Annotated in this window: 58 protein-coding genes and 1 tRNA gene (2 of these 59 running past the window's edge); 31 read left to right on the top strand and 28 right to left on the bottom strand. The window is 70.9% G+C overall.

Features of this window, described 5'->3' with window-relative positions; all coding sequences use genetic code 11:
* Together groL and CYAGR_RS14865 are read left to right on the top strand one after the other, a co-directional pair.
* On the top strand, positions 1-1,078 hold the 3' portion of the coding sequence (gene groL, locus CYAGR_RS14870) for a chaperonin GroEL (protein WP_015110666.1). 560 nt of this gene lie to the left of the window's left edge; the window shows 1,078 of its 1,638 coding nt (coding positions 561-1,638); its start codon lies off the left edge, out of view; the stop codon is at positions 1,076-1,078.
* Positions 1,079-1,410: 332 nt separating this feature from the next.
* Positions 1,411-3,021, top strand: a complete 1,611-nt coding sequence (locus CYAGR_RS14865) for a B12-binding domain-containing radical SAM protein (RefSeq protein ID WP_015110665.1) — start codon at positions 1,411-1,413, stop codon at positions 3,019-3,021.
* Here the strand turns inward: CYAGR_RS14865 and msrB are convergent.
* Genes msrB through gpmI form a run of 3 tightly spaced genes read right to left on the bottom strand, consistent with a single transcriptional unit; the run spans position 2,976 to position 5,316 of the window.
* A complete protein-coding gene (gene msrB / locus CYAGR_RS14860) occupies positions 2,976-3,479 on the bottom strand; it encodes a peptide-methionine (R)-S-oxide reductase MsrB (protein WP_015110664.1) in 504 nt (167 codons plus the stop codon). The two genes, CYAGR_RS14865 and msrB, sit on opposite strands and share 46 nt — an antisense overlap.
* 5 nt (positions 3,480-3,484) lie before the next feature.
* A complete protein-coding gene (gene secG, locus CYAGR_RS14855) occupies positions 3,485-3,715 on the bottom strand; it encodes a preprotein translocase subunit SecG (protein WP_015110663.1) in 231 nt (76 codons plus the stop codon).
* Positions 3,716-3,747: 32 nt separating this feature from the next.
* Positions 3,748-5,316 carry a 2,3-bisphosphoglycerate-independent phosphoglycerate mutase gene (gpmI, locus tag CYAGR_RS14850; protein WP_015110662.1) on the bottom strand — a complete coding sequence of 523 codons (1,569 nt, stop codon included), beginning with the start codon at positions 5,314-5,316 and terminating at the stop codon, positions 3,748-3,750.
* Positions 5,317-5,509: 193 nt separating this feature from the next.
* Here gpmI and pyrR point away from each other — a divergent pair, with 193 nt between their 5' ends.
* Positions 5,510-6,070 carry a bifunctional pyr operon transcriptional regulator/uracil phosphoribosyltransferase PyrR gene (gene pyrR, locus CYAGR_RS14845; RefSeq protein ID WP_015110661.1) on the top strand — a complete coding sequence of 187 codons (561 nt, stop codon included), beginning with the start codon at positions 5,510-5,512 and terminating at the stop codon, positions 6,068-6,070.
* A gap of 50 nt (positions 6,071-6,120) precedes the next feature.
* Here the strand turns inward: pyrR and CYAGR_RS14840 are convergent, their stop codons facing one another.
* The 3 genes from CYAGR_RS14840 to CYAGR_RS14830 all read right to left on the bottom strand — a co-directional run bounded on the left by CYAGR_RS14840 (position 6,121) and on the right by CYAGR_RS14830 (position 8,907).
* Positions 6,121-6,339: a ferredoxin-thioredoxin reductase variable chain gene (locus tag CYAGR_RS14840; protein ID WP_043325964.1), complete on the bottom strand. Its 219-nt coding sequence runs from the start codon at positions 6,337-6,339 to the stop codon at positions 6,121-6,123.
* 40 nt (positions 6,340-6,379) lie between these two features.
* Positions 6,380-7,207: a hypothetical protein gene (locus tag CYAGR_RS14835; protein ID WP_015110659.1), complete on the bottom strand. Its 828-nt coding sequence runs from the start codon at positions 7,205-7,207 to the stop codon at positions 6,380-6,382.
* Positions 7,208-7,353: 146 nt separating this feature from the next.
* Positions 7,354-8,907, bottom strand: coding sequence for an Hsp70 family protein (locus CYAGR_RS14830; RefSeq protein WP_015110658.1), 1,554 nt, complete (start codon positions 8,905-8,907; stop codon positions 7,354-7,356).
* 95 nt (positions 8,908-9,002) lie between these two features.
* On the opposite strand from CYAGR_RS14830, the gene CYAGR_RS14825 reads away from it, so the two are divergent.
* The 3 genes from CYAGR_RS14825 (at position 9,003) to CYAGR_RS14815 (ending at position 10,224) form a co-directional block, all read left to right on the top strand.
* On the top strand, positions 9,003-9,230 hold the full coding sequence (locus CYAGR_RS14825) for a DNA-directed RNA polymerase subunit omega (RefSeq protein ID WP_015110657.1): 228 nt from the start codon (positions 9,003-9,005) through the stop codon (positions 9,228-9,230).
* 19 nt (positions 9,231-9,249) lie between these two features.
* Positions 9,250-9,675 carry a DUF1818 family protein gene (locus CYAGR_RS14820; RefSeq protein WP_015110656.1) on the top strand — a complete coding sequence of 142 codons (426 nt, stop codon included), beginning with the start codon at positions 9,250-9,252 and terminating at the stop codon, positions 9,673-9,675.
* Between the two features lie 294 nt (positions 9,676-9,969).
* Positions 9,970-10,224: a DUF2811 domain-containing protein gene (locus CYAGR_RS14815; protein ID WP_015110655.1), complete on the top strand. Its 255-nt coding sequence runs from the start codon at positions 9,970-9,972 to the stop codon at positions 10,222-10,224.
* A 29-nt stretch (positions 10,225-10,253) separates the two neighbouring features.
* Here the strand turns inward: CYAGR_RS14815 and CYAGR_RS14810 are convergent, their stop codons facing one another.
* The 5 genes from CYAGR_RS14810 to CYAGR_RS14790 all read right to left on the bottom strand — a co-directional run bounded on the left by CYAGR_RS14810 (position 10,254) and on the right by CYAGR_RS14790 (position 13,856).
* Positions 10,254-10,721, bottom strand: coding sequence for an EVE domain-containing protein (locus CYAGR_RS14810; RefSeq protein WP_015110654.1), 468 nt, complete (start codon positions 10,719-10,721; stop codon positions 10,254-10,256).
* A 12-nt stretch (positions 10,722-10,733) separates the two neighbouring features.
* Positions 10,734-12,152, bottom strand: coding sequence for a UDP-N-acetylmuramoyl-L-alanine--D-glutamate ligase (gene murD, locus CYAGR_RS14805; protein WP_015110653.1), 1,419 nt, complete (start codon positions 12,150-12,152; stop codon positions 10,734-10,736).
* Between the two features lie 107 nt (positions 12,153-12,259).
* Positions 12,260-12,331: transfer RNA gene (locus CYAGR_RS14800), tRNA-Val, on the bottom strand.
* A 235-nt stretch (positions 12,332-12,566) separates the two neighbouring features.
* Positions 12,567-13,340 (bottom strand): photosystem II electron transport protein, Sll1252 family, encoded by a 774-nt coding sequence (locus tag CYAGR_RS14795; protein WP_015110652.1) that lies wholly within the window; start codon positions 13,338-13,340, stop codon positions 12,567-12,569.
* Between the two features lie 12 nt (positions 13,341-13,352).
* Entirely contained in the window at positions 13,353-13,856 is a 504-nt protein-coding gene (locus CYAGR_RS14790; protein ID WP_015110651.1) for a hypothetical protein, read from the bottom strand.
* Positions 13,857-13,943: 87 nt separating this feature from the next.
* Between CYAGR_RS14790 and serA the strand changes: the two genes are divergently transcribed.
* From serA to CYAGR_RS14770, 4 genes are all read left to right on the top strand, one after another.
* Complete coding sequence (gene serA, locus CYAGR_RS14785; protein ID WP_015110650.1) at positions 13,944-15,530, top strand: phosphoglycerate dehydrogenase; 1,587 nt, start codon at positions 13,944-13,946, stop codon at positions 15,528-15,530.
* The gene (locus CYAGR_RS14780) at positions 15,530-16,474 is read left to right on the top strand and encodes a 50S ribosomal protein L11 methyltransferase (protein WP_015110649.1); all 945 of its coding nucleotides are present in this window, start codon (positions 15,530-15,532) and stop codon (positions 16,472-16,474) included. Before serA ends, CYAGR_RS14780 begins: the two co-directional genes overlap by 1 nt.
* Positions 16,475-16,616: 142 nt before the next feature.
* Complete coding sequence (locus tag CYAGR_RS14775) at positions 16,617-16,916, top strand: ferredoxin (protein WP_015110648.1); 300 nt, start codon at positions 16,617-16,619, stop codon at positions 16,914-16,916.
* Between the two features lie 78 nt (positions 16,917-16,994).
* The gene (locus CYAGR_RS14770; protein WP_043327389.1) at positions 16,995-17,378 is read left to right on the top strand and encodes a hypothetical protein; all 384 of its coding nucleotides are present in this window, start codon (positions 16,995-16,997) and stop codon (positions 17,376-17,378) included.
* A 67-nt stretch (positions 17,379-17,445) separates the two neighbouring features.
* On the opposite strand, the gene psbV is transcribed toward CYAGR_RS14770, so the two are convergent.
* A complete protein-coding gene (psbV, locus tag CYAGR_RS14765; protein WP_015110646.1) occupies positions 17,446-18,018 on the bottom strand; it encodes a photosystem II cytochrome c-550 in 573 nt (190 codons plus the stop codon).
* Between the two features lie 96 nt (positions 18,019-18,114).
* A complete protein-coding gene (gene rnz / locus CYAGR_RS14760) occupies positions 18,115-19,062 on the bottom strand; it encodes a ribonuclease Z (protein ID WP_015110645.1) in 948 nt (315 codons plus the stop codon).
* A gap of 114 nt (positions 19,063-19,176) precedes the next feature.
* Here rnz and CYAGR_RS14755 point away from each other — a divergent pair, with 114 nt between their 5' ends.
* Complete coding sequence (locus CYAGR_RS14755; protein ID WP_245552541.1) at positions 19,177-20,478, top strand: SpoIID/LytB domain-containing protein; 1,302 nt, start codon at positions 19,177-19,179, stop codon at positions 20,476-20,478.
* Positions 20,479-20,486: 8 nt separating this feature from the next.
* Complete coding sequence (locus CYAGR_RS14750) at positions 20,487-21,272, top strand: glucosamine-6-phosphate deaminase (RefSeq protein ID WP_015110643.1); 786 nt, start codon at positions 20,487-20,489, stop codon at positions 21,270-21,272.
* A gap of 21 nt (positions 21,273-21,293) precedes the next feature.
* Here CYAGR_RS14750 and CYAGR_RS14745 read toward each other — a convergent pair whose 3' ends face one another.
* Entirely contained in the window at positions 21,294-22,070 is a 777-nt protein-coding gene (locus CYAGR_RS14745; RefSeq protein ID WP_015110642.1) for a YebC/PmpR family DNA-binding transcriptional regulator, read from the bottom strand.
* A gap of 18 nt (positions 22,071-22,088) precedes the next feature.
* The gene (truB, locus tag CYAGR_RS14740; protein WP_015110641.1) at positions 22,089-23,012 is read right to left on the bottom strand and encodes a tRNA pseudouridine(55) synthase TruB; all 924 of its coding nucleotides are present in this window, start codon (positions 23,010-23,012) and stop codon (positions 22,089-22,091) included.
* Between the two features lie 12 nt (positions 23,013-23,024).
* Here truB and CYAGR_RS14735 point away from each other — a divergent pair, with 12 nt between their 5' ends.
* The gene (locus CYAGR_RS14735; protein ID WP_015110640.1) at positions 23,025-23,786 is read left to right on the top strand and encodes a queuosine precursor transporter; all 762 of its coding nucleotides are present in this window, start codon (positions 23,025-23,027) and stop codon (positions 23,784-23,786) included.
* Here the strand turns inward: CYAGR_RS14735 and rpmA are convergent.
* Both rpmA and rplU read right to left on the bottom strand, forming a co-directional pair.
* Positions 23,783-24,049, bottom strand: coding sequence for a 50S ribosomal protein L27 (gene rpmA / locus CYAGR_RS14730; RefSeq protein WP_015110639.1), 267 nt, complete (start codon positions 24,047-24,049; stop codon positions 23,783-23,785). The genes CYAGR_RS14735 and rpmA overlap by 4 nt on opposite strands.
* A 58-nt stretch (positions 24,050-24,107) precedes the next feature.
* Positions 24,108-24,500, bottom strand: coding sequence for a 50S ribosomal protein L21 (rplU, locus tag CYAGR_RS14725; RefSeq protein ID WP_015110638.1), 393 nt, complete (start codon positions 24,498-24,500; stop codon positions 24,108-24,110).
* Positions 24,501-24,649: 149 nt separating this feature from the next.
* Here rplU and CYAGR_RS14720 point away from each other — a divergent pair, with 149 nt between their 5' ends.
* The 3 genes from CYAGR_RS14720 to kaiC all read left to right on the top strand — a co-directional run bounded on the left by CYAGR_RS14720 (position 24,650) and on the right by kaiC (position 27,512).
* Entirely contained in the window at positions 24,650-25,504 is an 855-nt protein-coding gene (locus CYAGR_RS14720) for a circadian clock protein KaiA (RefSeq protein ID WP_015110637.1), read from the top strand.
* 9 nt (positions 25,505-25,513) lie between these two features.
* The gene (gene kaiB / locus CYAGR_RS14715) at positions 25,514-25,873 is read left to right on the top strand and encodes a circadian clock protein KaiB (RefSeq protein WP_015110636.1); all 360 of its coding nucleotides are present in this window, start codon (positions 25,514-25,516) and stop codon (positions 25,871-25,873) included.
* A gap of 94 nt (positions 25,874-25,967) precedes the next feature.
* Positions 25,968-27,512, top strand: coding sequence for a circadian clock protein KaiC (gene kaiC / locus CYAGR_RS14710; RefSeq protein ID WP_015110635.1), 1,545 nt, complete (start codon positions 25,968-25,970; stop codon positions 27,510-27,512).
* A 15-nt stretch (positions 27,513-27,527) separates the two neighbouring features.
* On the opposite strand, the gene CYAGR_RS14705 is transcribed toward kaiC, so the two are convergent.
* Together CYAGR_RS14705 and purD are read right to left on the bottom strand one after the other, a co-directional pair.
* The gene (locus CYAGR_RS14705) at positions 27,528-29,582 is read right to left on the bottom strand and encodes a HAMP domain-containing sensor histidine kinase (protein ID WP_015110634.1); all 2,055 of its coding nucleotides are present in this window, start codon (positions 29,580-29,582) and stop codon (positions 27,528-27,530) included.
* Positions 29,579-30,937: a phosphoribosylamine--glycine ligase gene (gene purD / locus CYAGR_RS14700; protein WP_015110633.1), complete on the bottom strand. Its 1,359-nt coding sequence runs from the start codon at positions 30,935-30,937 to the stop codon at positions 29,579-29,581. The genes CYAGR_RS14705 and purD overlap by 4 nt, the downstream gene beginning before the upstream one ends.
* Before the next feature lie 96 nt (positions 30,938-31,033).
* On the opposite strand from purD, the gene CYAGR_RS18580 reads away from it, so the two are divergent.
* From CYAGR_RS18580 to CYAGR_RS14655, 10 genes are all read left to right on the top strand, one after another.
* A complete protein-coding gene (locus tag CYAGR_RS18580) occupies positions 31,034-31,288 on the top strand; it encodes a hypothetical protein (protein ID WP_156818488.1) in 255 nt (84 codons plus the stop codon).
* On the top strand, positions 31,269-32,225 hold the full coding sequence (locus CYAGR_RS14695) for a hypothetical protein (RefSeq protein WP_015110632.1): 957 nt from the start codon (positions 31,269-31,271) through the stop codon (positions 32,223-32,225). Before CYAGR_RS18580 ends, CYAGR_RS14695 begins: the two co-directional genes overlap by 20 nt.
* Entirely contained in the window at positions 32,222-32,980 is a 759-nt protein-coding gene (gene purC / locus CYAGR_RS14690) for a phosphoribosylaminoimidazolesuccinocarboxamide synthase (RefSeq protein ID WP_015110631.1), read from the top strand. Before CYAGR_RS14695 ends, purC begins: the two co-directional genes overlap by 4 nt.
* Positions 32,981-33,024: 44 nt before the next feature.
* Complete coding sequence (locus CYAGR_RS14685) at positions 33,025-35,436, top strand: BamA/TamA family outer membrane protein (RefSeq protein ID WP_015110630.1); 2,412 nt, start codon at positions 33,025-33,027, stop codon at positions 35,434-35,436.
* Entirely contained in the window at positions 35,436-36,308 is an 873-nt protein-coding gene (lpxC, locus tag CYAGR_RS14680) for a UDP-3-O-acyl-N-acetylglucosamine deacetylase (RefSeq protein ID WP_015110629.1), read from the top strand. The genes CYAGR_RS14685 and lpxC overlap by 1 nt, the downstream gene beginning before the upstream one ends.
* Positions 36,309-36,405: 97 nt before the next feature.
* Positions 36,406-36,834 (top strand): 3-hydroxyacyl-ACP dehydratase FabZ, encoded by a 429-nt coding sequence (gene fabZ / locus CYAGR_RS14675; RefSeq protein ID WP_043327381.1) that lies wholly within the window; start codon positions 36,406-36,408, stop codon positions 36,832-36,834.
* Positions 36,835-36,853: 19 nt separating this feature from the next.
* Positions 36,854-37,660: an acyl-ACP--UDP-N-acetylglucosamine O-acyltransferase gene (lpxA, locus tag CYAGR_RS14670; RefSeq protein WP_015110627.1), complete on the top strand. Its 807-nt coding sequence runs from the start codon at positions 36,854-36,856 to the stop codon at positions 37,658-37,660.
* A complete protein-coding gene (gene lpxB / locus CYAGR_RS14665) occupies positions 37,660-38,859 on the top strand; it encodes a lipid-A-disaccharide synthase (protein WP_015110626.1) in 1,200 nt (399 codons plus the stop codon). Before lpxA ends, lpxB begins: the two co-directional genes overlap by 1 nt.
* Positions 38,850-39,476, top strand: coding sequence for a peptide-methionine (S)-S-oxide reductase MsrA (msrA, locus tag CYAGR_RS14660; protein WP_015110625.1), 627 nt, complete (start codon positions 38,850-38,852; stop codon positions 39,474-39,476). Before lpxB ends, msrA begins: the two co-directional genes overlap by 10 nt.
* Before the next feature lie 151 nt (positions 39,477-39,627).
* A complete protein-coding gene (locus tag CYAGR_RS14655; protein ID WP_015110624.1) occupies positions 39,628-39,831 on the top strand; it encodes a hypothetical protein in 204 nt (67 codons plus the stop codon).
* Between the two features lie 8 nt (positions 39,832-39,839).
* On the opposite strand, the gene CYAGR_RS14650 is transcribed toward CYAGR_RS14655, so the two are convergent.
* The 5 genes from CYAGR_RS14650 to CYAGR_RS14630 form a co-directional block, all read right to left on the bottom strand.
* Entirely contained in the window at positions 39,840-40,115 is a 276-nt protein-coding gene (locus tag CYAGR_RS14650; RefSeq protein ID WP_015110623.1) for a hypothetical protein, read from the bottom strand.
* A gap of 84 nt (positions 40,116-40,199) precedes the next feature.
* Positions 40,200-41,702 carry a leucyl aminopeptidase gene (locus tag CYAGR_RS14645; protein ID WP_015110622.1) on the bottom strand — a complete coding sequence of 501 codons (1,503 nt, stop codon included), beginning with the start codon at positions 41,700-41,702 and terminating at the stop codon, positions 40,200-40,202.
* Between the two features lie 48 nt (positions 41,703-41,750).
* The gene (locus CYAGR_RS14640; RefSeq protein WP_015110621.1) at positions 41,751-42,368 is read right to left on the bottom strand and encodes a hypothetical protein; all 618 of its coding nucleotides are present in this window, start codon (positions 42,366-42,368) and stop codon (positions 41,751-41,753) included.
* The gene (locus CYAGR_RS14635) at positions 42,365-43,051 is read right to left on the bottom strand and encodes a ComEA family DNA-binding protein (RefSeq protein WP_015110620.1); all 687 of its coding nucleotides are present in this window, start codon (positions 43,049-43,051) and stop codon (positions 42,365-42,367) included. The genes CYAGR_RS14640 and CYAGR_RS14635 overlap by 4 nt, the downstream gene beginning before the upstream one ends.
* Positions 43,052-43,084: 33 nt before the next feature.
* On the bottom strand, positions 43,085-43,792 hold the full coding sequence (locus CYAGR_RS14630) for a response regulator transcription factor (RefSeq protein WP_015110619.1): 708 nt from the start codon (positions 43,790-43,792) through the stop codon (positions 43,085-43,087).
* 176 nt (positions 43,793-43,968) lie between these two features.
* On the opposite strand from CYAGR_RS14630, the gene CYAGR_RS14625 reads away from it, so the two are divergent.
* The 4 genes from CYAGR_RS14625 (at position 43,969) to pyrF (ending at position 47,844) form a co-directional block, all read left to right on the top strand.
* Complete coding sequence (locus CYAGR_RS14625) at positions 43,969-44,292, top strand: DUF1825 family protein (RefSeq protein WP_015110618.1); 324 nt, start codon at positions 43,969-43,971, stop codon at positions 44,290-44,292.
* Positions 44,293-44,298: 6 nt separating this feature from the next.
* Positions 44,299-45,708 carry a flavin monoamine oxidase family protein gene (locus tag CYAGR_RS14620; protein ID WP_015110617.1) on the top strand — a complete coding sequence of 470 codons (1,410 nt, stop codon included), beginning with the start codon at positions 44,299-44,301 and terminating at the stop codon, positions 45,706-45,708.
* Positions 45,709-45,826: 118 nt separating this feature from the next.
* Positions 45,827-47,092: a tyrosine--tRNA ligase gene (gene tyrS, locus CYAGR_RS14615; RefSeq protein ID WP_043327378.1), complete on the top strand. Its 1,266-nt coding sequence runs from the start codon at positions 45,827-45,829 to the stop codon at positions 47,090-47,092.
* On the top strand, positions 47,092-47,844 hold the full coding sequence (gene pyrF / locus CYAGR_RS14610; protein ID WP_015110615.1) for an orotidine-5'-phosphate decarboxylase: 753 nt from the start codon (positions 47,092-47,094) through the stop codon (positions 47,842-47,844). Before tyrS ends, pyrF begins: the two co-directional genes overlap by 1 nt.
* 9 nt (positions 47,845-47,853) lie before the next feature.
* Here the strand turns inward: pyrF and CYAGR_RS14605 are convergent, their stop codons facing one another.
* The 3 genes from CYAGR_RS14605 to CYAGR_RS14595 form a co-directional block, all read right to left on the bottom strand.
* On the bottom strand, positions 47,854-49,911 hold the full coding sequence (locus tag CYAGR_RS14605) for a putative bifunctional diguanylate cyclase/phosphodiesterase (protein WP_043325947.1): 2,058 nt from the start codon (positions 49,909-49,911) through the stop codon (positions 47,854-47,856).
* 342 nt (positions 49,912-50,253) lie between these two features.
* Positions 50,254-51,471: a hypothetical protein gene (locus tag CYAGR_RS14600; RefSeq protein WP_015110613.1), complete on the bottom strand. Its 1,218-nt coding sequence runs from the start codon at positions 51,469-51,471 to the stop codon at positions 50,254-50,256.
* A 139-nt stretch (positions 51,472-51,610) separates the two neighbouring features.
* Positions 51,611-52,183, bottom strand: a complete 573-nt coding sequence (locus tag CYAGR_RS14595) for a peroxiredoxin (protein ID WP_015110612.1) — start codon at positions 52,181-52,183, stop codon at positions 51,611-51,613.
* Positions 52,184-52,366: 183 nt separating this feature from the next.
* On the opposite strand from CYAGR_RS14595, the gene CYAGR_RS14590 reads away from it, so the two are divergent.
* Complete coding sequence (locus CYAGR_RS14590) at positions 52,367-52,873, top strand: DUF1993 domain-containing protein (protein WP_015110611.1); 507 nt, start codon at positions 52,367-52,369, stop codon at positions 52,871-52,873.
* A gap of 6 nt (positions 52,874-52,879) precedes the next feature.
* Here the strand turns inward: CYAGR_RS14590 and CYAGR_RS14585 are convergent, their stop codons facing one another.
* Positions 52,880-53,786 carry the 3' portion of a DUF3326 domain-containing protein gene (locus CYAGR_RS14585; RefSeq protein WP_015110610.1) on the bottom strand. 152 nt of this gene lie beyond the right edge of the window, so 907 of the gene's 1,059 nt are visible here — the last part of the coding sequence; its start codon lies off the right edge, out of view; the stop codon is at positions 52,880-52,882.

The raw sequence follows: 53,786 nt of genomic DNA, 5'->3' as shown, positions 1-53,786 counted from the left end.
GGTCACCGAAGGCATGCGCTTCGACAAGGGCTACATCTCGCCCTACTTCGCCACCGACACCGAGCGGATGGAAGCGGTGCTCGACGAGCCCTACATCCTGCTCACCGACAAGAAGATCGGCCTGGTGCAGGATCTGGTGCCCGTGCTCGAGCAGATCGCCCGCACCGGCAAGCCCCTGCTGATCATCGCCGAGGACATCGAGAAGGAAGCCCTCGCCACCCTGGTGGTGAACCGTCTGCGCGGCGTCCTGAACGTCGCCGCCGTCAAGGCTCCCGGCTTCGGTGACCGCCGCAAGGCCATGCTCGAGGACATCGCCGTTCTCACCAACGGTCAGCTGATCACCGAGGACGCCGGCCTCAAGCTGGAGAACACCAAGCTGGAGATGCTGGGCACCGCCCGCCGCATCACCATCAACAAGGACACCACCACCATCGTCGCCGAAGGCAACGAGGCGGCGGTGAAGGCCCGCTGCGAGCAGATCCGCAAGCAGATGGACGAAACCGACTCCTCCTACGACAAGGAGAAGCTGCAGGAGCGTCTGGCCAAGCTGAGCGGCGGTGTGGCCGTGGTCAAGGTGGGTGCCGCCACCGAGACCGAGATGAAGGACAAGAAGCTGCGCCTGGAAGATGCCATCAACGCCACCAAGGCGGCCGTTGAGGAAGGCATCGTCCCCGGCGGTGGCACCACCCTGGCCCACCTGGCCCCGGCCCTTGAGGAGTGGGCGGCTGCGAACCTCTCCGGCGAGGAGCTGATCGGCGCCACCATCGTGGCCTCGTCCCTCACCGCCCCGCTCAAGCGGATCGCTGAGAACGCCGGCGTCAACGGCGCCGTCGTCGCTGAGCACGTGCGCAACAAGCCCTTCAACGAGGGCTACAACGCCGCCACCGGTGAGTACGTCGACATGCTGGCCGCCGGCATCGTGGATCCCGCCAAGGTGACCCGCTCCGGCCTGCAGAACGCCGCCTCGATCGCCGGCATGGTGCTCACCACCGAGTGCATCGTGGCCGACCTGCCCGAGAAGAAGGAAGCAGCTCCCGCCGGTGGCGGTGGCGGCATGGGCGGCGACTTCGACTACTGATCGCCCTGCGGTCAGCGTCAGATCTCCAGTCCTTCGCCTTCCGTTCCAAGCGCCCCTGCGGGGGCGCTTTTTTCTGCGTTCGTGTCCATCGCAGAGATGATCAAAGACCCGAGAGCCGGAGATTCGCCGTGAAGCTGCTGCATTGATGGCGCAGGATCGCATCACCCAGAACGGGCGGAGAGTACCACTTCCGCTCCAGCAAAAGGCCGGGAAATGGAGGCAAGAAATGTGTTGTGGAAACGTGATTCTGTTCCGGCTGCCTACGTTTGAGGGGAATACTCGGAACGGACCGGCACCCACGGCCGGGCCATCGCCATCGTGCTGCCGCTGTGATGAACGCCCTCCTCCTCTATCCCCACTTCCCGAAAACGTTCTGGTCGTTCGACCGGTTCCTGGAGATGGCCGGCGTGAAGGCGTTCATCCCGCCGCTGGGGATCCTCACGGTGGCCTCCCTGCTGCCACCGCAATGGCATCTGCGCTTCCACGACAGGAACGTCGCCGAGGAGCCGGAGGACGACTGGCTGTGGTGCGACCTCGTGATCGTCTCGGCGATGATGGTGCAGCGCGAAGACTTTCACCATCTGATCCGCAAGGCGGTGAGGATGGGCAAGAAGGTGGCGGTGGGCGGCCCCTATCCCACCTCGCTGCCGGAGCATGCGCTGCAATCCGGCGCCCACTACCTGGTCCTGGATGAGGGCGAGATCACCGTTCCCGCCTTCCTGGCGGCCCTCGAGCGCGGCGAGCCTGCCGGTCAGTTCCGTGCCCTGGAGAAGCCGGATGTCAGCCTCAGCCCCAGGCCCCGCTACGACCTGCTGCAACGCGATGCCTACCTGATGATGGCGGTGCAGTTCTCCCGCGGCTGTCCGTTCAACTGCGAGTTCTGCGACATCGTCAGCCTGTACGGCCGAAAGCCGCGGACCAAGGACAACCACCAGATCCTGGCGGAACTGCAGACCCTCTACAACCTGGGCTGGCGGGGATCCATCTTCATGGTGGATGACAACTTCATCGGCAATCAGCACAACGTCAAGCGTCTGCTGAACGATCTGATTCCCTGGATGCAGGACCATCGCTACCCCTTCAACTTCCTGACCGAAGCCTCCGTGAATCTGGCCGAACAGCCTGAGCTCCTGGAGCTGATGGCCCGGGCCGGCTTCTTCGGGGTCTTCCTGGGCATCGAGACCCCCGACCAGGAAAGTCTCGAGGTCACCCGCAAGCAGCAGAACACCCGCCATCCCCTGGCGGAAGCCTGCCGCAAGATCAATGCGGCGGGGCTGGTCATCTACGCCGGCTTCATCCTCGGCTTCGACGGAGAACGATCAGGAGCAGGAGAGCGTATCGAAGCCTTCGTCGCTGAGACGGCCATTCCCCAGCCGATGCTGGGCATCCTCCAGGCCCCTCCCAACACGGCCCTGTGGACCCGGCTGGAGCAGGAGGGGCGACTGTTGCCGGATGCCGATAGCTGCTGCGGCGACCAGAACACCCTGATGAACTTCGTACCCTCCCGTCCGCCCCGGGACATCGGCCACGAGTATGTGCAGGCCCTCTGGCGGATGTATGAGCCCGCCACCTATCTGGAGCGCTGCCTGCGCCACTGCCTCGCCATCACCCCCAATCCCCACTGCTCCCAGCAGATGCACGTGCCACCGGCCCGGGCCGTGCGGCTGCTGGCCCTGCTGGTCTGGCACCAGGGGCTGCGCCGCCCTGAACTCCGCGGCCAGTTCTGGCGGCAGCTGTGGCAGATGGCACGGCAACAACCCCGACTGCTGGCCGTCTACCTCGGCCTCTGCGCCACCGGCGAACACTTCTTCGAATACCGCCAGCTGGCGCGCGAGCGCATCGGCCAGCAACTGGGGCACGATCCGCTCAGAGCGCCGCCACCACCGCCGCAGGCTGCTCAGACCCCCGTCACGAAGGCCAGGGCCACCCCGTTGTTGCAGTAGCGCTTGCCGGTGGGCCTGGGTCCGTCGTCGAAGACATGGCCCTGGTGGCCGCCGCAGCGGCGGCAGTGGTATTCGGTGCGCGGCAGGATCAGCTTGAAGTCGGTTTTCGTGGCCACCGCGTTGGGCAGGGGTTGCCAGAAGCTGGGCCAGCCGGTGCCTGAGTCGAACTTGGCCTTGGAGGAGAACAGGGGCAGGCGGCAGCCGGCGCAGACGTAGGTGCCGCTGCGCTTCTCCTTGTTGAGCGGGCTGCTGAAGGGACGCTCGGTGCCCTCGTCCCGCAGCACGGCATAGGCCGCCGGTGTGAGGCGCTTCCTCCATTCCGCCGGACTCAGCTGCCAGGCCGGATCGGTGGCCTTGGCGGCCGCCAGGGCTTTGGAGGCCGTCAGGAAGGGCAGCAGCCCCGCCAGGGGTGCCCCCAGCCGGGCCAGAAGGCCGGAGAGAAAGTTGCGGCGGTCCATCCCGTTCAGCCCAGCCAGCCGGCGCTCAGCACCACGGCCAGCCCCAGGAACAGGGACAGCAGGGTCCAGGTGATGCGGTTGAGGGTGTTCTCGGCGCTGCGGGCGCTGCTGAACATTGAGCCGCCACTGGAGGCCAGGCCCCCCATGCCATCCCCCTTGGGGCTGTGGAGCAGCACGCTCACGATCAGCAGCGCACCGCTGAGCATCCAGAGCGAGGAGACGATGTTCTTGACCATCGGGCCAGCCTAGCCGCGGCAGGCCCGCAGCCTCAGGCGCCGAGGGTCTGGGGGATGCGGGCAGCGGGCACCGAGGCCGGCACCACCAGGGAGGTGCCGGTCATGCGGGCGGGCTTGGGCAGACCCAGGATCTCCAGCAGGGTCGGCGCGATGTCCGCCAGACCGCCGTGTTCCCTCAGGGTGACGTCATTGCCATGGCCCGGCAGCTTGCGCTTCTCGCCCTCCACCAGGATCACCGGCACCGGGTTGGTGGTGTGGGCGGTCCAGGGGAGGCCATCAGGGCCCTGCATCACCTCGGCGTTGCCGTGGTCGGCGGTGATCAGCAGGCTGCCGCCCATGCGGGTGGTGGCCTCCACCAGCCGGCCCACGCAGCGGTCGACCGTGGCGATGGCTTCGGTGGCGGCCTCCATCTGGCCGGTGTGGCCCACCATGTCGGGGTTGGCGTAGTTGATCACCACCAGCGCGTAGATCCCCTTGCCGATGGCGGCGATGCAGCTGTCGGTGAGCTTCTCGGCCGACATCGCCGGGGCCTGGTCGTAGGTGGCCACACGGGGGGAGGGCACCAGGTGGCGGTCTTCGCCGGGGAAGGCCTGCTCGATGCCGCCGTTCATGAAGTACGTGACATGCGGATATTTCTCGGTCTCGGCGGTGCGGAACTGGCGCAGACCGTGCTCGGAGACCACCTGGCCGAGAAGGCCGTCGAGGGATTCGGGCGGGAAGGCCACCTGCACGGGCAGGCCCTGCTCGTACTGGGTGAAGGTGACCACATGGAGGGGGCCCAGCCATTCCCGTGGGAAGCCGTCGAACTCCGGCAGGACCAGGGCGCGGATGATCTGGCGCACCCGGTCGGGGCGGAAGTTGAAGCAGACCAGGCCATCACCGCTCTCCAGTAGCCCCTCGGTGAGGCGCACGGGCTCCAGGAATTCATCGGTGATGCCGGCCGCATAGGAACCCTTCAGCACCTCCGCCGGGGTGAAGGGGCAGATCTCGGACGGCTCGGTGAGCAGGCGGTAGGCCTTCTCGGTGCGCTCCCAGCGCTGGTCGCGGTCCATGGCCCAGTAGCGGCCGCAGAGGGTGGCGATCCGGCCGACACCGGCCTCGTCGATCATCGCCTGGATCCTGGCCAGGAAACCCGGCCCCCCATGGGGGGCCGAGTCGCGGCCATCGGTGACCACGTGGATGAGGACGTCGCTGAGGCCGCGGCCGGCGGCCCAGCGCAGCAGGCCGCCGAGGTGGTCGACATGGCTGTGGACGCCGCCATCGGAGCAGAGGCCGATCAGATGCAGGGGACGGCCGCTGGCCAGCAGGGTGTCACCCAGGTCGTTGAGGGCCTGGTTCTCGGCAATGGAGCCGTTGCGCACCGCCTGGCCGATCCGCACCAGCTCCTGGCGGATGATCCGGCCGGAGCCGATGGTGAGGTGCCCCACCTCCGAATTGCCCATCTGGTGATCCGGCAGGCCCACGGCAGCACCGCTGGCTTCGATCAGGGTGTGGGGGTAGGCATGCCAGAGGGCATCCATCACCGGGGTGTCCGCTTTCCTCACGGCGTTGTGATCGGCCTCCGGGCTGTATCCCCAGCCATCGAGGATGGCCAGAACCATGGGGGCGACGGGGGCAGCCGTCTCGCAGGGGACGCGTTCGCCGGTGCCGCCGGCGGACTGCTTCTGGGAGGGAGCTGCTTTCACCAGCGAGAAAAACTGCACGTTTCAACGCCACGCCAACCTACAGCCCCCCTTCAAGATCACCTTCTTCCGGCGTGGATGCGTCAGGCTTTGGTTACACGCCATACGCTTTGTGGCCAGAACTCAGGTCGCATCGGGTTCCTCCGACCGGCTGGAACTGCTCTCCGCCCAGGACCTGGGACGCACCCTCGACAGGCTCGCCTCCCAGGTGCTGGAGGCGGTGGCCGACAGCCGGGACCTCGTGCTGCTGGGCATCCCCACCCGCGGCGTGGCCCTGGCACGGGTGCTGGCCGGGCGGCTGGAGGCGATCTGCGGCCATCCGATCGCCCACGGCAGCCTCGACCCCACCTTCCACCGCGACGACCTGGAGCGGGTGGGCACCCGCCTGGTGGAGGCCACCCAGCTGCCGGTGCCGGTGGACGGGCGCCAGGTGGTGCTCGTCGATGACGTCATCTTCACCGGCCGCACGGTGCGGGCCGCCCTGGAGGCCCTGCAGGGCTGGGGCCGTCCCCGCCGCGTGGGGCTGCTGGTGATGGTCGACCGAGGGCACCGGGAACTGCCGATTCAGCCCGATTTCTGCGGCCGAGTGGTGCCGACAGCGCGCCACGAGACGATCCAGCTCTGCCTCCAGGCCATCGATGGCGAGGAGGGGGTCTACCTGCTGCGGGACTAACTCCTGCGGGACTGAGGCGGCCTCAGGCTCGGGGCGACCTCACCGCGCCATCAGACGGCGGCGAGCTCGTCGGCGCGGAAATGGGCCCGGAACTTGCCGAAGGCCACCACCACGGGCAGGGTCGGACTGATGGGGCGCCCCTTCCAGTCGTTCAGCACGTTGAGCACCTCGCCCTGCTGCCCCTCCATGTCAAAGGCCTCCCCCCGGTGCTGGGGGTGGTTGTAGACGACCACACTGCGGCACACCCTGACCTGATCGCCTGGCTCCATGACCACTGGGACGCTCTGCGCGGTCATCCTGTCATGGGGCTCAGCGCTGGCAGGCGCTCTCCGGTCCGGCCTCGACCACCCGTCCGCCCAGCTCCTTGCAGGCCTCCTGGAACGCCTGCCACTCGTCCATGCCGGCGGCGATGCGGCGCTGCACCAGGGCATCCAGCTTCCCCCCGGACACCGTGTGGGGCAGGGAACCGTGGCTGTCGTGCTCCCGGTCCTTGCCCTGGAGCTGGTCGAGGCCCTTCTTCACCTCCTGCCGCAGGGGCTCGCTCTGCTGGCGCCACCAGGGATGGTCGATGCGGTTGAGGCTGTCGAGGGCCTCCCACCAGCGCTTCTGTTTCACCAGCAGCGTCGCCCGCTCCAGCTGGGAGCGGTTGCGGTTCCAGATGGCCTTCAGGTCGTCGCCCATGGCGCTGCCGTCGTCCTTGCGCTCCTCCCCCAGGGGGGCGAGGGCCGCCAGGGCACCCTGCAGATCCCCGGCCTGGAAGCGGGTGCGGGCCAGGCTCCGGAGCTGGCGCTGCCAGCGCGCCAGCCGCTCGCGGTCGGAGGGGGTGCCGGCCCGGGAGTTGATCACCTGGCGCTGCAGCCGCAGGGCCTCGCTCCACTCCTCCTGCCCCCAGAGCTGGTCGGCCTTGGCCCGCAGGCAGCGGCCCCGATCGAAGGGGGTGCGGCCGGGCAGCCAGCTGAGGGCCGCCAGCTGCTCGCTGTAGCGGAGGCAGTCGTCGAGGCGGCCGGTGGCGGAGGCCTGCTCCAGGCGCACGGGCAGCTGGCGCTCCCACCAGTAGCCCAGGCCGATGGCGGCGGCGACCGAACCCAGGGTGATGGCCAGCCAGAAGCGCGGGAGTCTGTGCCGGCGGAGGGCCAAGGGGGGAGAAACAGCGCGGTTCTCCACCGTTGTATGCAACGGCGGCGACCGGCGCCCGGTCGCGGGGGCAGCCTGGTCGGCGTCCACCCCCGGCGGCAGCCATCGCCCGGCCCCAGTGGCGCTCAGCGCACGGGTTCCCCTGGCGCTCAGCGCACCGGACCCAGGGGGCGCGGCTCGCTTCGGCCGCCGTCAGCGGCGGCCTCCAGGTCGTCCCAGGTCACCAGGAGCCGGGCCTGGGCATCGATGGAGAACCTCAGCCGCAGCCGGTCGACGCCGCGCTGACCGGGGGAGTCCAGGGGGATGGTGAGCGGCGACGCGGACCAGGGCCGCACCGGGGCCGCCCCCGCCGGCCGCTCGCGCAGCACCGGCAGCCCAGCCTCGAAGACCACTTCGGCCCGCTCCTCGGGCAGCGGCTCCCCCAGCACCAGCTCCAGCTCCTCCTGGCCGTCCTGGCTGCAGGCCAGCACCAGCTCCAGGGGCTGCTCGGTGGGCCAGCTCTGGCCGGCCACGAACAGGGGATGCCAGCGGTGGGCACCACTGCGCCGGTCCCAGCAGCGCAGGGAGACGCCACGGGCCAGCACGTCCCGGACACGGACCCCGGGGGTGAGGGCCAGGGCCCCCAGGGCCACGGCCTCCACGGGCCGCTCGCCCCGCAGGGGCACGCCGGGGCAGCGGACCTCGAGCCAGTGACGGATGAGGGGAATCCGGCTGCTGCCCCCCACCGGCAGCACGGCGTCGATGGCCCCCAGCCCCAGCCCCTCCCGGCGGGCGGCCGCCAGGACCGCCTCCAGCAGGCCGTCGAGCAGCTGCAGCAGCCCGCGTTCCTCCAGCAGCCGCTCGAAGGCGGGCCGGGTCAGGGTCAGCTCGCGGAAGGAACCGGCCATCGCCTGGATCTGGCGGGCCTCGGGGGCCTCGCTGAGCTGGCACTTAATCCGCTCGGCGAGCTGGAGCAGGGCGCCGTCGACGGGCCCCTCCGGGCAGAGGTGGGCCGCGATCCAGCGATCGATGTCCCGCCCGCCCAGGGCCACCCCCGCCTTGCCGATCACCCGGGCGCAGCGCAGGCTCTGGCCGCTGCGGGTCAGGTCCCGGCCGGCGAAGCGCAGCAGCTGGGCGATCGGCGCCGCCCGCCCCTCGCCGCCCTCCAGGGCCACCAGGGAGAGATCGATCGTGCCGCCGCCCATGTCCACCACCAGCACCCGGCTGCCGGGGGGCAGGCCGGCGCCGATGGCGGCGGCGGTGGGCTCGTCCACCAGCGCCAGCTCGGGCACCGCCAGGTCGCGGCTGGCCCGCTCCAGCCAGGCCCGGTAGCCCCGGTAGGTCTCGATCGGGGCGGTGAGCACCAGCCGCTCCGGCACCAGCCCCGCCGGCAGGGCCCGCCACAGCCCCTCCAGCAGCAGGGAACCGGCCCGCTCGGCACTGAGCCAGCCCGGCTGCGGGGCGGACGCCGGCCCGCCGATCCGGCGCTTGAAGTCCCGGCAGAGGCCGGGGTGGTCGCCATCGGCCAGGTCCGCCTCGAGCACCTGCCGGCCGATCAGGGGCCGTTCGGCGTCGGGGGTCTCCAGCCACAGCAGGCTGGGCACCACGCACGGGTCACCGCAGCTGTAGGGCGGCAGGGGCAGCAGGCCGGGGGGGCCCTGGCGGTCCTGCCAGGCCACCACGGTGGTGCTGCTGCCCAGGTCGATGGCGAGGGTTCCGCTCATGGGTCAATGGATGGCTCCCCTTCTAGGCCGCTGCCGGCAGGAAAGGGCGGGCCGATGGGCTGATCTAGGGTGTTGAGACTGATGATCAGGCCCGCATGCCGAGCAGCGAACTCAACGCCAAGGAACTGGCCCAGCGGGGGGAGAGCCTGATCCGTCACTCCTCCAACCGTTACCTGACCACCGTTCGCATCGCTTTCCGGGCCAAGCAGCGTCGCTTCGACGATTTCGACGGCCTGCTCGACGACTCGATGATCAAACCGGTCCAGCGGGCCATCATCGAACTCAGCGACGAGCAGGACCAGCCCGACCTGCTGCCCGGCTGAGGCCCGCCGCCACCCAGCCGTGGAAGTCTGCGAGGGCCCGGGCTGGCGGCTGGTGGTGGATCCGGCCCGGTGGCCCTTCACCGCCCTGATCGGGGGGGACGGCTGGGCCACTGAACTGACCGCCGCCGAACTGCGCGCCCTGCAGCTGGCCGCCGCGCGCCTCACCGCCCAGCATCGGGCCATGGCCAACGTCCTGATGGCGGAGGAGGCCGTTGCCATGGAGGTGGAGCTGCCGATCGGGGACCCCGAAGCCGGCGAGGGGGGATCCCTGTGGCTGGGCCTGGACGGCGACCGGCACCGGTGGACCCTGCAGCTGGTGCTCACCCCCGCCCCGGGAGGCCGGGGCATTGAAGGGGGCTGGAGCGCCGCCGCCAGTGAGGCGTTCAGCGCCGCGCTGGAGCGCCTGAGACCCGCTGAGCAAGGGGCCGGGGATCAGGATTGGTGATCGTTGGCGGATTCCCCAGCTGACCCCCCGGTTTTGCACCGGTTCTCCCCAGGCCGGTGGGGATCGCCGCTGGCACCCGGCCCCGGATGGGGAGAAGCCGCCAGCGGCGCCGCCGCCGCTTGACAGGGCAAGGCCAGCGCTCCTGAGCGGCGATGGCGGCCCTGGGGTTGCGCCAACGCCCCTGCAGCGGCAGGTGTCTCAGGCTGGGACGGGAGTCGCCTGGCCGCCGCCGGCCGCGTTTGACGCGGCCCCTCGGGTGTGGAGAACTGGCTCACGCCCTGCCCGCCCTCCGCGATGCCCCGCCCGAGAACACTGCCACTGGATGGGGCCGAGTCTCTGGTGAGCCTGCGGGCGGAGGTGCCCGCGCCGCTGCTGGAGGCCATGCGGGAGTTCATCGAGCAGCACCCGAACTGGGACCAGTACCGGCTGTTCCAGGCCGCCCTGGCGGGGTTTCTCGTGCAGAACGGGATCCGCAACCGCGGGGTGACCCGCTGCTACCTCGCCAACCTGTTTCCCGGCCACCAGGCCTTCTCCGCGCCGGCGGCCTGAGGCCGGGCCAGCATCCCGAGGTCCCGGGCTCAGGCGTCCGGCTCCACCCCCAGCAGGCGGAACAGCCGGGCGGCGCTGGCGTCGCTCACCGGCAGGATCGAGAGCCGATTGCCCCGGCGCACCACCGCCAGGTCCTCAACGCTGAACTGCTCCCGCAGGTCCTCCAGGCTCAGCATCGCCGGAAAGGTGGCGCGGTAGGCGAGGCGGACGCAGTCCCAGCGCGGGGCCTCCGGCTTGGAGGCCGGATCGAAGTACTTGGAAGCGGCATCGAACTGGCTGGGATCCACCAGCCCCGTCTCGATCACTTCCATCAGGCCGACGATACCCGGGGGGCTGGTGTTGGAGTGGTAGAAGAAAGCGTGATCACCGATCTGCATGGCGCGCATGAAGTTGCGGGCCTGGTAATTGCGGATGCCGTCCCAGAGGGTGGTGCCCTCCGCCTGCAGGTGGTGGATGCCGTAGACGTCCGGCTCGCTCTTCATCAACCACCAGGCCATGGTGCGTCCGCCTCAGCTGTCGGTCTCGAGGGCCAGCACGAGCCGGCGGAAGTGGTCGCCGCGGGCCTCGAAACTGGTGTACTGGTCGAAGCTGGCACAGGCCGGGGAGAGCAGCACCCCCCGGCAGCCGAGGGCGGGGGCCAGCGTCGCGGCCAGGGCCACCGCACCCTCCAGGCCCTGCTCCTGCTTCACGACACCGCCGTAGCCACTGGAGTCCAGCAGGCCGGCGAACTCCTGCCGCGCCGCGCCGTAGAGCACCACCGCCGCGGCCCGCTGCCGGAGCTGCTCCAGCCAGGCCCTGGCCTCCCCCTGCTTCGACTGGCCGCCGGCCAGCACCACCAGGGGACCCTCCAGGGCCCGCAGGGCCACCTCGGCGGCGTCGTAGTTGGTGGCCTTGCTGTCGTTGAACCAGGTCACGCCGTTGAGGCTGCGGAGGCGCTCCAGCCGGTGGGGGACACCGGGGAAGGAACGGCAGGCCGCCTCCATCGCCGCCGGCTCCAGCCCGGCATGGAGCCCCACCGCCACGGCCAGCAGCAGGTTCTGGCGGTTGTGGGCCCCGGGCATGGCCAGGGCGGAGGCTGGGAACAGGGGGCCCTGGCGGCCCCGCACCTGATCGTCCCCGTCGATCCAGAGCACCGGATCGAGACCCCGCGGCAGCGCCTCCCTAGGGCCGGCGGTGATCCACTCGGCCTGGTCCCAGCTGTCGGCGTGGTGGCGCAGGTCGGGATCGTCGGCGTTGAGGATGCGAACACGGGAGCGCTCCAGCAAACCCCGCTTGATGGCCCGGTAGGCGGCCAGGGTGCCGTGGCGCTCCAGGTGGTCGGGGGTGAGGGTGGTCCAGACGCCGATCGCCGGCGCCACGGCGGGGGCGGCCTCGATCTGGTAGCTGCTCAGCTCCACCACCAGCCAGTCCGGGCGGGGCCCCTGCTCCAGGCGCCGCTGCAGCACCACCTCGGCGGCGGAGATGCCGACGTTGCCGCAGAGGGGCGCGTCCCTGCCCGCCTGCTGCAGCAGGTGCTGCACCAGGCAGGTGACGGTGGTCTTGCCGTTGGTGCCGGTGATGCCGATCCAGGGAACGTCGCGGCTGGCCTGCCAGGCGGGCACGATCTCCCCCTGCACCTGCACCCCCCGGGAGCGGAGCGCTTCCAGCACCGGGTGGTTCCATGGGATGCCCGGGCTGACCACCACGACCGCCGGTGGCAGCGGCAGGTCCTGGAAGGCCTCGAGGCCCAGGGGCACGCCGAGCCGCACCGCGATGGCCTCGCTCTCCAGCTGATCCGCCAGGGCCCGGTACTCCGACGTGTCAGCGCATTCGATCGCCACCACCGTCTCGCCGCGGGCCTGCAGCAGACGGGCGGCCCCCAGACCGGACCGGCCCAGACCCACCACCACCGTGCAGGAGGGAGGTGCGACGGCCTCGGCGGGACTCACGCTGGCAGGCTCATGCTCGGGATCGAGTGAGGGTAGCAGTGAAGGGATCACTGAACCCAACTGAATTCAGATCCAGAACGTCTGCAACTTTCAGGGGACGCTACGTATGGGCGATACTGGAATCGAACCAGTGACTCCTACCGTGTCAAGGTAGTGCTCTACCTCTGAGCTAATCGCCCGAGTTCGGAATCACCAAAGCGGCACCGAATTCGGATCCTCTCGAATCCATCTAGGGTCATGACCGTGGCCATCCCGATGGTGATCGAGATGAATGGTCAACCCCGGGATAAAAACGTCACCTGATGCCTATCTGTCACAGGCGAACTGCAACGGGAAGACGATCGGGATTCGGTTTTCACCCAGGGTTTTCCTACTCGCCGGCCTTCCCTCCTGTCAACTTGCGCCGTCGGGCCCTCAATGGCGCTCCAGCCGGATCCGGAAGCGCTCCCGCTTGGTGGGTTCGATCGCCAGCACCTCCAGCTCCCCCCGCCCCTCCAGCTGCACCCGCGCCCCCACGGCCAGGGGCTGGCTGGGACTGCTGACCACCGTCCAGTCAAGGCGGACGGCTCCCTGGCGGATCAGGGTGGCCATGCGGTTGCGGGACAGCCCGAAGCCGGCCGACGCCAGGGCATCCAGCCGCAGGGAGGCCTCCACCGTGGTGAGCTGGCGGGGCAGCCGGCGGGCCGGCAACTGCAGGGCCTCGATGGGCCTGGCCTCGAACCGCACCGGCACCGTGCGCACCAGGCCCTCGGTCCCGTCCAGCCGCCGGGCCAGGGCCTCGCTGACGATCGCCTGGGCGCCCCGATCGCCCCGCAGCCACAGGTCACCCAACTCCGCCGCCGTTGCCCCGGAGCCGGCCAGTCCCTCGGCCATGTCAGCCGCGGAGGCGGGATCGAAGAGGAAGTTGCCGCTGATCTCCAGCCCCAGCAGGGCAGGGGCCGTCGGCTCCTGTCCCGACCGTGCCAGCAGCAGGCATCGGCGCTCGGCACCGGGGTGGCCGCCCTCACTGGCGAGGGTCAGCTCGCTGAGGGCCCCGAGCCGGTCCTCGGCCTCCTCCCGCACGGCCGCCTCGAGAAAGCCGCTGACCTGGGGCTCCCAGGTGCGCAGGGCCGTCTCCGCCAGGCTGAACAGGGCCCCGAGCTCCTCCGGGTGGCGACTCCCCTCCAGCAGGTCCCGTCGTGGAAGCATGGGCCTCGCGCCTCAGGTGTCGTCCAGCCGTACGACCGCCGTCGGTCGCGCCAGCTGGATGGTGGTCCAGGGGATCTCCCGGCCGACGGGGGCCTCGAGCAGCAGCAGCCAGCAGCCCTCATCGAGCCGGTTGCGCAGGATGCGGATGCGGTCGTCCTCCTCCGAGCTGACGCTGGCGGCGGCGGCGAAGCTGCCCATCCAGCCGGAGCCCATGCCCAGCAGGCCACCGATCAGGGGCTCGCCGTAGGCCCCGGCGAAGCTGAACGTGTGCAGATCGGTGATCTGGGTGAAGGTGAGTCCGGCCAGGAACCCGAAGGGCAGCAGCCAGCGCACCATCGACCGCTGGCGCCGCCGCCGGGCCGTAGCCGGATCCAGCCGCTCAACCTCCGACATGGCCGCCTCCCCGCTGCCGATCGCCAGCACGCGGGTCGGGGCCGGCTGCAGCGCCAGCAAGCGATCCCGCAACGCATGCAGGCGATCGCGGTCGTCCAGCACCACCACCACACTCAAGGACATGGGCTCGTCTCCGCACCGCTCTCTACACTGCACCTCCGGCCTGCCCCCCTGGGGGCGCACCCCCCGCCCCCCGCACCGCTGCCGGACATGACGAAGGTTCTGGTCTCCGATCCCATCGACCAGGCGGGGATCGACATCCTCTCCCAGGTCGCCCAGGTGGACGTGCGCACGGGTCTGAGCCCGGAGCAGCTGGTGGGGTGCATCGGTGACTACGAGGGGCTGATGATCCGCTCCGGCACCCAGGTGACCGCCGAGGTGATCGAGGCCGCAAGCCGTCTGCGCATCATCGGCCGGGCCGGTGTGGGCGTCGACAACGTCGATGTGCCCGCCGCCACCCGCCGCGGCGTGATCGTCGTCAATTCCCCGGAGGGCAACACGATCGCCGCCGCCGAGCACGCCCTGGCGCTGATGCTCTCCCTGTCGCGGCACGTGCCCCACGCCCACGCCAGCACCATCGCCGGTGGCTGGGACCGCAAGACCTACGTGGGCAACGAGCTCTACAAGAAGACCCTCGGCGTGGTGGGCCTCGGCAAGATCGGCTCCCATGTGGCCCGCGTCGCCCGGGCCCTGGGCATGGACGTGGCCGCCTACGACCCGTTCATCTCCGCCGAGCGCGCCCAGCTGCTGCAGGTGCGGCTGCTGCCCCTGCCCCAGCTGTTCGCCGAAGCCGACTACGTCAGCCTGCACCTGCCCCGCACGCCGGACACCGAGAACCTGGTCAACGCGGCGCTGCTGGCCACGATGAAGCCCACCGCCCGGCTGGTGAACTGCGCCCGCGGCGGCATCATCGACGAGCAGGCCCTGGCCGATGCGGTCGAGAACCGCGTCATCGCCGGTGCGGCCCTCGACGTCTACGCCACCGAACCGCTGGCGGCCGATTCCCCCCTGCGGCTGGTCAAGGAGCGGCTGATCCTCACCCCGCACCTAGGCGCCTCCACCGAGGAGGCCCAGGAGAACGTGGCCATCGACGTGGCCGAGCAGATCCGCGACGTGCTCCTCGGCCTGCCGGCCCGCAGCGCCGTCAACATCCCCGGCCTGACCCCCGAGGTGATGGAGCTGCTCAAGCCCCACCTGCAGCTGGCCGAAACCCTGGGGCTGCTGCTCAGCCAGCTGGCCGGCGGCCAGATCAGCGAGCTGGAGGTGCGCCTGCAGGGCGAATTCGCCTCCCACCCCGCCCAGCCCCTGGTGGTGGCGGCCCTCAAGGGCATCCTCTCGGCCGCCCTCGGCGACAGCATCAACTACGTCAACGCCACCCTGGAGGCCAAGGAGCGCGGCATCCACGTGCTCGAGGTCAAGGACGACGCCAGCCGTGACTTCGCCGGCGGTTCGCTGCAGCTCAGCTCCCGCAGCCCCCGGGGCAACCACAGCGTCACCGGGGCGGTGTTCACCGACGGCGAACTGCGCATCACCACCATCGACGAGTTCCCGGTGAACGTGACGCCCAGCCGTCACATGCTCTTTACCCGCCACCGGGACATGCCCGGCATCATCGGCCAGCTGGGCTCCCTGCTCGGCGAGCACAACGTCAACATCGCCTCGATGCAGGTGGGCCGCCGCATCGTGCGCGGCGACGCCGTGATGGTGCTGAGCCTCGACGACCCGATCCCCCCCAGCCTGCTGGCGGTGATCCACGGCATCAACGGCATCCAGGCCGCCCACCCGGTCACCCTCTGATGGGGCTGGTCTGGTGGCGGCTGGAGATGGCCGCCCCGGCCGAACTGGAGGAATCCCTGCTCTGGAAGCTGCCGCTCCTCGGGGTGCACCGGGTGGCGCTCCAGCACCCCCCCGAGGCGCCGGACCAGCGTCAGCTGCTGGCCTGGCTGCCGGAGAGCGACTGGCCCGCTGACCAGCGCCGGGAGCTGGAGCGGGCCCTGGCGCCGCTGGGGGAGCCCTTCGACCTGGCGCTGCCACAGGTCCGCTGGCAACGGCAGGCCGATGAGGACTGGAGCCTGAGCTGGAAGAGCCACTGGCGTCCCGATCCGGTGGGGGAGCGGCTGCTGGTGCTGCCGGCCTGGCTGGAGGTGCCGCCCGAGCAGGCCGGGCGGCTGGTGATCCGCATCGATCCGGGCAGCGCCTTCGGCACCGGCAGCCACCCCACCACCCGCCTCTGCCTGGAGGGCCTGGAGGCCCTCGCCGGCGAGCGGCAGGGGGCGGGGCTGGGGGCGGGCCTGGAGGGGCTGCGGGTGGCCGATCTGGGCTGCGGCAGCGGCATCCTGGGCCTGGCCGCCCTGCGGCTGGGGGCGGCGAGCGTGGCCGCCGCCGACACCGACCCCCTGGCGGAGCGGGCGACCCGACAGAACGCGGCCCTAAACGGCCTGGACGGCGCCCGGGGCCTCACGGTGACCACCGGGTCGGCCGAGGCCCTGGTGGCGCTGCTGGACGGCCGTCCGGCGGATCTGCTGCTGTGCAACATCCTGGCGCCGGTGATCGAGGCCCTGATTCCCTGGTTCGGGCCGCTGCTGAGCCCCGGCGGCGTGGGCCTGCTCAGCGGCCTGCTGGTGGATCAGGCCCCAGGCCTGGAGCGGGATCTGGCGGCGGCGGGCTGGCGGGTGGAGGGGCGGGTCGAGCAGGACCGCTGGGGCCTGCTGCGGATCCGTTCGGCATCGGATGTTGCATAAGGCACGCTGATCTGTGTCCTGGCTTTGATTGGGCTTCCCGGCCTGCGAGCCCAAGATCGCCGGGAAAGCCCCCCGTCGGATGTAGGAAGGGCGGGTCCTACAGGCCCTGGCTGCCGGGTGTCTGTGAGCTCCAATCTCTTCCATGGCTTCCTACAAGGTCACCCTCGTCAATGAGAGCGAGGGCCTGAACAAGACCATCGAGGTTCCTGACGACCAGTACATCCTCGACGCCGCCGAAGAGCAGGGCATCGACCTGCCCTACTCCTGCCGCGCCGGCGCCTGCTCCACCTGCGCCGGCAAGCTCACCTCCGGCACCGTCGACCAGTCGGATCAGAGCTTCCTCGACGACGACCAGATCGAGGCCGGCTTCGTCCTCACCTGCGTCGCCTACCCCACCTCCGACTGCACCATCAAGACCCACACCGAAGAAGAGCTCTACTGAGCTCCTCGCCGGGCGGTCCGGTTGGATCGCCGCTTGAATCCCGCGTTCTTCTCCGCCACCCTCAGGGGTGGCTTTTTCATGGCACTTCAGGTGGACACCGTGCTGGCCTCCGGCAGCGAACATCCCAGTCCCGGCGGCCAGTACAGCTACCGGGTCCTGGGACCCTGCTGCCGTCTGTTCGATCGGGAGGAGCTGCCCTGGCCCTGCTGCCGCCTGGCCTGGCGCAGCAAGGAACCCAGCTGGCGCCGCGTCGGCCGCCGCTTCGTGCCCGACCTGGCCGCCCGCCGCTGCCCCTCCTACGCCGTGGAACTGCTGCAGCCGGGGGCCCGCCCCACGCGCACCGTGATCACCCTGTTCCCCCAGCGCCTGGCCCCCGCCCTGCAGGAGTGGTGGTACAGCAAGCTGCCCGCGTCGCTGGAGGCGGGCAACCTGGCCCCGCCACCGCCGGCCCCGGCCCCCTGAGACGCCAGCATCCAGCCACAAAAAAACCGGCCGGCACAGGGCCGGCCGACGGGCTGGGGCCGGGGGATCAGAAGTAGATCTTGCCGCCGCCCCACTGGACGCCCTGAACCTTGGGGGCCACCAGGATGTAGCCGGCGATCAGGCGCAGGTCCTCGTCGTCCAGATCGCGCATCTTCACGAACACATCGCTGCTGCGCAGGCTGGGATGCACGTCAGCGATGCTGTACTCCCCGTCGTAGGAGGTGGGGTCCTTCATGTAGTCGACCAGGGCCTCCACCGAATCCCGGGCCGGCGTGGCCAGGGCGAGGGTCTCGGGATCGAGCCCCACGTTCTGGTTGGTCTTGGTGATGCCACCGGCATGGCAGGTGCCGCAGCTTTCGTTGAAGAGCTTGCGGCCGGTTTTGACCTCCTTCTCGCTGAAGGTCACCAGGGTGCCGTCGGGGGAGACCGGCACGGTGAGATCCTCGGCGCTCCACTGGGCCGCGGCCGCGGGGCCCGCGAAACAGACCAGCAGGGCCAGGGGAAGGATCAGCAGTGTCCCGACCACGGCACGGAGGGCGGCGCGAAGGGGAGCGGTGCGACGGACGGCGGTGCGACGGACGGCTGACAGCGGGGCGGCTGAGCGAAGGAGGGGGGCCATGGGAGAAGCCGGCGGAATGGCGGTCGGACCGCAACTGAGACCTTGTATCACGGGCGACGGGTCCCCCGGAACGGAATCACGCGAACTGTTGCAGGCTCAGCCCCCCGCCCCCACCGAGAGGCTGAGGAAGTCCTTCGCCACCAGCGTCTCGGGGAAGATGGCCCGGGCCTCGGCCACGAGGTCGTCGGGGGTCATGGGATTCCCCGCCACGTAGCGGGGGCTCAGGTGGGTGAGCACCAGCTGCTTCACCCCCGCTTCCAGGGCGGTCTGGGCGGCCATGGTGCTGGTGGAGTGCTGGCGGGCGATGGCCAGGTCCGCCTCGCCATGGGAGAAGGTGGATTCGTGGATCAGCAGGTCGGCGCCGCGGGCCAGGGCCACCGCCGCCTCGCTGAACACGGTGTCAGTGCAGTAGACGACGCTGCAGCCCGGGCGGGGCGGCCCGCACAGGGCGTCGCCCCGGATAACCCGGCCGTCATCGAGGGTGACGCTGCGACCGGCCTTGAGCTCGGCATAGACCGGCCCGGGGGGAATGCCCAGGGCCCTGGCCCGCTCCACGTCGAAGCGGCCGGGCCGGGGCTTCTGATCCACCCGGTAGGCGTAGGCCGGCACCCGGTGGGTGAGGGCCGTGCAGCGCACCGTGATGTCGTCGTCATCGAGCACCAAGGTGCCGCGGGCGGCGGCCTCCTTCACCCGGTGGGTGCGCAGGGGGTAGCCGATGCGGGTCGAGGAGGTGCGCATCACGCCCTCCAGGTAGTCGCGCAGAGGGTCCGGTCCGTAGAGATCGATGCCCCCGCAGCTGCCCGCCAGCCCCAGGCTGGCCAGCAGCCCCGGCAGACCGAAGACGTGGTCACCGTGCATGTGGGTGACGAAGATCCGGCGCAGCTGGGACACCCGCAGGTCGCTGCGCAGGAACTGGTGCTGGGTTCCCTCGCCGCAGTCGAACAGCCACAGCTCGGCCCGCTGCGGCAACCGCAGGGCCACGGCGGAGACGTTGCGGGCGCGGGTGGGAACGCCGGAGCTGGTTCCCAGGAAGGTGACCTGCACACCCTGGCTGCCTCAGAGCGCATGCTGCCACGGCGCCGGCCGGTGCGCTGGCTGGCGCCGTGGCGTGGGCAAGATGACCCGTCCAGAATGAGCCGTTGTCGCTCGCGCACCCTCGTGACCCTCCTCCGTTTCGGATGGCGCGCCGGCCTCTCGCTGGCCCTGCTTCCCGCCGCCGTCGCGGCGCCGGTCCCCACGGAGGCGAGGGCGCCCGCTCCCGTCGTGCGGGTGCTGCTGCGGGAGGCCCCCACCCTGGAGCTGGAGGCCGGCCGCACCGTGCTGCGCCTCGGCGACGCCACGGGGCGCACCCTGGCGGAGCTGGCCCCGGGGGCGCGGCTGCAGCTGGTGCGCAGCGGCCCGGCCCTGGAGGCCAGGCTGGAGGGACCGACCGGGCCACCCCGGCGGGTGGCGCTGCCATCAGGCCAGGCCTGGATCGATCCCGCCCCGGGAAGGGGGACCAGCGGCGAGGCCGTGCTGACCCTGCAGCAGCGCCGCTACCGCGGCCGCCTGCTGGTGCGCAGCGAGGGCGATCGGCTGCAGGCGATCAACCTGATCGATGTCGAGACCTACCTGCCCAGCGTGGTGGGCAGCGAGATGCCGGCCAGCTGGCCGCTGGCGGCCCTGCGGGCCCAGGCGGTGGCGGCCCGCACCTACGCCCTGCGCCAGCGCCGGCCGGCGGAGCCCTTCGACCTCAAGGCCACCGTGGCCAGCCAGGTCTACAAAGGGGTGGAGGCGGAAACCGCCTCCACCCGCGAAGCGGTGCGCAGCACCCGCTCCCAGGTGCTGGTGCACGGGTCCTCCCTGATCAACGCCGTCTTCCACAGCAGCAGTGGCGGCCTCACGGAGAACAGCGGCGAGATCTGGCGCCAGCAGCTGCCCTACCTGGTGAGCGTGCCCGACTACGACCAGTCCAGCCCTGTGCATGTCTGGCAGCTGCGCGTCGAGCCCGACAAGCTGGCCCGGGCCTTCCGGGAGATCGACGGGGCCTTCCGCATCGAGGTGCTCTCCACCACCAGCTCCGGCCGCATCCGCCAGGCCCGGGTGACGGGCCCCAGGGGCTCGCTGCTGCTCTCCGGCGCCGAGCTGCGCCAGCGGCTGGGGCTGCGCAGCACCCTGGCCCGCTTCGACTTCGAGGCGACGCCCCAGGCCGCCCCTTTCCCGCCCCCGCTGCCGTCCCTGGAGGGGGTCTTCACCCCCGAGGGGATCCGCTCCCTGGCCTCCGGCCTGGTGCAGGCCCCCTGGCGGACCCCCCGGCCGCCGGCCGGGCCGACCCTGCTGGTGAGCGGCCGGGGCTACGGCCACGGGGTGGGCATGAGCCAGTGGGGCGCCTACGCCCTCGCCCTGCGCGGTGAGGACTACCGGCAGATCCTCCAGCACTACTACCAGGGGGCCAGGATCCAGCCCTACTCCGCCCTTTGAGGCACCCGTTGAGCCGCCACGCCCCCAGCGCCCCGGTCGCAGCCCCTGTCACCGCCTCCATCGCTCCGATCGTGCTGGCCGATGCGGCGGCGGTGGCGGAGCGGGTGGCGGCCCTGCTGCTGGCTGATCGGCTGCGGCCGGGCCGGCCCCTCGGTCTGGCCACCGGACGCACCATGGAGCCCGTCTATACCGCCCTGGCCCGACGGCTGGGGCGCCTGGAGCCCGCCCTGGCGGCGCAGGTGCGCCATGGCTGGAGCAGCTTCAACCTCGACGAGTACGTGGGGCTGGGACCGCACGATCCCGCCTCCTTCGCCGCCACCATGGCCCGCCAGCTGGTGCAGCCCCTCGGCCTGGCCCCCGGGCGGGTGCGGCTCCCCGATGGCCGGGCCGGCGATCCCGACGGCGAAGCGCGGCGCTATGGCGCCAGCGTGGCCGCCGCCGGCGGTATCGGCCTGCAGCTGCTGGGCCTGGGCCTCAACGGCCACGTGGGCTTCAACGAGCCCCCGGCGGAGGCGGCCGTGGCCTGCCGCTGCGTGACGCTCAGCGACCCCACCCGCCGCCAGAACGCCGGCGCCTTCGGGGGCGACCCCGGCGCCGTCCCCCGGCGGGCCATCACCCTGGGGATGGCCGAGATCCTCGCGGCCCGCCGGGTGCTGCTGGTGGTGACCGGCGGGGCCAAGGCGGCGATCCTGCGCCGCGCCCTGTGGGAGCCCCCCACGCCGGAGCTGCCCGCCAGCTGGCTGCAGCACCATCCCGCCCTCACCGTGATCGCCGACGCCGAGGCCATGGGCTGAAAGGGGGGCGGGGCGGCGTTCTCAGCCGGGCAGGGCCGCCTCCATCAGGGCGTCGTCCGCCTCGAGGTTGCTGGTGACGCTGCGCACGTCATCGAGATCCTCGAGCACGTCCAGCATGCGCAGGCAGGCGGCCAGCACTGCGGCGTCCTCAAGGCGGCAGGGCAGGGAGGCGACCCAGCGATGCTCCCAGCCGGCCAGCGGCAGCTGCAGGTCCCGAAGCCCGTCCTGGAGGGCTTCGAGGTCGGCATAGGCCCCAAACACATCGACGCCCTCGGCATCGATCTCGTAGCCCGCCGCCGCCGGCCCCCCCCGCTCCTCGAGGGCCAGCAGGTCCTCCAGCAGGCGCTCCTCGTCGGCGCCGGGCAGGGCCAGCCGCACCACGGAGCGCTGCTCGAACAGATAGCTGACGCAGCCGGTCTCACCGAGGTTGCCGCCATGCTTGCCGAAGGCCAGCCGCAGGTCGGCGGCGGTCCGGTTGCGGTTGTCGGTGAGGGCCTCGATCAGCACGGCCACGCCCCCCGGGCCGTAGCCCTCGTAGCGCACCGCCTCGAACAGGTCGGCCCCGCCGCCCCCCTGGCCGCTGCCCTTGGCCACGGCCCGCTCGATGTTGGCGTTGGGGAGCCCGGCCACCTTGGCCTTCTCGATGGCGGTACGCAGCTGGAAGTTGCCGGCCGGATCCGCACCGCCGCGGGCCGCCACGGTGATCTCCCGCCCCAGTCGCGTGAACAGCGCCCCCCGCCGGGCGTCCACCACCGCCTTGGTGCGCTTGATCTGGGCCCATTTGCTGTGGCCGGCCATCGCGAGGTCGCAGGGGGATCAACCGGCGGCGTCGAACACCAGCCGGGGCAGGAGCAGGCCCTTGCCATCGGCCCGGGCGATGCCCGCCAGATTGCCATCCGGGGTGAGCACGGCGACCGGCCCCTCAGGCAACTGCTCCACCGTACGGGGCAGGGACCGACCGCAGCGCCACGGCGACAGCTGGGCCGGATCGAGGCGCTGGCGCGGCAGGTCCACCAGCACGTCGAGGGGATCCAGCAGCGGAGGGAGGGGGCCGCTGGCCAGGCGCTCCATGGAGATGGCCTGGTGCAGTCCGAAGCCGAGGGCGGCGGTGCGGCGCAGGCTGGCCAGGGCGCCGCCGCAGCCGAGGACTTCCCCCAGATCCCGCGCCAGGGCGCGCACGTAGGTGCCGGCGGAGCAGCGCACCTCCAGCTCCAGGCGGCCGCGCTCGGCGTCCCAGCCCAGCAGGTCGAGGCCATGGATCCGCACCGGCCGCGCCGCCAGCGCCAGCTGCTCCCCCGCCCGGACCCGGGCGTAGGCCCGCTGGCCCTCCACGTGCACCGCGGAGACCTGGGGAGGCACCTGGAGGATCTCGCCCCGGAACCGGGCCAGGGCCCGCTCCAGGGACTCAGGATCGAGGGGCGGAATGGCCGCGCGCTCCAGCACCTCCCCCTCGAGGTCGTCGGTGCCGGTGCGCACGCCCAGCTGGACGCTGCCGCGGTAGGTCTTGTCGCCGGGCAGGTAGGGCAGCAACCGGGTGGCTGGGCCGAGGGCGATCGGCAGCACGCCGGTGACCGCCGGATCAAGGGTGCCGCCATGGCCCACCCGCCGCAGGCCGTAGGCCCGCCGCACCCGGGCGACGCCGTCGTGGGAGGTCAGGCCGGCGGGCTTGTCGAGCACCAGGAACCCGCAGCCGTGGCGCGACGGTGGGGAAGGCGGCAGCCTGGAGGGACCTTCTCCCATGCTCAGGCGCCAATGACGCTGCAGGACCGGCGCGAGGTGACCTTTCTGGTGCTGGCCGGCATCTTTCTGGGGACCATGGGCATGCTCAACATCCTGGGGCTGACCAGATTCCTCCACCTGGGCAGCATCGGGTCGTTCCCGATCATCGTGGCGGTGGGGGCCCTGCCGTACCCCGTCACCTTCCTCTGCACCGACCTGATCAGCGAGATCTGGGGTGAGCGGCGCGCCTCCCAGGTGGTGTGGGTGGGTCTGATGCTCAACGGCTGGATCGTCCTGGTGCTCTGGCTCGGTGGCATCCTGCCGGGCCTGGACGGATTCGGTGGGGTGGTGGGCCTGCCGGCCGACACCCACGCCGACGGGGTGCCGGTGTTCTTCGAGGTGCGCCGGCTGGCCTTCGGCGCCGTGGGCGCCTCGATGGCCGCCTACATGGCCGCCCAGTTCACCGACGTGCGCCTGTTCCATTTCTGGAAGCGCTTCAGCAATGGCAAGGCCCTGTGGCTGCGCAACAACGGCTCGACCCTGATCAGCCAGGTGGTGGACACCTCGGCGGTGGTGCTGATCAGCCACTACGCCGCCCATGTGCTGCCGATCCGGCCGGACGAGCCGGTGCTCCCCCAGCTGGGGGTGTTCATCGCCAGCGGCTACGTCTTCAAGCTGGTGGCGGCCCTCGCCGACACCCTGCCCTTCTACCTGCTGGTGGGCTGGCTCCGGCGCTATCTGGAGGTGCCGGGGGACGGCGCCGAGCTGGCGGACGCCCCCCTGCCGGGGGCCTAGGCGCCGACGGCGATGTTGATGCGCTTGCGATTGCGCAGGCCGCGCTTGATGGACTCGAAGCTGACGACCCCATCCACCAGGGCGAAGAGGGTGTCGTCGGAGCCGCGGCCCACATTGACGCCCGGGATCACGGAGGTGCCGCGCTGGCGGATCAGGATCGAGCCGGCGCTGACGGTCTCACCGCCGTAACGCTTGACGCCGAGGCGCTTGGCATTGGAGTCGCGGCCGTTGCGGGTCGAACCTGTGCCTTTCTTGTGGGCCATGGATCAGCAGAGAGGGGAGAACGGGGGGAGCTGGACGAGAGGAGAGGCCGGGGCTCGATCAGACGATCGACTTGCCGCCCACCTTGATCGACTGGACCATCACCCGGGTGAGCTCCTGGCGGTGGCCGTTCTTGCGACGGGTCTTCTTCTTGGGCCGCATCTTGTAGACGATGATCTTCTGGCCGCGGCGATGGGCCATCACCTTGAGCTCCACCGTGGCGCCTTCCACGTAGGGCTGGCCGAGGGTGGTGCCGGAGGCATCCTTGACCAGGAGTACGTTCTCCAGGGTCACGGTGCTGTCGACCTCGGCGCTGAGTCGGTCGAGATCGACGTAGCGATCGGGCTGGAGCCAGAACTGCTGGCCGGAGGCCTCGACGATGGCGTAGGCGCCGGTGGCGTCTGCGCTCAAGGGCTCTTTCTCGGGTGCTTCCTTCTGGGGGGCTTGGGTCATCGCTCAGGGGGCGTGGCCAGGCTGGCGGCAGGAAGCCACCATTGGGCCTGGGCGCACGGAATCGAAAGACAGAACTAAGATCCTCCCGTCCGGGCCTCCCTTCCGTCAAGAATCAGCCCGGCCAGGGGAGCTCCCCGCCGCAGCGGTCGATGCCCCAACCGGTTCTCAACATCCTCTCCCTCATCCAGACTCCGGCCCTGGCCGAAGCCTGCGGCCAGTGGCTCAGGGGCGGTCGCTACCAACTGGTGCCCGTGGATCCCGCCACCGGACCGCTTGAGCAGCTGGAGCAGCGCCGCGAGGACTTCGACGGGATCCTGCTGGAGGAAGGCGCCGTCGACGGGACCTTCTTCGGCAGCCTTCACGACCAGGGCCTGGAACTGCCGGCCGTCCTGATCGGCCCGGTGGACGGCGAGGTGAAGTTCCACGACGCCGAGGTCCGCCTCCCCCCCGACCAGCTGGAGCAGCTGAGCTACAGCCTGGATGCGGCCGTCTCCCGTTTCCTGCGCAGCAGCACCCTGCCGGCCGGCAGCGATGCCAAGGCGGCCACCCCCGACGGCTGGAAACTGCCGAACCGGCTCAACGGACGTCTCGGGTACCTAGGGGTGTACTACAAGCGGGATCCCTCCCGCTTCCTGCGCAACCTGGAAGCCGAGGAACGCAACGAGCTTCTGGACTCGCTGCGCCGCACCTACCGGGACCTGCTGATCAGCTACTTCAAGAACCCCGCCGCCGCCAACCAGGCGATCGAAAGCTTCGTCAACACGGCCTTCTTCGCCGATCTGCCGATCACCAAGATGGTGGAGATCCACGTGAATCTGATCGAGGAGTTTCGAAAATTGCTGATGCTCAAAGGGCAGAAGAACGATTTTCTCCAGGACTACCGACTTGCCCTCCTCGATGTCATGGCCCACCTCTGCGAAATGTATCGACGCTCCATCCCTCCCGACCTGCCGATCGTGCCCGCCGCCGCCGCCGCCGCCGAATCCTCCAGCCCCACCACCTGAGCCCCAGCCATGACCTTCCGCAAGACCTACATCCTCAAGCTCTACGTGGCCGGCAACACGCCCAATTCGATGCGGGCCCTCAAGACGCTGCGCGACATCCTCGAGTCCGAGTTCCGAGGCGTCTACGCCCTGAAGGTGATCGATGTGCTCAAGAATCCCCAGCTGGCGGAAGAGGACAAGATCCTGGCCACCCCGACCCTGGCCAAGATTCTTCCCCCGCCGGTGCGCCGGATCATCGGCGATCTCTCCGACCGGGAGCGGGTGCTGATCGGCCTCGATCTCCTCTATGAAGAGCTCACCGAGGATTTCCAGCTCGACGTCGACGATCACGAAGCCGGCGGTGTGCCCTCCACCCCGGAATCCTCCTGAGGCCCGATCGAGGCCCGCTGCCGCCCTCCTCGCCAGCGATCCCGAGCTCGACTCCGATTCCCTTCCGACCCCTCGCCCCCCTTCCATCTCTTCGATGCCGGATCCCAACGACCACGCCGCCGCTGCCAATCGGATGCAGATGCAGAAGCTCCCCACGGGGATCGAAGGTTTCGATGACATCTGCCATGGCGGGCTGCCGATCGGCCGATCGACCCTGATCAGCGGAACATCGGGAACCGGCAAGACCGTTTTTTCCCTGAATTTTCTCTGCAACGGCATTCGTCAGTTCAACGAGCACGGTATTTTCGTCACCTTTGAGGAATCCCCCCTCGACATCCTGCGCAACGCCTCCAGCTTCGGCTGGAACCTGCAGGAGATGGTCGAGCAGAACAAGCTGTTTGTTCTCGATGCCTCCCCGGATCCCGATGGCCAGGAGGTGTCCGGCAGTTTCGACCTCTCCGGCCTGATCGAGCGGATCCACTATGCGATCCGCAAATACAAGGCGCGGCGGGTGGCCATCGATTCCATCACCGCCGTCTTCCAGCAGTACGACGCCATCTCCGTGGTGCGGCGCGAGATCTTCCGGTTGATCGCCAGGCTCAAGGAGATCGGCGTCACCACCGTGATGACCACCGAACGGGTCGATGAGTATGGGCCCATCGCCCGCTATGGCGTCGAGGAGTTCGTCTCCGACAACGTGGTGATCCTGCGCAATGTGCTGGAGGGTGAGCGGCGGCGGCGCACGGTGGAGGTGCTCAAGCTCCGCGGCACCACCCACATGAAGGGAGAGTTCCCCTTCACCATGGGCAGCCACGGCATCAGTGTCTTCCCTCTGGGGGCGATGCGCCTCACCCAGCGTTCCTCCAACGTGCGCCTCAGCTCCGGCGTGCCCCGGCTCGATGAGATGTGCGGGGGTGGCTTCTTCAAGGACTCCATCATCCTGGCCACCGGCGCCACGGGCACCGGCAAGACCCTTCTGGTCAGCAAGTTCGTAGAGGATGCCTGCCGCAGCAAGGAGCGGGCGATCCTGTTCGCCTACGAGGAATCCCGCTCCCAGCTGCTGCGCAACGCCACCAGCTGGGGCATCGATTTCGAGCAGATGGAGCAGGACGGCCTGCTCAAGATCATCTGTGCCTATCCGGAATCCACCGGCCTCGAGGATCACCTGCAGATCATCAAGACGGAGATCAGCCAGTTCAAGCCGTCGCGGATGGCGATCGATTCCCTCTCCGCCCTGGCTCGGGGTGTCAGCCACAACGCCTTCCGGCAGTTTGTGATCGGGGTGACGGGCTATGCCAAACAGGAGGAGATCGCTGGCTTCTTTACCAACACCTCCGAAGAATTCATGGGAAGCCATTCGATCACCGACTCCCACATCTCCACCATCACCGACACCATTCTGCTGCTGCAGTATGTGGAGATCCGCGGTGAAATGGCCCGGGCCCTGAACGTGTTCAAGATGCGCGGCTCCTGGCACGACAAGGGCATCCGGGAATTCGTGATCACCGGCAACGGGCCGGAAATCAAGGATTCCTTCGCCAATTTCGAGCGCATCATCAGCGGCGTTCCCCACCGCATCACCACCGACGAACGGGCCGACCTGGGCCGGATCATGCGCAGCGTCGACGGGGAGAGCTGAACCCGGAGCGCCGGCTCAGCTCACGGGGATTCTTCGCTCCGCTTCGATGTCAGCCAGGGAGGCCGACCGCTCCGCCTGGACCCGGAGTTCATCACCGTCGGCCTCCTCCAGGGGCAGGTCGAACCAGAAGGTGGTGCCCACCCCGGGCTCGCTGGCCATCCGGGCCAAGCTGCCGTGCTTCTCGAGGATGCCCCGCACGATCGAGAGTCCCAGCCCGGTGCCGGCCTCGGTATGCACGGCGTTCTCGACCCGGAAGAAGCGCTCGAAGATCCGCGCCTGGTCGGCCTCGGAGATGCCGCAGCCGGTGTCGGCGATCTCCACCCGCAGCCGCGGCAGTCGCGAGGTGAGAGTGCAGGCGGGATGGTCGTCCGGTCCGCCGGCGGGATCCAGCGGGCAGTGGTCGGGCCAGGGATAGGCGCGCAGCAGCAGCTGGCCGCCGCTGCGGGTGAACTTGAGGGCATTGCCCACCAGGTTGTCGAACACCTGCAGCAGCAGGTCCCAGTTGCCCCGCACCCGGGGCAGGTGCTGATCCCCGGTGAAGAGCAGCGTCACCCCCTTCTCCTCGGCATTGAGCCGGTAGGTGCGCAGGGTCTGCTCGATCGCCGGCGCCAGGTCCATGGGCTCCAGCTGCCAGACCCGGTCGGACTCCAGCCGTGAGAGATCGAGCACGTCGGTGACCAAACGGGAAAGCCGGTCGGTCTCGGCATTGGCGATGCTCAGGAACTCCTTCTGCTGGTCGGCGCTGAGCAGGTCGCCCATGTCATGGAGCGTCTCCACGTAGCTCTTGATGTTGCACAGGGGGGTGCGCAGCTCGTGGGATACGTTGCTGATGAAGCGGCTCTGGGCGGCGTTCAGCTCCACCTCCCGGGTGAGGTCCTGGATCGTCATGGCGATGCCCTTGAGGGTTTCGCCGCTGGCATCCCGCACCGACTGCAGCACGATGCGCAGGGTGCGGGGGGGATCCCCGAAGCTGCAGCGCACCTCGGTGGTGTCCCGCTCGCTGCTGATCAGGCTCGCGAGGGGAACGTGCAGCTCCATTGCCAGCCGGTCCGGCAGCTCGGCTTCCAGGTCGCTGGCCTCCAGGTTGCGACCCTCCCAGCGGAACAGCCGGCGGGCGGTGGGGTTGGCCAGCACGATCCGCCCCTCGGCATCGAGCAGCACGGCACCGTCAGCCATGGTGGCGATCAGGGACTGCTGCTTCACCTGGGCGGCGGTGAGCTCCTCGATGTTGGCGGCCTTGTAGACCTCCAGCTGGGAGGCCATGGTGTTGAACCCGTTGAGCAGCTCCCCCAGCTCGCCCCCCACCGGCAGGGCGATGCGGGTCTCGAAGTTGCCCCCGGCGATCGATCGCACCCCCCGCAGCAGCTCCTTCACCGGCTGGGTGATGGTGAGGGCGTTGAACACCGAACCCAGGATCACCAGCACCCAGATCGAGATGAACACCGCCACCGTCACCTCCCGGGTGAGGGCGGCGCTGGCCAGGAGCGTCTCGTTGGGGTTGATGCCCAGGGCCACCACCCCCAGGTAGCGTCCGTCGCTCACCATCGGCACGAACACGTCGGTGACCTGGCCGGCCGGCGTGAGGTGCTGGCGGATCAGGGGATTGTCGGGGCGGCGCTGGATGTCGGCCGGCAGCTCCAGGCGCCGGCTGAGCACGCGCTCACCCATGCCGGTGCTGCCGCCCATCGGGATGCCGAGGTAGATCACCCCGTCGGAATCGGCGAAGAAGATGTAGCGGAGGCTGCGGCTGGACTGCCAGAACCGTTCGGCCACCGAAGCCAGTTCGCGGTCGTTGCCCTCCGCCACCAGGGGGGTGACGTTGGCCGACAGCAGCAGCCCGAGATCCCGGGCGAAGCGGGTGTCGCTCATCCGGGCATCGCGCTGGATGCCGTTGAGGGCCAGGAAGGTGATGCCCGTCATCAGCAGGCTCACCACGAGGGTGGCGACCGCCAGCAGTTTGGTCTGGAGGCTGAACTCGGCCCACCAGCGCTGCAGGCGCGCCCGCCAGAGGCTGTAGGAGCCGGCGGCCTCGGTGCCGCCCAGGGTGGGGCTGGAAGCGGAGGGGGTCATGGCAGGGCCGGGCGTCGCGACCGCACCTGGTGGCCGATGTCGCGGCGGTAGACCATGCCCTCGAAACCCACCCGACTCAGGCCGTCATAGGCCCGCTCGAAGGCCGTGTCGAAGTCGTCGGCCTGGGCCACCACCGCCAGCACCCGGCCGCCCGCCGTGACCACAGGGCCCGCCTCGGTGCGGCGACTGCCGGCATGGAACAGCTGCAGGTCAGGGTCGTCTCCCAGGTCGCCGTGGATCGGATCACCGCGACGCACCTCGCCGGGATAGCCCTCGGCGGCCGCGATCACGCAGGCGCTGCAGCGGGGCTCGATCGTCAACGGAGGCGCCTCCGCCAGGCGGCCGGTGGCGCAGGCCAGCAGCACCCGAGCCAGTTCCGGGCCGAGCAGGGGCATCAGGGTCTCGCACTCCGGATCCCCGAAGCGGCAGTTGAACTCGATCACCCGCAGGCCGGCCTCGGTGAGCATCAGGCCGGCGAAGATCACGCCGCGATAGTCGATGCCCCGGGCCCGCAGGGCCGCCAGGATCGGCTCCAGCACCCGCTGGCGCACCTGCTCCTGCCCAGCCGCATCCAGCAGCCGGGCGGGGGCGTAGGCCCCCATGCCGCCGGTGTTCGGCCCCGTGTCCCCCTCGCCGATGCGCTTGTGGTCCTGGGCCGGGGGCAGCAGCACCATGGAGCGGCCGTCGGTGAGGGCGAACACCGACACCTCCGGGCCGTGCAGACGCTCCTCCAGCACCAGGGAGGGGGGGGCGGCGGCTTCACCGGGGGCGGCGCTCTGGAAGCGGCCCGCGAACACCTCCTCAATGGCGTCGCGGCACTGCTCAAGGCTGTCGGCCACCGTCACGCCCTTGCCGGCAGCCAGGCCATCGGCCTTCACCACCAGGGGGCGGCCATGGCGCTCAAGCGCCTCCAGGGCCTGCTGGCGATCCGTCGCCGCCCAGTACCCCGCCGTGGGCACGCCCGCTTCCTGCATCAGGTCCTTGGCCCAGCGCTTGCTGGCCTCCAGCAGGGCCCCGTCGGCACCGGGGCCGAAGACCGCCAGCCCCTCCGACCGCAGCCGGTCCGCCAGGCCGGCGGCCAGGGGCGCTTCCGGGCCCACCACCACCAGGTCGATGGCGTGCGCGCGGCAGGCCGCCGCCAGGGCGCCATGGTCGCTCTCGGCGATGGCCAGCTGGCCGCAGCCCGCCAGGGCGGTGGTGCCGCCGTTGCCGGGGGCCACCAGCACCTGCTCGACCCCCGGGCAGCGCGCCAGGGCCCAGCCCAGGGCGTTCTCGCGGCCACCGCCACCCACCACCAGGATCCGGGCCGGCACCGGGGACGGGGGGGAAGGGTCGGTAACGGTCAACGGGGCCATCGGGCGGAGGGGACGCGGAAGGGGGGTGGATCAGGGAGGAGAGCTCCCCTAGGTTGTGCGGCGGCGCGGGTGCTGCACCGGTCGCCCTCACCAGCCTTGCTGCCACTCCCCTTTGCCATTCTCCCCGACCGCCGCCTCGACCGCCGTCCCGCCCAGCGGATCCGGCCCGACCTCCGGCCCGCCGGCGCTCCGGCGGAGCCGCGGCTGGTCCGTTCTGGGTGTCCTCGGCGCCCTGTCCTTGATGGGTGTGCTCCCGGGGATCGGGCCGGCTGCAGCCCGTGCCGCGGCCCCCGGCCCTTCAGCGGCACCGGCGCCCGCCGCCCCAGCGGCGGTGACGCCCCCCGCCAGTGAGGGCAGCCCCAGCGGGCCGGCGGAGCCCACGGCCGAGGCTGAAGTGGAGCCGCCGCCCCTGCTCAGCGACTCGGAATTCGCCGACCTGCTCCGTGATGGGGATCTCGAGCAGCTCGACGCGGCCTGCCGGCAGAGCGCCGATGCCGATCAGCTCGAGCGCCTGCGGCAGCTGCAGCAGCGCCTGCTGACGCTCCATCCGGCCCCCCAGCCCCTGGAGGTGGTGCTGGCCAACGCCGATGTGCTGCTCAGCTGCCGGGCGCCCAGCGAGGCCATGGACGTGCTCAATCGCTTCGGGCCGGCCGCCGGAGCGGAGCGGGTGCAGTGGCTGCAGCTGCAGTGGCGGGCCGCCGCCGCCGGGCTGGACCACCGCCGGGCGGCCCTGGCCCTGGAGCGGCTGAGGAAGGAGAGCGGCACCTCCCTCGAGGCCATCGCCCTGCCGCTGCAGCGCCGGGAGGACGGCACCGTCATCAGCCGTCCGGCCCTGGAGCTGCTGGCCCTGCACCTGGAATCGCGGGGCTTCCCCCGGGTCGGCGGCGAACTGCTGGTCCCGGCCCGCCAGGGCGGCCTGGCGGGGGCCCTGCGCCTGCAGCAGGCGGTGGGAATGCTGGCGAAGCTGCCGGCGGCCCAGCGGGAGGCCCTGCTGGAGGCGGCCCTGGAGCAGGCGGCGGCGGCGGGCGCCTGGGGGCTGGTGGCGGAGCTGCTGGACACCCAGGCCGCCCTGCCGTCGGATCGGGCCGTGGCCCGACGCCTCCGGCTCAGCGGGCGCATCGATGACGCCTACGGCGAATGGCGCTGGCGGCGCGAGGATCCCGCGGCGGCGCCGCGCACCCGCCAGCTGGAGATCCGGCTGCGCTCCCCCCGGGATCCGGGCGGCCACGCCGCCGATCTTCCGGAGCCGGCCCCGACTCCGGCCCCGACCCCTTCCCCTGCCCCATGACCCGCTCCCCTGCCACCGGCCCCCTCCTCTACGAAGGCAAGGCGAAGCGGGTGTACGCCACCGACCGGAACGACGTGGTGGCCGTCGAGTACAAGGACGACGCCACGGCCTTCAATGCCCTCAAGAAGGCCCAGCTCCTCGGCAAGGGGGCCCTGAACTGTCGGATTTCGGCCCTGCTGTTCGAACACCTGGACAGGCTGGGGGTGCCCACGCACTACCTGGGACTGCACGGGGAGCACTGGATGATGGTGCGGCCGGTGCGGGTGGTGCCGGTGGAGGTGGTGGTGCGGAACGTCGCCGCCGGTTCCCTCTGCCGCCAGATGCCGATGGCGGCGGGCACCCCCCTGGACCCGCCCTTGCTCGACCTGTACTACAAGGACGACGCCCTGGGTGACCCCCTGCTCAGCGAAGCCCGGCTGGAGCGACTGCAGCTGCTCACCCCCGACCAGCTGGAGGCAATCCGGAAACTGGCCTTCCGCGTCAACGACGTCCTGCGCGATCTCTTCGCCCGGGTGGAGCTCGAACTGGTGGATTTCAAGATCGAACTGGGGTTCACCGCCGACCACACCCTGGTGGTGGCGGACGAGATCAGCCCCGACACCTGCCGCCTCTGGAAACGGTCGGTGAGCGATGCCCAGGAGCGGATCCTGGACAAGGATCGATTCCGACAGGACCTGGGCGGCGTTGTCGAGGCCTACGGGGAGGTCCTCAAACGGGTCCAAGGGGTCTGTCCTGAACCACGGGTCTACGGGTAAGGTCAGCGGGATTTTGCGGCCTGGCCGCTCTGCAGACGACATCCATGATTGGCGTTCGCCTCGGCAGGCCCCACATCCTTCGAAGCGTCACGCCCAGGGCGGCGACCGCCTCCCTTCCTCTCCTGGTGGCCCTGCTGCTGGCCGGTGGCCAGGCCCGGGCCGCCGAAAGTCCCCCCGGCCAGGGCCAGCCCCCCACCGGCACCGTGGCCCAAGCCGGCGCCGATCCCTTCGCGGGCCCTGCGGACGCCACCCCGCCGGCGGGGGCGGCCCCGGCGACGCCCGCCCCCGGCGCCAGCCCGGCCCCGGCCCCCGCTCCGGCACCGGCACCGACCGCCACCCCCGGGGCCACCCCCGGCCCGCCCGCCGCCAGCGACGATCGGCCCGGCAGGCCTTCCCTGGCGCCGGCTCCCGCTCCCTCCGCCTCGGCCGAACCCCGGGTGCTGATCAGTGAGGTGGTGATCGAAGGCCTCGCTGACCACCCCGAGCGTGAACGGCTCGAGCTGGCAGCCTATGCCGCCATGGTGGTCACCCCCGGCAACGCCATCACCCGCAGCGAGCTGGAAACGGACCTGCAGGCCATCTACGCCACCGGCTGGTTCTCCGATGTGCGCATCCAGCCCCAGGACGGCCCCCTGGGGGTGCGGCTGGTGGTCTCGGTGGTGCCCAACCCCGTGCTCACCAAGGTGAGCCTGGATCCGGCTGACGCCAAGGTGCCGGAGACCGTGGTGCAGGAGACCTTCGCCGGCGATTACGGCAAGACCCTCAACCTGGTGACCCTGCAGGGCCGCATGCAGGAGCTGCAGAAGTGGTACGCCGATCAGGGCTTCTCCCTGGCCCGCGTCACCGGCCCCTCCCGGATCGGCCCCGACGGCGACGTGCAGCTGCTGGTGCGCCAGGGGACCGTTAAGGGCGTGGAGGTCCAGTTCCTCAACAAGGAGGGATCGGCCACCAACGACAAGGGCCAGCCGATCAAGGGCAAGACCAAGGAATGGGTGATCACCCGGGAGATCTCCATCAAGACCGGCGAGATCTTCAACCGCCGCAACCTGGAGGACGACCTCAAGCGTCTCTACGGCACCGGCCTGTTCAGCGACGTCAAGGTGACCCTGCGTCCCGAACCGGAGGATCCCGGCTCGGTGGTGATCGTGCTGGGGGTGGTCGAGCAATCGACCGGGTCTCTGTCGGGGGGTCTGGGCTACAGCCAGAGCCAGGGGGTCTTCGGCCAGATCCAGGTGCAGGACAGCAACCTGTTCGGCCGGGCCTGGGACCTCTCCACCAGCTTCACCTACGGCCAGTTCGGCGGCCTGGCCGACATCTCCTTCAGCGACCCCTGGATCAAGGGGGACAAGTACCGGACTGCCTTCCGCTTCAAGGCCTTCGTCAGCCGGGACGCCCCCCAGGTGTTCCAGAGCCAGAACAACGGCAACTTCTTCACCGTCTCCGACTTCTACCAGGCCCCGGGCACCGAGGTCGCCTACAACATCTTCTCGCCGTTCAACCCCCTCCTCGACGTTTTCCCGTCGGTGACGGCGGCCCGCATCGCCGCCGAGACCAGCGGCCAGAACCTCAGCTGGTTCCAGTTCGACGGCAACAGCGTGCTGATCCAGCGCGTCGGGGCCAACGTTCAGTTCGTGCGTCCCCTCAACGGCGGCAACCCCTTCAAGCGGGCACCCTGGACCGTGCTGCTGGGGCTGACCGGCCAGGTGGCGACGCCGATGGACTTCTCGGGCACCTCCCGCCGCTTCGCTCTGGCCACCCCGAACGAGGCCACCTCGCTGCTGGCCGCCCCCACCAGTTCGTTCATCTGCGTGGCCTTCAACTGCGCGGCCCGCAACCAGCTGGTGGGCCTGCGGCTGGCGGCGACGATGAGCACCCTGAACGATCCCCGCAACCCCACCCAGGGCAACTTCCTCAGCATCGGCACCGAGCAGTTCTTCTCGGTGGGCCCCGATTCCCCCACCTTCAACCGGATCCGGGGCAGCTTCACCCACTACATCCCGGTGCGCTGGCTGAAGTTCTACAAGGGCTGCCGGCCGAAGGCCGGCGAAACCGAGGACTGCAAGCAGGCCCTGGCCTTCCAGGTGTCCGCCGGCACGGTGATCGGCGACCTACCGCCCTATGAGGCCTTCTGCCTGGGCGGCGGCAACTCGGTGCGGGGCTACTTCGACTGCGATCTGGGCGTCGGCCGCAGCTTCGGCGAGGCCACGATCGAATACCGCTTCCCCCTGTTCAGCATCGTCAGCGGCGAGCTATTCATCGACGGTGGCACCACCTTCGGCAGCCAGGCGAAGGTGCCGGGCAACCTCGGCGGCCTGCTCAACAAGCCGGGCTCCGGCTTCTCGATCGGCACCGGCCTGATCGTCACCACCCCCGTCGGTCCGCTGCGCCTGGAGGTGGCCAGCCAGGACTTCACCGGCGAGTGGCGCTTCAACCTCGGCGTGGGCTGGAAGTTCTAGTGACCAGCTGGCCCAGTGACTATCGCCAGGCCTGGACCCTCCGCTCCAGCGTGGAGCGCTCCGGGGTCGGGCTGCACAGCGGTGCCGTCTCCCGGGTCCGCCTCGGCCCCTCGGAGCGGCCGGGCTACTGGCTGGGCTGGCTGGACGCCCCGGAGCTCCCGATGCAGCGCCTCGGCCCCACCCAGGTCAGTGACACCCGCCTGTGCACCTGCCTGCAGGTGGGTGAGCGCCGCCTGGCAACGGTGGAGCATCTGCTGGCGGCCCTGGCCGGCACCGGGGTGAGCCAGGCGGAACTGTGGGTGGAAGGGGAGGAGATCCCTCTGCTCGACGGCTCCGGCCTGCCCTGGGTGGAGGCGATCGCCGAGGCGGGGCTCAGCGACCGGGGCGAGCGCCTCGAGCCCCCGTTGCCGCCGCTGCCCCTCACCCTCGGCCAGGGGCTGGGGTTCGTCGCGGCGCTGCCGAGCGAGCGCCTGCGCCTGGCGGCGGCGATCGAGTTTCCCCAGGCGGCCATCGGCCGCCAGCTCTATGCCCTCGATCTCACGCCGGAGCGCTTCGTGGCAGAGATCGCCCCGGCCCGCACCTTCGGCTTCCGGGAGCAGGTGGAACAGCTGCTGGCCGCGGGCCTGATCCGCGGCGGCGCCCTCGACAACGCCCTGGTCTGTGATGGAGACGACTGGCTGAATCCGCCCCTGCGCTTCGCCGACGAACCGGTGCGCCATAAGCTGCTGGACCTGCTGGGAGATCTGGCGTTGGTGGGCCTGCCGCGGGCCCATGTCTTTGCCTACCGCGGTTCCCATGGCCTGCACACCGCCATGGCCGCGGCCCTTGCGGCCCAGGCGCCCCACCTGACCGTACCCGTACCGACCCACTGAATCCTTGACCGTTCTTCCCTCCGCCGCTCCCGAGGCCGCCTCGGCCGCATCCCACGCCACGCCCGCTGGCCCCGCAGCGGACACGGCCCGGGCCGTGGTGCTCAGCAGCGAACAGATCCTCAACCTGCTCCCCCACCGCTATCCCTTCGCCCTGGTGGATCGGGTGGTGGAGTACGTCCCCGGCCAGCGGGCGGTGGCCCTCAAGAACGTCACCTTCAACGAGCCCCAGTTCCAGGGCCATTTCCCCGGCCGGCCCCTGATGCCAGGCGTCCTGATCGTCGAGGCCATGGCCCAGGTGGGGGGGCTGATCGTCACCCAGATGCCCGATCTGCCCAAGGGCCTGTTCGTTTTCGCCGGCATTGACGGCGTCCGCTTCCGCCGGCCCGTCGTGCCCGGCGACCAGTTGCTGATCACGTGCGAACTGCTCAGCCTCAAGCGCAAGCGCTTCGGCAAGGTGCACGCCACCGCCACGGTCGATGGCGAGCGCGTCTGCTCGGGCGAGCTGATGTTCTCGCTCGTGGACTGACGCGATGTCGAGTGCAGCCATGACGACATCCGTCCATCCCACGGCCCTGGTAGATCCGAGGGCCCGGCTGGGTTCCGGCGTGGAGATCGGGCCCTATGCCGTGATCGGTCCGGAGGTGGAGATCGGCGAGGGCAGTCGCATCGGTCCCCACGTGGTGATCGACGGGCGGGTGCGGATGGGCAAGGGCAACCGGATCTTCCCGGGGGCCTGCATCGGCCTCGAACCCCAGGACCTCAAGTACGGCGGCGCCCCCACCGAAGTGGTGATGGGCGATGAGAACACGATCCGGGAGTGCGTCACCATCAACCGCGCCACCGCCGAAGGGGAGAGCACTGTCCTGGGCAACGGCAATCTGCTGATGGCCTACAGCCACATCGGCCACAACTGCCAGCTGGCCGACCGCATCGTCATCGCCAACGGAGTCGCGGTCGCGGGCCACGTGGTGATCGGCGAGCGCGCCGTGATCGGCGGGGTGCTCGGCATCCACCAGTTCGTCCACATCGGCAGCCTGGCGATGGTGGGCGGCATGAGCCGCATCGACCGGGACGTGCCCCCGTTCATGACGGTGGAGGGCCACCCCGGCCGCATCCGGGGACTGAACCGGGTCGGGCTGCGCCGCAGCGGCATGGCCCAGCTCGACGACGGCGCCCAGTTCCGCCAGCTCCAGGATCTCTGGACCCTCATCTACCGCAGCGATCTGGTGCTGGCCGCCGCCCTGCGCCAGGCCCGGGAGCGGCCCCTGCTGGCCGCGGCCGATGAGCTGTGCGCCTTCCTGGAGGCGTCGGTGGGGCCGGGCCGGCGCGGACCGCTGCCGGCCCAGCGCTGATGGTGCGACTGCTGGTCAGCACCGGAGAGGTCTCCGGTGATCTGCAGGGATCCCTGCTGGTCCAGGCCCTGCACGAGGAGGCCGCCCGCCGGTCGCTGCCCCTGGACGTGGTGGCCCTCGGCGGAAGCCGCATGGAACGGGCGGGGGCCCGGCTGCTGGCGGACACCACCAAGCTCGGGGCGATCGGCCTGTGGGAACCGATCCCGCTGGTCATTCCCACCCTCAAGCTGCAGGCCAGGGTGCGCCGCTGGCTGAAGCAGCACCCCCCCGACGCCGTGGTTCTGATCGACTACATGGGGGCCAACGTGAACCTGGGCCTGCGCCTGCGGCGGCTCTACCCCCAGGTGCCGATCACCTATTACATCGCTCCCCAGGAATGGGCCTTCCGCCTCGGCGACGGTGGCACCACCCGGCTGATCGGCTTCACCGACCGCATCCTGGCGATCTTCCCGGAGGAGGCCAGCTTCTACGCCGCACGCGGCGCCCAGGTCACCTGGGTGGGCCATCCCCTGATCGACACCCTCCAGCAACAACCCTCGCGCCAGGAGGCCCGAGCGCGGCTGGGCCTGCCCCAGGAGGCGCCGGTGCTGCTGCTGCTGCCCGCCTCGCGGCGGCAGGAGCTGCGCTACGTGCTGCCGCCCATGGCCGCCGCGGTCGCCCTGCTGCAGCGGCAGCATCCCGACCTGCAGGTGCTGCTTCCCGCCGGCCTGACGGGGTTCGAGACGGCCCTGCAGCACGCCATGGAGGCCGCCGGGGCCACCGCCGTGCGGGTGATCCCGGCCGGTGAGGCCGATGCCCTGCGGCCCCTGCTCTGTGCCGCGGCCGATGCCGCCCTGACCAAATCCGGCACCGCCAACCTGGAACTGGCCCTGCGGGGGGTGCCCCAGGTGACCGGCTACCGGGTGAGCCGGCCCACGGCGTTCCTGGCGAAACATGTGATCCACTTCAACGTGGCCCACATTTCCCCGGTGAACCTGGTGCTGGGGGAACGGCTCGTGCCGGAACTGCTCCAGGACGCTTTCACCCCGGACGCCATCCTGACGGCCCTGCTGCCCCTGTTCGATCCGGCCTCCGGGGCGCGGGAGCGGGTGCTGGAGGGCTACGTTCGTCTCAGGCAGAAGCTCGGTGAGCCGGGCGTCACCCGCCGGGCCGCCGCGGCGATTCTGGAACCCTTCCCGGGACACCCCCCATGCGATTGATCGCCCTGGTGCTTGGCCTGCTGCTGGCCCTCGGCGGGCCGGTGGCCCCAGCCCTGGCGGCCACCGAGGAGGCCGTGCTGGCCGGCGGCTGTTTCTGGTGCCTGGAGCACGATCTGGAGGTACTCCCCGGGGTCCTCGACGTGGAGAGCGGCTACAGCGGCGGCAAGGGGGCCAACCCCACCTACCGGCAGGTCTCGGCCGGGGGAACCGGCCACCAGGAGGTGGTCCGGGTGCGCTTCGACAACACCGAGATCCGCTACGACACCCTGCTGAGGGCCTACTGGCGCAACATCGATCCCCTCGACGGCGGTGGCCAGTTCTGCGACCGCGGCGATTCCTACCGGCCCGTGATCTTCACCACCAGCGCCAACCAGGCCGTGGAGGCCCGCAACAGCCTGGTGGCGGCCGCCCGGGAACTGGGCAAGCCGGCGGCGGCGATCAAGGTGGCGATCCGGCCCCTGGCGAAGTTCTGGCCGGCGGAGGGCTACCACCAGAACTACGCCAAGCGCAATGGCGTCCGGTACAACTACTACCGCTGGTCCTGCGGCCGCGACCGGCGCCTGGACGCGGTCTGGGGACGCCGGGCCCGCACCAGCCAGCGCTGGAAGGGCAGCTGAGCCCATCGCCGCTGCCCCCCAGCCTGGTTCCCTAGCAGGGACTGCATCCGTTGTGCTGCCGATCACACGCCGGGGAAACCGCACGGCCCTTCCCCCCTGTTCCGGCCGGGAAAATGCCTTAGCGTTTGCTTCATCAACGGAGGGCCTCTGTATGTATCTGCTGACCATCCGGGACGGTCTGCAGACGCGCCACATCGGGCCCTACGCGAGCCCCAGGCAGGCGTCCGACGACCTCGACAAACTGCAGGCGACTTGCGGCGACAAGGCCACCTGGCAGATCCACCGTCTCGAATCCCCCGCCGAACTGCACGCCCACATCCCCGGCCGGGGTGACACCGAACCGGTGGCGGTCTGACCGCTGGCTCAGGCCCGGGGCGGGGTGCGGGGATAGCCGCGCAGCAGGCCGCTCTCGACCATCAGCCCCACACCGGCGTTGATCAGGATCAGGCCGAGGGCCCCATACCAGACCCAGGGGCCGGCCTCCGGCAGAGCGTGGCCCTGGTCGGCCGCCGCCGCCAGGGCCGACCAGGTCTGGATGCCCTTGCGGATCACCCCCTCTCCGAAGAGACAGAGTCCGGCGGGGAGAAGGAGCACACCCAGCTGGGCCTTCACGTACCAGCGGATCTTGTGAACGGCCATGGGGCGATGCGTTGTCTGGTCTGGGAGCAAACCTAGGCGGCAGACTTCGGCCGCCAAAGCCGCCGGGGACGGCGGCCTCGCCGTTCAGGCCGCGGCGCCGGCCACCAGCCAGGCCACCAGGGTGCGTACACCGAAGCCGGTGGCCCCCGCCGGATCCAGCCCCCTCGCCTTGTCGCTCCAGACGGTGCCGGCGATGTCGAGGTGGGCCCAGGGCAGCCCCCGGGTGACGAAGTCCTGCAGGAAGAGGGCGGCGGTGATCGAGCCCCCCGGCCGCGGGCCGGTGTTCTTCATGTCGGCGACGTGGCTCTTGAGCCCCTTCCTGTAGGAGCCGCGCAGGGGCATGCGCCAGAGGGCCTCGCCACCGGCCGTGCCGGCAGCGAGCAGGGCCTCGGCCAGGCCGTCACTGGGGGACCAGAGTCCGGCGATCTCCTCGCCCAGGGCGATCACGCAGGCGCCGGTGAGGGTGGCGAGATCGACGATGGCATCGGGCTCCAGGCCGCAGGCGTAGACGAGGGCATCGGCCAGGGTGAGACGCCCCTCCGCGTCGGTGTTGTTGATCTCGATCGTCTTGCCGTTGGAGGCGGTGAGCACGTCACCCGGGTGGATGGCGCCGCCACTGATCATGTTTTCGCAACTGGCCACGATCACATGCACCTCCAGGCCGGCGGGACGGATCTCGGCGATGGCGCGGGCCGCCCCCAGCACGGCGGCGCTGCCGCCCATGTCGTACTTCATCATCTCGATCTGGGAGCCGGCGGTCTTGAGGTTGTAACCGCCGGAATCGAAGGTGAGCCCCTTGCCCACCAGCACCACCCGCCGGGTCACCGGCCCGACGGGCCGGTAGGTGAGATGGATGAACTTGGGGGGCAGATCGGAGCCCTGGGCCACCCCCAGAAAGGCCCCCATGCCGAGGGCTTCGCAGTCGGCCCGCTCCAGCACCTTGAGCTCGAGCCCGAAGGCGTCGGCGATGGCGGCGGCCTCATCGGCCAGCGACTGGGGGGTCGCCTTGTTGGGCGGAGCCGCCACCAGCCGCCGGGCCAGTTCCACGCCGCTGCAGGTGGCCGCCACATGGGCCAGGCCCGCCGCGGCGCTCTCCGCCAACCCCAGCAGGGTCACCTGGCCCGGCAGGGAGCGGGGCTCGGCCTCGCTCTTGAAGCGCTGGTCGTCGTAGAGGCCGAGCCGCACCGCCTCCGCCATGGCCGCCGCCGCCGCCGCCGGCTCGAGCCCCTCCAGGGGGAACCAGAGTCCGAGCTGCTCGGCGCCGGCGCTGGCGGCCGTGCGGGCCGCACCGGCTCCGGCCTGGCGCAGGGCGTCGAGGCCGAACTCGGCCGGATCCCCCAGGCCCACCAGGATCAGCGTGGCCGGGATGGCGCCTGGCCGCTCCAGGGTGAGGGACTGGCCACTCTTGGCCTCGAAGCGGCGGCGCTGCAGCCAGCCCTCGAGGGCTTCTCCCACCAGCTCTTCGACCAGGTCCCGCCCACCGCCGCCGCCGCCGGCGAACAGCCCCACCACCAGGGTGTCCCCCGTCCAGCTCTCGGTGAGCGGACGTTGGCCGTCCCGGTCAACGGCAAGACAGCGAAACTCCATGGACCCAGCGCAGGCGGCCCGTGATCGTAGCCAGCGCCGCCCTGGCGTTCAGGCGGGATCGGCCGTGAACGGGGTGGCCCAGCGGTCCCGCGTCTCCTTGTTGAAGGGGGGCAGCCAGCGCCGGATCAGGGCCTGCTCCAGGGCCCGGCGCGGGGCGACCGCCGCCGGCACGTCCGACCAGAAGCGGATGCTCGGCCGCGCCTCCAGACCCGCCCGCGCCAGGGCCTCGCCGTAGGCCGCCAGGTAGTCCTTGCAGTCGTGGTCGCCCTTCCAGCGCTGGTCAGCCCGGCCGGTCTCACCGACATAGAGCAGCAGGGGGAGCGCCAACTGCGGCGGGCGATCCATCACCAGATACAGAGCAGCCCCCCGCTGGGGCAGCCGGGGCCAGCGCCAGAAGGACAGGCTCTGGGGGCTGAGGCTGAGGGGATCGAGGCGCCGCGCCTGCGCAAAGGGATCGCCGGGGTCGGCGGGGACGGGGAAGAGCTGACCCTGCTGGAGGGGGGCGGCGGCAGCGGCAGCGGCACCGGTGGCGGCGTAGAGCGGCGCCTGGTGGTCGGCGAGACGGGCCTGCCAGGCCAGCAGCTGCTCCCGCCACAGGGGCAGCGACGGGGCCGGCGGCGCGCCGGCCACCGCGGCCGCCGGAAACAGTTCCCCCTGCCGGGTCATCGGGCCCGCCTCCGGGCCGGCGGCAGCACCGGCCCCGGGGCGGCGTCGTAGCGGAACCGGCCGATCCAGCGCTCCACCTGCTCAGGGGAAATCTCCAGGCGATGCTGGAGATCGGCCAGGTCCCGGAAGGGCTGCCGGGCCCGCTCCTGCAGCAGCCAGCGGCAGCGCTCCGGCCCCAGGCCGAGCCGCTCCTGCAGCAGCCGTTCGGACGCCTGGTTGATCGCCAGCGGCGGCGGCAGGGGTGCAGACCTGGGCCGGCCCCGGCGCCGGAAGCGCAGCACCGGCAGCCAGATCCCCACCTGGGCAGAGGACACCTGGAGCCCGGCGGCCAGATCCCCGGGGCCTGACCACTGGTGACCCTCGCCCTGAAGCCGGATCAGCCGGTCCACCAGCTCAGGCGGGCAGCCGGGCAGCCGCAGCCAGTCGCCGGCCTCGGCGAGGTTGACCTCGAGGCTCCAGCCCAGGGCGGCCGCCTGGCGCACCTCGGCCCCATCCCGGAACCGCAACGCCGGGTTCAGGGCCAGCTTGAGGGCGAGCAGTTCCCGTTCGACGGCCTCCTCGGCCCCCATCCCGGCGATGCCAGTCCCGACGGCCCCTGGCTGCGGCGGCGGCAGAGGCGGCAGCTGGCCGGTGGCCTCCAGCAGGCGGCGGGCCAGCGGATCCAGCCAGTGGCGTCCTGCCATGGAGGCCCGAGCGCGCGCACGTCGGACCTGAAGCTAGCGGGTGCCTCCCGGTCGGGGCCAGTCGACCAGGCCCAGCTGCAGACCGATGACCACCGCCTGGATGCGGCCCCGGACCCGCAGCTTGAGCAGCACGTTGCGCACGTGGGTCTTGACGGTGTCGACCGAGACCATCAGCTCGCCTGCGATCTCGTGATTGGTCAGGCCGTGCACCACCCGGTCGAGCACCTGCCGCTCCCGGGCACTGAGCGGCTCGGCGGCGTCGCCGCCGGGCTCCTGGTCCGCCAGGACCGCCCCCACCAGGCCGCGGTCGAGGTACAGGCCGCCGCTGAGCACGGTGTGCAGGGCCTGCAGGCCGGAGCCATGGAGCAGGCGCGACTCCGCCACGATGCCGTCGCAGCCCGCCTGCAGGGCCTGCCGGATCCGGGCGAGGCGATGCTCCTGGGACACCAACAGCAGGGTGCGGACCTCGGGGTGGCGCTCCTTGATCTGCACCACCAGGTCGACGCCACAGCCCTTCTCCAAGCGGTCGCTGACCAGGAGCAGCGAGGGTTGATGCTGGCGCACCAGGGCCAGCCCCTCGGCGGCGGTGGTGGCGGCAGCCAGGACCCGGGCCGGGGTCCCCATGAGCAGGGCGACCTGGGACCGACTGCCCAGGCAGAGGACCAGCCGGACCCCTGACAGCAGAAGCAGTCCCTGGGCGACATCGGCACGCACCTGGGGCAGCAGGGGGGTGAGGTCCACGGGAACACAGGGCGAGGCCGCCCTGCTGATTGATCGACCTACTTTCACCAAAATTTCATCGAAATTTCAGTATCTTTCATTGCAGGCCATGGCCGCCAATACGTGGATCCGCACTCCCCAGGGGTACCCGGTCTCTGCAGAATCGATGTCTCCAGCAGTCCGGAGCGGACGTCCCCATGGCTTTCTTCGACTCCGAGATCGTCCAGGACGAAGCGAAGCGGCTGTTCAGTGATTACCAGCAGCTGATGCAGCTGGGCAGTGAATACGGCAAGTTCGATCGCGAGGGCAAGAAGCTGTACATCGAGCGGATGGAGGAGATGATGGAGCGCTATCAGGTGTTCATGAAGCGCTTCGAACTCTCCGAGGACTTCCAGGCCAAGCTCACCGTCCAACAGCTGCGCACCCAGCTCAGCCAGTTCGGCCTCACCCCGGAAAAGATGTTCGAGCAGATGACCCTCACCCTCGAGCGCATGAAGGGCCAGCTCGACGCGGCTGGCTGATCCGGCGTGCAGGACGTCATCGTCGTCGGAGCGGGACTGGCCGGACTGGTGGCCGCCAGGGAGCTGCGCAGGGCCGGCCTGTCGGTGCAGGTGATCGAGGCGGCGCCGGCCGTGGGGGGCCGCATGGTGCGGGCGCCCCTGCAGCTGGAGGGGGCCGGGCCGGCCGGGGCCCGGCCTGCCGCCTGGATCGACCTGGGCGGTCAGTGGGTGGGAGCCACCCACTCCCGCTTCCGCTCCCTGCTCGAGGAGCGGGGCCTGCGCCGGTTCCCCTCCCCCCACGACGGTGAGACCGTCCTCTGCTTCGGATCCCATCGCTGCACCTTCAGCGGTTTCTTCCAGGGGTTTCCGGAGGGGCAGCCGCCCTCGGTGCCCAGCGCGGACTGGGAGGACGCGATGCAGGCCCTCGGGCGCTTCCAGGATCTGGTGGCGTCCCTGCCTGAGGGCCATCCCCATCACCATCCCGACGCCGCCGCCCTCGACCGGCTGAGCTTCCAGGACTGGATCGAGGCCCACACCCACACCCCCTTCGCCGCCTGGTACTTCGCCTATTTCTGCCGAGCCGTCGGTTTTCTCGGGCCGGCGGAGCCGGACCAGGTGTCGCTGCTGCATGTGGCCTGGGGCCAGCGCACGGCACCCCAGGGCGACCACCCCGAGGAGGAGCTGATCCACGGCGGTGCCGGCCAGCTGCCGGCGCTGCTGGCCAGAGAGCTGGGGGATGCCCTGGTGCTCGGGGAACCCGTGCGGTCCATCGAGCAGCCCGAAGATTTTTCCGGCCCCGATCCGGAGGGCGCCATCACGGTGACCACCGACAACGGCAACTACCACGGCCGGGCGGTGATCGTGGCCATGCCGCCGGCGATGGCGGGCGCGATCCGCTTCACGCCCGAGCTGCCGGCCGATCGGCTCGCCCTCCAGGAGGGCATGGGCATGGGCCGCTGCACCAAGGTGCTCGTTGCCTACGGGAGCCCCTGGTGGCGGGAGGCCGGACTGGCCGGCATCGGCATCGGTGATCGCCCCTGGGTGGAACTCTGCGCCGACAGCTCCGATCCCGAAACGGGCCTGGGGGTGATCGCCGCCTTCGTGGCGGGCCGCCGCCAGGAGCGCTGGTCGGCCCTGGACGCCGAGCAGCGGCGGGCGGCGGTGCTGGAAGACCTGGCCGCCTATTTCGGCTCGATGGCGCTGGAGCCGCTGGACTATGTGGAGAAGGACTGGCCGCGGGAGCCGTTTGTGGGTGGGGCCTTCGCCGGCTGGATGCCCCCCGGGCTGTGGACCCGCAGCGGCGATGCCCTGCTGCGGCCCCACGGCCGGATGTTCTGGGCCGGCACGGAGGTGGCGGAGCGCTGGCCGGGCTTCTTCGAGGGTGCGGTGGCCAGCGGCGAGCGGGCCGCGGCCGACGTGGTGGCCCTGCTGGGCTGAGCGACCGGAGCACCACGGCTGCCTACCATCCCCCCCAGTCAGGCGGCGGGTGTCGATGGGGGAAGCGGAGGACGCGAATCAGGCGGCCAAGCAGGCGGAGCCGCTGAACCCGCCGCCCATGCTGCCGCCGCTGGCCGACGCCCTGGCCCGGGGCATGGCCGACCTGTTCCCCGCCGGCCGGGATCCCGACCCGGATCAGCGTCTCGAGGCCCGGCTGGCGGAGGCGGAACGCCAGTGCCGGCCCCTGCGGGTGAAGCTGGGCATCGACCCCACCGGAAGCGACATCCACCTCGGCCACAGCATTCTGTTCCGCAAGCTGCGGGCCTTCCAGAACGCGGGCCACACGGCGGTGCTGATCATCGGCGACTTCACAGCCCGCATCGGTGATCCCACCGGCAAGAGCAGCACCCGCGTGCAGCTCGATGCGGCGGCGGTGGAGGCCAATGCCGCCACCTACCTGGCCCAGCTGGGTCAGGGCCAGCCCCCCGAGCGCTCCCTGCTCGACTTCGAGACCCCCGGCCGGCTGGAGGTACGGCGCAACTCCGAGTGGCTGGCCGGCCTGGCGCTGCCCCAGGTGATCGAGCTGCTGGGCATCAGCACCGTGGGCCAGATGCTGGCCAAGGAGGACTTCGCCAACCGCTACGGCTCCGGCACCCCCATCAGCCTGCACGAGTTCCTCTATCCCCTACTGCAGGGCTACGACTCGGTGGCCGTCGCGGCCGACCTGGAACTGGGCGGCACCGACCAGAAGTTCAACGTGGCCATGGGACGCGACATGCAGCGCCATTTCGGCCAGCGGCCCCAGTTCGGGCTGCTGCTGCCGATCCTGCCCGGCCTCGACGGGGTGCAGAAGATGAGCAAGAGCCTCGGCAACACCGTGGGGCTGATGGAGGACCCCCTGTCGATGTACTCCAAGCTCGAGAAGGTGCCGGACGCGGTGGTGGAGGACTACCTCACTCTGCTCACCGATCTGGACACGGCGGCCCTGCCCACCAACCCCCGGGAGCGGCAGAAGGCCATGGCCCTGGAGGTCACCGCCAGCCGCCACGGGCGCGACGCGGCGCTGCAGGCCCAGGCCGATGCGGCCGGACTGGTGGGCGCCGGCCTCTCTGGAGCTGGTGGGGCAGGGGACGGACTCCAGGCGGACAGCGTCCCCGAGGCCTCCCTGGCCGGGCTGGCCTTCCCCCTCAAGGCCTTCTATCTGCTCAGCGCCCTGCAGGTGTGCGCCAGCAGCAGCGAGGGGCGGCGCCAGATCCAGGGGGGCGGCGTCAAGCTCGACGGCGAGAAGCTCAGCGATCCCAACCAGGAGTTCGCCAGCGCCGAGGAACTGGCCGGCAAGGTGCTGCAGCTGGGCCGGAAAACCTTCCGGCGGCTGGTGGCCTGATGGCGGACACCGAGCGCCCCGCCACGGCCGTGGAGCCCACCGTTGACCCGGCAGAGCGGATCATCCTTGCCCTCGATCGCCCCGACGCGGACGCGGCCCTGGCCCTGGCGACGGCGGTGCCGGAACTGCGCTGGGTGAAGGTGGGCCTGGAGCTGTTCACCGCCGCCGGACCCGCCGTGGTGCGGGAGCTGCGGCGGCGGGGCCTGCGGGTGTTCCTGGATCTGAAGTTCCACGACATCCCCGCCACCATGGCCGGCGCCTGCCGCAGCGCCGCCCGCCTTGGGGCCGAACTGATCACCGTGCATGCCTGTGCCGGCAGCGAGGCCCTCGCCGCCGCCCAGGCCGCAGCCGAGGAGGGGGCTGGCCTCGAGGGCCTCGGCGCCCCCACCCTGCTGGCGGTGACCGTGCTCACCAGCTGGGATCCCGACCGCTTCCGCCGCGAACTGGCGGTCGACACGCCGCTGGACTCCTATGCCGGCCAATTGGCGACCCTGGCGGCGCGGGCGGGCCTCACCGGTGCGGTGTGCTCACCTCTGGAGGTGGCCCGGCTGCGGGCGGCCCACCCGCGGCCCTTCACCCTGGTGACCCCCGGGATCCGCCCCGCCGGCAGTGCCACGGGCGATCAGCGGCGGGTGATGACACCGGCGGAGGCGGTGGCGGCGGGTGCCAGCCAGCTGGTGATCGGGCGCCCGATCAGCGGCGCCGCCGATCCGGCGGCGGCCTTCGCAGCCTGCTGCGCCGAACTGAACTGAAGCGGCCGCCTACGGCTCCAGGGGAGCCGCCTTGCCGTAGAACCAGCCCTGACCGTGCAGCCAGCCCTGGGAGGTGAGCAGACGGGCTTCCTCGATCGTTTCCACCCCCTCGGCGACGGTGTCGAGCTCCAGGCCTTCGGCCACCCCCACCAGCGCCTGGGACAGCCTCAGGGTCTTGGTGTCCTTCGCCCGCATGGCACTGGTGAAGGACCGGTCCAGCTTCAGACCGGCGATGGGCAGGTCGCGGAGATGGCTGATCGAGGAGTAGCCGGTGCCGAAATCATCCACGTACCAGCGGATCCCACGGCCGGCGAGCTGCTGTATCTGCTGCCGGATCCGTTCGGTGACGGTGACCAGGGCCGTCTCGGTGACCTCCAGGTGCAGTCGTTCCGGGCTCACCCCGGCGGCCTCGAGAGCCTCAGCCACCAACTGGGGGTGATCGGGCTGGGCGAGGGTGGCCGCCGACACGTTCACCGCCATGGTGAGCTCATCGGGCAGCCGGGAGAGGGTCACCAGGGCCTGCCGCAGCACCAGCCGGTCGATCCGGACGATCAGGCCGCGGCGCTCGGCGCAGGGCAGGAACTCGGCGGGACCGACCTCGATGCCATCGGGCCGCACCCAGCGGGCCAGGGCCTCGTAGCCGGTGACCTCGCCGGTCTCGAAGCAGACGATCGGCATGAACCAGGCGGCGAACTCCTCCATCACCAGCCCCCGCTGGATCTCGGCTGCAAACAGCAGACGCGTATGGGCCTCGGTGGCCAGGGCGTCGTCGAGCAGGGCGAAGCAGTTGCGGCCCCGGGCCTTGGCCTGACGCATGGCGAGGCTGGCGTCCCGCAGCAGCTCGTCAGGGAGGGCACCGGCGGCGGAGGTGGCGATGCCGATGCTCACGGTGGGATCGATAGGCTGGCCACCGATGGTGATCGGCGCCCGGCAGGCCGTGAGGATCCGCTCGGCCCTGTGGGCGGCCTCGGCCGCGGACGCCAGATCGCTCAGTAGGACGATGAACTCGTCGCCGGTGCCACGGCCCACCCGGTCGGGCTCGCCGATCGCTCGGACGATCCTCCCCGCCAGGAAAGCGATCAGCTGGTCGCCGCCGGCATGGGTGAGGGCATCGTTCACCGGGGTGAGGCCGTCCACGCCGATGCTGAGCACCGCCAGCATCGAACCGGTGCCCGCCTGGCGATCGAGGGCCTCGCGGATCCGCCCCAGGGCGACATGGCGGACAGCCAGGCCGGTGACGGTGTCGTGGTGCTGGCTGTGGTCGAGCTCGGCGCGGATTGTCACCCGGTCCTGGATGTCGCGGAGGCAGAGCACCCAGGCACCGCCGCTCCCCTCCGGTGCCGGCCGGACGCTGCCCCCCATCGAGCACCAGCCGTCATCGGCACGGCGGATCCGCAGCTCGCCCTCGAAACGGCCCCGGTCGCGCGGACCGAGGCCGGTGCGCAGGGCCCGGCAGCGGTCGTCGCTGTGGACGAAGGCCATGGCGGGTCGGCCGACCAGGGCGGGGGGTGACCAGCCCAGGAGCTTCTGAACCGATTCCGAGACCCAGAGAATCCGGTGATCGGCGTCCACTTCGATCACCAGATCGGAGGCATGGCCGGCCAGCAGGTGATGGCGCCGCTCCAGCTCCGAGAGCCGCCGGCGCAGATCGGCCGGTTCGCTCGCCCCGCTCCAGAGGCAGCAGAGCCAACCGCCCGCGGGAAACAGACGCAGGGCACGGGGCGCCCCCGGGGCCTCCCCCGGGCGACCGGGGGCGGGGACCGCCACGGTCTGGCCCGCCTCGAAGGCCCGGAGGCCGTGCTCGAACAGGTCGCCGGCGCAGTGGGACGGATGGAGATCCCGCAGCCGCGCCCCCACGATCCGCTCCGGCTGGTGGCCATGGAGGCGGCAGGCCTCCCCGTTGGCATAGGTGCAGATGAAATCCGTGATGGTGCCGGCGACACCTCTCTCGGGCCGCAACAGCAGAAACGGATCCGGCAGGGCATCGAGGACCGGCTGACCCCCGGCCGGCGCGCCCGCAGCCGGCGGGGGAGGCTCGGGAAGGGAGAGTGCCGGGTCCTCCGGCATGAGCGTCAACCCCTCCAGGAGGGGTTCGCAATCACCAGCGGTATTGCTGATCACCTTTTTGTGGTTTCTCTGCCGGGAAACCGGATGCAAAAAGGGAAACGTATCGGAAAAACCCATCGAAACCGTTCACCATCTCCATGGGGCGTGATGCAGATCCAAAGCAGAAGCGCTGTGTTGAAGAAGCACTTCTGCGGTAAATCTCAAGGAATCACTCCAACAATGCTATGTGATGTTCCTGCTTCAGGCAGCGTCACGGGATCGGCGTTGGCGCCGGCAGAAGCGATCGATCCCCGGCAGATGTTGGTGCCAACGGGTGGTCCAGCAGCACAGGATCCAGGCCCATCAGGCATCCGGCCCCTCCAGCTGCCGGGCCGCCCAGCGCCCGAAACGTCCGGAGCCGGCCAGCTGCTGACGGAGCCGCTCCATCTCGGCGCGCTGCTGCCGCCGCTGCTCCTCGCTGGGCACCCGGTCCTCGAAGGGCACCCGGGAGCGCGCCGCCAGCCAGGCCCCCAGGTGGCGCAGGGAGGTGGGATCGCTGGCGTGGTCCTCCACCCGCAGGGGCGGATCGGGGGGCCGGGTGCCCTGCAGCCGGTAGGAGCGGTCGCCATCGGAGTCGACCCGCTCGACCAGCTCCAGGGCCCGCGCTTCCCCCAGGGTGCGCAGGCGGTTGCCGAAACGGCGCTGCAGCACCAGGACCCGTGGCTCCAGCCGCCACTCCAGGCGCCCCAAGGCCAGCCACAGCAGGCCCCATCCGCCGGCCAGGGCCACCAGCGCCAACGGAACCCCCAGGGCCCAGAACCCCGGCCCGGCGCGGCCGTTCTGCAGCAGCAGGGCCAGCAACCCCCACAGCACCAGGTTGACCAGGCCCATCACCAGGCGCTGCTGCCGCCGCAGGGCCAGGTCGGGCACCAGTAGCGGACTGCCGAAGGAGGGGGTGAGCTCCTGCCAGCCCGCCGGCAGAACCGCCGCCGCCGGGATCTGGTGCGGGCCCGGGGCCGGGGCCGGGTCCTCGGGGAGGGGGCGAAGGCCGAGCCGGCGGTTGAGCTGATCGGCCGCCTCCCGCCGCTGCCGCAGGCTGCCGAGCCGGGTGATCTCGATGCTGCGTCCGGGCAGCTCGGCCACCAGGGGCCCAGCGCCGACACCCGCCGCGCGCACCTGGAAGCAACGGATCTCCCGGCCGCTCAGGGCCCGGCGACGGCGGAAGGGGCCCCGCTGCACCAGGCGCTCCAGCTCCCCGTCCGCCGAGACGGTCAGCCGGTCCTCCGACCAGAGGGCCCGCAGCACCTCCCGCAGGGCGACAATGCCCCCCACACTCCAGAGGCCCAGCCACACCAGCAGGAACAGGGCCACCGGCAGGGGCCCTTCACCGCTGGCCAGAAACGCGGCCAGGATCCTCCAGAGAGCCCAGAGGGCGAACACCTCCCCCGCCAGCCAGCCGCAGAGCCACAGCGAGAGGAACCCTGCCACGAAGAACCGACCGGGGCCGACGGGCCGGAAACGGAAGCTGGTGGTGCCGCTGCTCACCCCGTCGTCCACCGACCCGCTCAACGTCTCGCTCATCGCCTGACCCACCGCGTCGCCCGACGTCGTCCGATGGGCCCATGCTGGCGAGGCGACGCCGGTGGGACATTCTCCCGAAACGAGAAAACCCCCGATCCGCGGACGGAACGGGGGTAAGGCGCTCAGCTGAGGTGAGGCCTCAGCCGACGAACTCGCGGCTGGGGGCGCAGACGCCGGCGGGGGCGGTGCCCTTCAGGTAAGCGAGCATCGTGTCGGCGTCGGAGCACTCGAAGGGATCGGTGGGGCAGTTGTCCTCGAGGCCGGGCTCCGCGAACAGCTTCTCGATGGTGCCGTCATTGACGAGCATTGAGTAGCGCCAGGAACGGGCACCGAAGCCCAGGTTGTCCTTCTCGACGAGCATGCCCATCTTGCGGCTGAACTCACCGTTGCCGTCGGGCAGCAGGAACACCTTGTCGGCGCCCACCTGCTTGCCCCACTGGAACATCACGAAGGCGTCGTTGACCGACACGCAGACGATGCTGTCCACACCCAGGGCCTTGAACTCGTCGTACAGGGCCTCGTAGCGGGGCAGGTGGTTGGAGGAGCAGGTCGGGGTGAAGGCACCGGGGAGGGAGAACACCACCACCTTCTTGCCCTTGAAGATGTCGTCGGTGGTGAGGTCCTGCCAGCGGAAGGGGTTGGGGCCGGGCACGGACTCATCGCGCACACGGGTCTTGAAGACGACGCTGGGGACCTTTTCGATGGCAGCCATGTGAATGTGTGAAGAACGACTTGACGACGCGCCGCCCGGAGCAGCGATCGCAGAGAGCTTAACTCGCAATCGGTCCGCTTTAGGGGGGAAACCGGCTGAGTGTTTCTGCTCATCGCCCCTCCTGGGCCACCCGCTCGACCGGCCTACAGTCCGCTTCGCCTGCCCCCGGCCTTCGCCCCAGCCATGACCCTCTCGATGTTCGAGGCGGCCGTTCCGCCCCTGGCCCGCAGCCTGCGCAACCTGGCGGCGATCCTGGCCAAGGCGGCCGCCCACGCCGAAGCCAAAGGGATCGACCCGGCTGTGCTGCTGCAGGCCCGCCTCTACCCCGACATGTTCCCCCTGGTGCGCCAGGTGCAGATCGCCACCGACATCGCCCGCCGCGGCCTGGCCCGGCTGGCCGGGGTGGAGAGCACGTCGCTGGAGGACAACGAAGCCAGCTTCGAGGACCTGATCGGCCGCATCGAGACGACCCTCGCCGGCCTCTCGGCCCTCTCCCCCGAGCAGATCGACGGCACCGAAACCAAGCCGATCGAACTGCCGATCCGCGGCGAGACGCTCCACTTCAGCGGCCAGAGCTTCCTGCTGTTCTTCGTGCTGCCCAACGTCTATTTCCACGTCACCACCGCTTACGACATCCTGCGCCACAACGGCGTGGAACTGGGCAAGCGGGACTTCCTCGGCGAGCCCTGAGTCCCCTCAGCCCGCTCCCCTGGCCTCCGGGAGGGGCCGCCGCAGGGCCGCCGGGTCAAGGCCCTCCCGCAAGGCCAGCACGATCCCGGCCGCCTCGGCATAGCTGGCGGCCGGGATCACCGGCAGCCCCAGGGCCTCGCCGCTGACCTGGAGCAGGCAGGGATTGCCTTCCACGGCGATCACGGGCACGCCCCGCTCGGCACAGGCCAGCACAGTCTCCCCGCCCAGGGCCCCGGCCGGCGCCACCACCGCCCCCACATCGGCGCCGTGCAGCAGCCCGTTGCCGGTGGCCGGTTCGGGCCGCAGCGAGGGGGCCCGGCTGAGGCCCACCAGCACGCAGGGCAGGAAGGTGTGGCCCAGCTCCTCGGCCGCCGCCCGCGGATCCAGCCCGGGGTCGGGCGGCAGCGGCGCCAGGGCGGGGGCATGGGCACAGGGCACCCCCAGGTGGCGCACCAGCAGGTGGCTGATCACCGCCTCCGCCCCGGCCAGGGCATCCACCCCCGTGCCGTGGCGGTAGGCCGCCAGGGCGTCGCTGCCCGGCTCGTCAGGGAAGCGGGCCACCACGGCGATGGCCGTGGCCCCGGCGGCCAGCAGCGCTTCACCGGCCCGCAGCAGGGCATCGGGGCGGCCCAGGCTGCCCCAGCTGCTGCCGCTGGGCCCGATCGAGAGGCTCACCTCCAGGGGCCGATCACTGCTGAGCACCGGGCCGATCGTCAGCCCCAGGCTGGCGCGGCAGGCGTCGATCACCTGGCGGTGGCGCAGCAGCAGCTCCGCCTCGATGCCCGCATCCAGCAGCACGCCCACCCGCTGGCTGGGCACCGGAGCGAGGGCCAGGTCCCCGGCGGCGAAGCGGTCGAGGCTCCAGCCCTCCACGTAGTGCAGGCGCCGGTCGCTCCAGTACAGGGAGGCGGCG

It is taken from the genome of Cyanobium gracile PCC 6307, assembly GCF_000316515.1.
GTDB lineage: Bacteria > Cyanobacteriota > Cyanobacteriia > PCC-6307 > Cyanobiaceae > Cyanobium > Cyanobium gracile.
Note: the sequence above shows the minus strand (reverse complement) of the source record. Positions and strands in the feature narration are given on the sequence as shown.

Bases quoted from the DNA above. Each gene is read 5' to 3' on its own strand.
- CYAGR_RS14735 (WP_015110640.1), top strand. From the start codon at position 23,025: ATGACGCTGCAGGACCGGCGCGAGGTGACCTTTCTGGTGCTGGCCGGC.
- purC (WP_015110631.1), top strand. From the start codon at position 32,222: ATGACCCGCTCCCCTGCCACCGGCCCCCTCCTCTACGAAGGCAAGGCG.
- CYAGR_RS14810 (WP_015110654.1), bottom strand. From the start codon at position 10,721: ATGGCCTGGTGGTTGATGAAGAGCGAGCCGGACGTCTACGGCATCCAC.
- CYAGR_RS14625 (WP_015110618.1), top strand. From the start codon at position 43,969: ATGGCTTTCTTCGACTCCGAGATCGTCCAGGACGAAGCGAAGCGGCTG.
- CYAGR_RS14605 (WP_043325947.1), bottom strand. From the start codon at position 49,911: ATGCCGGAGGACCCGGCACTCTCCCTTCCCGAGCCTCCCCCGCCGGCT.
- CYAGR_RS14640 (WP_015110621.1), bottom strand. From the start codon at position 42,368: ATGACCCGGCAGGGGGAACTGTTTCCGGCGGCCGCGGTGGCCGGCGCG.
- CYAGR_RS14600 (WP_015110613.1), bottom strand. From the start codon at position 51,471: ATGAGCGAGACGTTGAGCGGGTCGGTGGACGACGGGGTGAGCAGCGGC.
- CYAGR_RS14840 (WP_043325964.1), bottom strand. From the start codon at position 6,339: ATGGAGCCAGGCGATCAGGTCAGGGTGTGCCGCAGTGTGGTCGTCTAC.
- msrA (WP_015110625.1), top strand. From the start codon at position 38,850: ATGCGATTGATCGCCCTGGTGCTTGGCCTGCTGCTGGCCCTCGGCGGG.
- CYAGR_RS14770 (WP_043327389.1), top strand. From the start codon at position 16,995: ATGGCACTTCAGGTGGACACCGTGCTGGCCTCCGGCAGCGAACATCCC.
- lpxB (WP_015110626.1), top strand. From the start codon at position 37,660: ATGGTGCGACTGCTGGTCAGCACCGGAGAGGTCTCCGGTGATCTGCAG.
- CYAGR_RS14590 (WP_015110611.1), top strand. From the start codon at position 52,367: ATGACCCTCTCGATGTTCGAGGCGGCCGTTCCGCCCCTGGCCCGCAGC.
- CYAGR_RS14685 (WP_015110630.1), top strand. From the start codon at position 33,025: ATGATTGGCGTTCGCCTCGGCAGGCCCCACATCCTTCGAAGCGTCACG.
- CYAGR_RS14705 (WP_015110634.1), bottom strand. From the start codon at position 29,582: ATGACCCCCTCCGCTTCCAGCCCCACCCTGGGCGGCACCGAGGCCGCC.
- CYAGR_RS14780 (WP_015110649.1), top strand. From the start codon at position 15,530: ATGGGGCTGGTCTGGTGGCGGCTGGAGATGGCCGCCCCGGCCGAACTG.
- CYAGR_RS14645 (WP_015110622.1), bottom strand. From the start codon at position 41,702: ATGGAGTTTCGCTGTCTTGCCGTTGACCGGGACGGCCAACGTCCGCTC.
- CYAGR_RS14635 (WP_015110620.1), bottom strand. From the start codon at position 43,051: ATGGCAGGACGCCACTGGCTGGATCCGCTGGCCCGCCGCCTGCTGGAG.
- CYAGR_RS14720 (WP_015110637.1), top strand. From the start codon at position 24,650: ATGCCCCAACCGGTTCTCAACATCCTCTCCCTCATCCAGACTCCGGCC.
- CYAGR_RS14790 (WP_015110651.1), bottom strand. From the start codon at position 13,856: ATGTCCTTGAGTGTGGTGGTGGTGCTGGACGACCGCGATCGCCTGCAT.
- msrB (WP_015110664.1), bottom strand. From the start codon at position 3,479: ATGGACCGCCGCAACTTTCTCTCCGGCCTTCTGGCCCGGCTGGGGGCA.
- CYAGR_RS14775 (WP_015110648.1), top strand. From the start codon at position 16,617: ATGGCTTCCTACAAGGTCACCCTCGTCAATGAGAGCGAGGGCCTGAAC.
- purD (WP_015110633.1), bottom strand. From the start codon at position 30,937: ATGGCCCCGTTGACCGTTACCGACCCTTCCCCCCCGTCCCCGGTGCCG.
- tyrS (WP_043327378.1), top strand. From the start codon at position 45,827: ATGCTGCCGCCGCTGGCCGACGCCCTGGCCCGGGGCATGGCCGACCTG.
- CYAGR_RS14595 (WP_015110612.1), bottom strand. From the start codon at position 52,183: ATGGCTGCCATCGAAAAGGTCCCCAGCGTCGTCTTCAAGACCCGTGTG.
- CYAGR_RS14865 (WP_015110665.1), top strand. From the start codon at position 1,411: ATGAACGCCCTCCTCCTCTATCCCCACTTCCCGAAAACGTTCTGGTCG.
- CYAGR_RS14815 (WP_015110655.1), top strand. From the start codon at position 9,970: ATGCCCCGCCCGAGAACACTGCCACTGGATGGGGCCGAGTCTCTGGTG.
- CYAGR_RS14830 (WP_015110658.1), bottom strand. From the start codon at position 8,907: ATGAGCGGAACCCTCGCCATCGACCTGGGCAGCAGCACCACCGTGGTG.
- rplU (WP_015110638.1), bottom strand. From the start codon at position 24,500: ATGACCCAAGCCCCCCAGAAGGAAGCACCCGAGAAAGAGCCCTTGAGC.
- CYAGR_RS14655 (WP_015110624.1), top strand. From the start codon at position 39,628: ATGTATCTGCTGACCATCCGGGACGGTCTGCAGACGCGCCACATCGGG.
- truB (WP_015110641.1), bottom strand. From the start codon at position 23,012: ATGGGAGAAGGTCCCTCCAGGCTGCCGCCTTCCCCACCGTCGCGCCAC.
- CYAGR_RS14825 (WP_015110657.1), top strand. From the start codon at position 9,003: ATGCCGAGCAGCGAACTCAACGCCAAGGAACTGGCCCAGCGGGGGGAG.
- CYAGR_RS14745 (WP_015110642.1), bottom strand. From the start codon at position 22,070: ATGGCCGGCCACAGCAAATGGGCCCAGATCAAGCGCACCAAGGCGGTG.
- serA (WP_015110650.1), top strand. From the start codon at position 13,944: ATGACGAAGGTTCTGGTCTCCGATCCCATCGACCAGGCGGGGATCGAC.
- CYAGR_RS14650 (WP_015110623.1), bottom strand. From the start codon at position 40,115: ATGGCCGTTCACAAGATCCGCTGGTACGTGAAGGCCCAGCTGGGTGTG.
- kaiB (WP_015110636.1), top strand. From the start codon at position 25,514: ATGACCTTCCGCAAGACCTACATCCTCAAGCTCTACGTGGCCGGCAAC.
- secG (WP_015110663.1), bottom strand. From the start codon at position 3,715: ATGGTCAAGAACATCGTCTCCTCGCTCTGGATGCTCAGCGGTGCGCTG.
- gpmI (WP_015110662.1), bottom strand. From the start codon at position 5,316: ATGGTTCTGGCCATCCTCGATGGCTGGGGATACAGCCCGGAGGCCGAT.
- kaiC (WP_015110635.1), top strand. From the start codon at position 25,968: ATGCCGGATCCCAACGACCACGCCGCCGCTGCCAATCGGATGCAGATG.
- psbV (WP_015110646.1), bottom strand. From the start codon at position 18,018: ATGGCCCCCCTCCTTCGCTCAGCCGCCCCGCTGTCAGCCGTCCGTCGC.
- pyrF (WP_015110615.1), top strand. From the start codon at position 47,092: ATGGCGGACACCGAGCGCCCCGCCACGGCCGTGGAGCCCACCGTTGAC.
- rpmA (WP_015110639.1), bottom strand. From the start codon at position 24,049: ATGGCCCACAAGAAAGGCACAGGTTCGACCCGCAACGGCCGCGACTCC.
- CYAGR_RS14795 (WP_015110652.1), bottom strand. From the start codon at position 13,340: ATGCTTCCACGACGGGACCTGCTGGAGGGGAGTCGCCACCCGGAGGAG.
- lpxA (WP_015110627.1), top strand. From the start codon at position 36,854: ATGACGACATCCGTCCATCCCACGGCCCTGGTAGATCCGAGGGCCCGG.